Annotated in this window: 32 protein-coding genes, 1 tRNA gene, 2 rRNA genes and 1 pseudogene; 6 read left to right on the top strand and 30 right to left on the bottom strand. The window is 64.2% G+C overall.

Annotated features, from left to right (window positions below; all coding sequences use genetic code 11):
- Nucleotides 1-221: 221 nt before the first annotated feature.
- From U1839_RS10325 to U1839_RS10315, 3 genes and pseudogenes are all read right to left on the bottom strand, one after another.
- A pseudogene (locus U1839_RS10325) lies at nucleotides 222-888 on the bottom strand (tyrosine-type recombinase/integrase); the annotation flags it as partial.
- Between the two features lie 157 nt (nucleotides 889-1,045).
- On the bottom strand, nucleotides 1,046-3,016 hold the full coding sequence (locus U1839_RS10320; RefSeq protein ID WP_332803545.1) for a M1 family metallopeptidase: 1,971 nt from the start codon (nucleotides 3,014-3,016) through the stop codon (nucleotides 1,046-1,048).
- A 664-nt stretch (nucleotides 3,017-3,680) separates the two neighbouring features.
- Nucleotides 3,681-5,120, bottom strand: a complete 1,440-nt coding sequence (locus U1839_RS10315; RefSeq protein WP_332803544.1) for a phospholipase effector Tle1 domain-containing protein — start codon at nucleotides 5,118-5,120, stop codon at nucleotides 3,681-3,683.
- A 481-nt stretch (nucleotides 5,121-5,601) separates the two neighbouring features.
- Here U1839_RS10315 and U1839_RS10310 point away from each other — a divergent pair, with 481 nt between their 5' ends.
- The 3 genes from U1839_RS10310 (at nucleotide 5,602) to U1839_RS10300 (ending at nucleotide 8,634) form a co-directional block, all read left to right on the top strand.
- Entirely contained in the window at nucleotides 5,602-6,891 is a 1,290-nt protein-coding gene (locus tag U1839_RS10310) for a hypothetical protein (protein WP_332803543.1), read from the top strand.
- A gap of 14 nt (nucleotides 6,892-6,905) precedes the next feature.
- A complete protein-coding gene (locus U1839_RS10305) occupies nucleotides 6,906-7,280 on the top strand; it encodes an ester cyclase (protein WP_332803542.1) in 375 nt (124 codons plus the stop codon).
- Between the two features lie 175 nt (nucleotides 7,281-7,455).
- Nucleotides 7,456-8,634 (top strand): MBL fold metallo-hydrolase, encoded by a 1,179-nt coding sequence (locus U1839_RS10300; RefSeq protein WP_332803541.1) that lies wholly within the window; start codon nucleotides 7,456-7,458, stop codon nucleotides 8,632-8,634.
- A gap of 149 nt (nucleotides 8,635-8,783) precedes the next feature.
- Here the strand turns inward: U1839_RS10300 and U1839_RS10295 are convergent, their stop codons facing one another.
- Entirely contained in the window at nucleotides 8,784-9,104 is a 321-nt protein-coding gene (locus tag U1839_RS10295; protein ID WP_332803557.1) for a hypothetical protein, read from the bottom strand.
- Between U1839_RS10295 and U1839_RS10290 the strand changes: the two genes are divergently transcribed.
- Nucleotides 9,001-9,582, top strand: coding sequence for a tyrosine-type recombinase/integrase (locus tag U1839_RS10290; RefSeq protein WP_332803556.1), 582 nt, complete (start codon nucleotides 9,001-9,003; stop codon nucleotides 9,580-9,582). The two genes, U1839_RS10295 and U1839_RS10290, sit on opposite strands and share 104 nt — an antisense overlap.
- Here U1839_RS10290 and U1839_RS10285 read toward each other — a convergent pair.
- From U1839_RS10285 to trbB, 12 genes are all read right to left on the bottom strand, one after another.
- On the bottom strand, nucleotides 9,577-10,875 hold the full coding sequence (locus U1839_RS10285) for a HEPN domain-containing protein (protein ID WP_332803540.1): 1,299 nt from the start codon (nucleotides 10,873-10,875) through the stop codon (nucleotides 9,577-9,579). The genes U1839_RS10290 and U1839_RS10285 overlap by 6 nt on opposite strands.
- A gap of 726 nt (nucleotides 10,876-11,601) precedes the next feature.
- Entirely contained in the window at nucleotides 11,602-11,844 is a 243-nt protein-coding gene (locus U1839_RS10275; protein ID WP_332803539.1) for a DUF2274 domain-containing protein, read from the bottom strand.
- Nucleotides 11,845-11,846: 2 nt separating this feature from the next.
- Complete coding sequence (locus U1839_RS10270; protein WP_332803538.1) at nucleotides 11,847-13,067, bottom strand: TraB/TrbI/VirB10 family type IV secretion system protein; 1,221 nt, start codon at nucleotides 13,065-13,067, stop codon at nucleotides 11,847-11,849.
- Nucleotides 13,064-14,068: a P-type conjugative transfer protein TrbG gene (gene trbG / locus U1839_RS10265; protein WP_443030598.1), complete on the bottom strand. Its 1,005-nt coding sequence runs from the start codon at nucleotides 14,066-14,068 to the stop codon at nucleotides 13,064-13,066. The genes U1839_RS10270 and trbG overlap by 4 nt, the downstream gene beginning before the upstream one ends.
- A complete protein-coding gene (trbF, locus tag U1839_RS10260) occupies nucleotides 14,065-14,748 on the bottom strand; it encodes a conjugal transfer protein TrbF (protein WP_332803536.1) in 684 nt (227 codons plus the stop codon). Before trbF ends, trbG begins: the two co-directional genes overlap by 4 nt.
- Nucleotides 14,749-14,752: 4 nt before the next feature.
- A complete protein-coding gene (trbL, locus tag U1839_RS10255; RefSeq protein WP_332803535.1) occupies nucleotides 14,753-16,036 on the bottom strand; it encodes a P-type conjugative transfer protein TrbL in 1,284 nt (427 codons plus the stop codon).
- Entirely contained in the window at nucleotides 16,036-16,380 is a 345-nt protein-coding gene (gene trbK-alt / locus U1839_RS10250; RefSeq protein ID WP_332803534.1) for a putative entry exclusion protein TrbK-alt, read from the bottom strand. Before trbK-alt ends, trbL begins: the two co-directional genes overlap by 1 nt.
- A gap of 9 nt (nucleotides 16,381-16,389) precedes the next feature.
- Nucleotides 16,390-17,145: a P-type conjugative transfer protein TrbJ gene (gene trbJ / locus U1839_RS10245; RefSeq protein ID WP_332803533.1), complete on the bottom strand. Its 756-nt coding sequence runs from the start codon at nucleotides 17,143-17,145 to the stop codon at nucleotides 16,390-16,392.
- Entirely contained in the window at nucleotides 17,142-19,571 is a 2,430-nt protein-coding gene (gene trbE, locus U1839_RS10240) for a conjugal transfer protein TrbE (RefSeq protein WP_332803532.1), read from the bottom strand. The genes trbJ and trbE overlap by 4 nt, the downstream gene beginning before the upstream one ends.
- Nucleotides 19,572-19,579: 8 nt before the next feature.
- A complete protein-coding gene (locus U1839_RS10235) occupies nucleotides 19,580-19,846 on the bottom strand; it encodes a VirB3 family type IV secretion system protein (protein ID WP_332803531.1) in 267 nt (88 codons plus the stop codon).
- Complete coding sequence (locus U1839_RS10230; RefSeq protein WP_332803530.1) at nucleotides 19,846-20,202, bottom strand: TrbC/VirB2 family type IV secretion system protein; 357 nt, start codon at nucleotides 20,200-20,202, stop codon at nucleotides 19,846-19,848. Before U1839_RS10230 ends, U1839_RS10235 begins: the two co-directional genes overlap by 1 nt.
- A complete protein-coding gene (gene trbB / locus U1839_RS10225) occupies nucleotides 20,199-21,134 on the bottom strand; it encodes a P-type conjugative transfer ATPase TrbB (protein WP_443030597.1) in 936 nt (311 codons plus the stop codon). Before trbB ends, U1839_RS10230 begins: the two co-directional genes overlap by 4 nt.
- 219 nt (nucleotides 21,135-21,353) lie before the next feature.
- Between trbB and U1839_RS10220 the strand changes: the two genes are divergently transcribed.
- Entirely contained in the window at nucleotides 21,354-22,247 is an 894-nt protein-coding gene (locus tag U1839_RS10220; protein WP_332803528.1) for a S1/P1 nuclease, read from the top strand.
- A gap of 7 nt (nucleotides 22,248-22,254) precedes the next feature.
- Here U1839_RS10220 and U1839_RS10215 read toward each other — a convergent pair whose 3' ends face one another.
- From U1839_RS10215 to U1839_RS10165, 11 genes are all read right to left on the bottom strand, one after another.
- Nucleotides 22,255-22,557: a hypothetical protein gene (locus tag U1839_RS10215; RefSeq protein ID WP_332803527.1), complete on the bottom strand. Its 303-nt coding sequence runs from the start codon at nucleotides 22,555-22,557 to the stop codon at nucleotides 22,255-22,257.
- A gap of 176 nt (nucleotides 22,558-22,733) precedes the next feature.
- The gene (locus U1839_RS10210) at nucleotides 22,734-23,165 is read right to left on the bottom strand and encodes a CopG family transcriptional regulator (protein WP_332803526.1); all 432 of its coding nucleotides are present in this window, start codon (nucleotides 23,163-23,165) and stop codon (nucleotides 22,734-22,736) included.
- Nucleotides 23,162-24,793, bottom strand: coding sequence for an IncP-type conjugal transfer protein TraG (gene traG / locus U1839_RS10205; protein WP_503653351.1), 1,632 nt, complete (start codon nucleotides 24,791-24,793; stop codon nucleotides 23,162-23,164). The genes U1839_RS10210 and traG overlap by 4 nt, the downstream gene beginning before the upstream one ends.
- Nucleotides 24,790-25,071 carry a helix-turn-helix transcriptional regulator gene (locus tag U1839_RS10200; RefSeq protein ID WP_332803525.1) on the bottom strand — a complete coding sequence of 94 codons (282 nt, stop codon included), beginning with the start codon at nucleotides 25,069-25,071 and terminating at the stop codon, nucleotides 24,790-24,792. The genes traG and U1839_RS10200 overlap by 4 nt, the downstream gene beginning before the upstream one ends.
- 120 nt (nucleotides 25,072-25,191) lie before the next feature.
- Complete coding sequence (locus U1839_RS10195) at nucleotides 25,192-25,704, bottom strand: DUF2285 domain-containing protein (RefSeq protein ID WP_332803524.1); 513 nt, start codon at nucleotides 25,702-25,704, stop codon at nucleotides 25,192-25,194.
- A 43-nt stretch (nucleotides 25,705-25,747) separates the two neighbouring features.
- The gene (locus tag U1839_RS10190) at nucleotides 25,748-25,939 is read right to left on the bottom strand and encodes a transcriptional regulator domain-containing protein (protein ID WP_443030600.1); all 192 of its coding nucleotides are present in this window, start codon (nucleotides 25,937-25,939) and stop codon (nucleotides 25,748-25,750) included.
- 351 nt (nucleotides 25,940-26,290) lie between these two features.
- Entirely contained in the window at nucleotides 26,291-26,614 is a 324-nt protein-coding gene (locus U1839_RS10185) for a DUF736 domain-containing protein (RefSeq protein WP_332803523.1), read from the bottom strand.
- Nucleotides 26,615-26,696: 82 nt separating this feature from the next.
- The gene (locus U1839_RS10180; protein ID WP_332803522.1) at nucleotides 26,697-30,911 is read right to left on the bottom strand and encodes a strawberry notch-like NTP hydrolase domain-containing protein; all 4,215 of its coding nucleotides are present in this window, start codon (nucleotides 30,909-30,911) and stop codon (nucleotides 26,697-26,699) included.
- Between the two features lie 214 nt (nucleotides 30,912-31,125).
- On the bottom strand, nucleotides 31,126-33,258 hold the full coding sequence (locus tag U1839_RS10175; RefSeq protein WP_332803521.1) for a ParB/RepB/Spo0J family partition protein: 2,133 nt from the start codon (nucleotides 33,256-33,258) through the stop codon (nucleotides 31,126-31,128).
- 143 nt (nucleotides 33,259-33,401) lie between these two features.
- Complete coding sequence (locus U1839_RS10170) at nucleotides 33,402-34,589, bottom strand: DUF932 domain-containing protein (protein WP_332803554.1); 1,188 nt, start codon at nucleotides 34,587-34,589, stop codon at nucleotides 33,402-33,404.
- 14 nt (nucleotides 34,590-34,603) lie between these two features.
- The gene (locus U1839_RS10165) at nucleotides 34,604-35,383 is read right to left on the bottom strand and encodes a zincin-like metallopeptidase domain-containing protein (protein WP_332803520.1); all 780 of its coding nucleotides are present in this window, start codon (nucleotides 35,381-35,383) and stop codon (nucleotides 34,604-34,606) included.
- Between the two features lie 619 nt (nucleotides 35,384-36,002).
- Here U1839_RS10165 and U1839_RS10160 point away from each other — a divergent pair.
- Nucleotides 36,003-37,706 carry a recombinase family protein gene (locus U1839_RS10160; protein ID WP_332803553.1) on the top strand — a complete coding sequence of 568 codons (1,704 nt, stop codon included), beginning with the start codon at nucleotides 36,003-36,005 and terminating at the stop codon, nucleotides 37,704-37,706.
- Here U1839_RS10160 and U1839_RS10155 read toward each other — a convergent pair.
- The 3 genes from U1839_RS10155 to U1839_RS10145 all read right to left on the bottom strand — a co-directional run bounded on the left by U1839_RS10155 (nucleotide 37,663) and on the right by U1839_RS10145 (nucleotide 40,871).
- Nucleotides 37,663-37,739, bottom strand: a tRNA-Met gene (locus U1839_RS10155). The genes U1839_RS10160 and U1839_RS10155 overlap by 44 nt on opposite strands.
- Nucleotides 37,740-37,819: 80 nt before the next feature.
- A 5S ribosomal RNA gene (gene rrf, locus U1839_RS10150) occupies nucleotides 37,820-37,934 on the bottom strand.
- Nucleotides 37,935-38,078: 144 nt separating this feature from the next.
- A 23S ribosomal RNA gene (locus U1839_RS10145) occupies nucleotides 38,079-40,871 on the bottom strand.
- Nucleotides 40,872-40,972 lie beyond the last annotated feature (101 nt).

The following is a 40,972-nucleotide window of genomic DNA, read 5'->3' as shown; positions in this document are numbered from 1 at the left end:
GATCATGTCGTCTCAAAATGTTGCGATGCCTGGAATTTCTTCGCCAACGACCTCGCCCGCGTTGCTTCTGTCACAACGCGAAGCTGGGCACAGGTCAATCTTTAAGGCCGTTGGTATAAGTCGGCGGTGCGCCGGGTGAAGGGCGGTTCCGGCCGCTTCTAGCGTCGATAGTCGGGACGTGAACATCTGAAAGCATTCAACTGCCGGCCGGCGGCCTTTCCTCGACGGATCCCGGCGGTATCGGCCGCCTCGCAGACCGCACGGTGGAGTTGCCGGGTCGAGACCGGATCGGTGTAGCTACGCCCGGGGAACAGCCAGCCGTGCGGTAGCAGGACGCTGCGCCGCTTGCCTTCGCGCCACCACAGCCGGAGCAACTCGAGCAGCTGCGGCGAGAGCATGGCGTTACGATCCTTGCGTCCCTTGCCCTCCTCGATCCGGAGCAGCATCCGCTTGCTGTCGATATCGTCGACCTTGAGGTGCGCGACCTCCGACACACGCAGGCCCGCGCCATAGGCCACGCCCAGCGCCGCCCGGGACTTGATGCCCGGCGCCGCCTCGAGCAGTTGCGCCACCTCCTTGACGCTCAGCACGTCGGGCAGCTTCCTGGGCCGACGCGCCAACACCAGGCGGCGCGACAGATCGGATCGATCAAGCGTCACGTCGAACAGGAAGCGCAGCGCCGACACCGTGCTCGCGCTGGTGAAGCTGGAAGCGCCGCACGTCCTCGGCGGTGGCGGTGTCGGGCGAGCGCCCGAGGAAAGCCGCGAAGGCGCGGACGTCGCGGACATAGTCGTGCTGGGTCCGCGCGCCCATCGCACGTATCGCCATGTCGTCGAGCATGCGCTGACGTAGCGGGGTGACGGATCGGTCGATCGATTGAGTAGCCATGGGAAGTTCCTCTCGTTGAAGGAACTCCATCGTCCGCCACCGTCACCGCAGGGCCAAAATTCAGCGCAGACGCGCTACCTCACCAACAACACCACTGCCGCGCAGCGGCTTTGTCCATTGGGTCTTCGATGCAGTTGAGCGGACTTTCCCCGTTGCCTCAAGGCACCACGCCGTTGTTGCTTCGGTCACGGTCCGGCAAAAGATGGTCGGGGTCCAGCATGACTGATGATATGCGGCCGGCGGGCGCCGCGATGACGGGCTTGATCCGCATCCATGTTTCGACGGGCAGCTTGATCCGCGTGGTATGGCCGTCGGCATATTTCACCTCCAGCACCGCCGGCATGACCAGCTTGTCACGGCTCTCAAGCGTGATGCTGGCACCCTTGGCCGGGTCGCCATCGGTATAGGCAATGTTCGTCACCGCCAGATCGAGCTGCCAGTTGTTGAAGAACCAGCCGCGCCAGAACCAGCTGAGGTCTTCGCCCGATTCGCTCGACATCTCGCGGAAGAAGTCGGAGGGGCTGGGATGTTTGAACGCCCAGTCGGCGGTATATTTGCGGAAGGCAGGATCAAACCGGTCCGGGCCAAGGACGACGTCGCGCAACAGGCGCAACCCCAACGCGGTCTTGAAATAACTGACCGAATGGCGGTATTTTTCGCCCATAACATCCGGATAGCTCATGATCGGCGGCGCATCCCTGTCGGCCAGCAGCGGCAGGATCTCGTCCACCGGATTGCCGCCGCCCGGAGCATATTCGCTGTCGCGCTTGGGGCCGAACACACCGTTTTTGAACTCGTCGCTTTCGAAGGTGTCGATGAAGGTGTTGAAGCCCTCGTCCATCCAGGCGTCGCGGCGTTCGTTCGAGCCCACGACCATAGGGTACCAGGTGTGGCCGATCTCGTGCGCTGTGATCCAGAACAGCTCCTTGCCCTTATCCGGAATGCCGTCGAACGCCATTCCCGGATATTCCATGCCCGTCGAACCGCCGGCGATGCTCCACGCGGTCGGGTAGGGATAAGTGAACCAATGCTGCGAGAAGCGCTCGACTGAATCCTTCAAATACTCCGTCGACCGCCCCCAGCCGGCGTCACCGGCACTCTCGATCGGATAGACGCTTTCCGCCAGCGCGGTCTTGCCGCCGGGCAGGTTCATCCGCGCCGCGTCCCACACGAACGCACGCGAGGCGGAGAAGGCCACGTCGCGGGTATTGGCGAAGTGATAGCGCCAGGTCTTTTCGCCTTTCGCCGCGGGACGGGTGCTGTCGCGCGTCACTTCGTCAGGCGTGCGGATCATCACTGTGGCGTCGCTCCCAGCCGCCTTGGCGAGGCGCGCGCGCTGGAGCGGTGTCAGGACTTCCACCGCATTGGTCAGCACGCCGCCGCCGGCGACGATCATGTCGGCGGGCACGGTGACCGCGTAATCCACATCACCATATTCACAGTAGAATTCGGACCCGAGATAGGGGAGCGTGTCCCAGCCGCGCAGATCGTCATAGACGGCCATTCGCGGGAACCACTGGGCGATATCGAAGATCGCCCCGTTCGGCGTGTCGAGCCACGAGTTGCGCCCGCCCCACACGCCAGGAATGGTATAATGGAAGGCGATGCGGAACTTCAGCTTCGTCCCGCCGCCCTTGAGCGGCTGGTCGAGCCGCAGGTTCATGCGCGTATCGGAGACGATGAACGGGATTTTCACCCAGGCCTTGCCGCGCAGCACTTCCACCGACGCGATGGCATAGCCGTCGCTATGCTGGCCCCCGCTGCCGCCCTTCCGCCGTCCGCCCACCGTCGCCGCGCGTGAATCCGGACGGTAGATATTCTGGTCGAGCTGCATCCACAGGCTCGGCAGGGCGTCGGGACTGTTGTTGGTGTAATCGACCGTTTCGGTGGCCGTCAGCGTCATGGTTGTGGCGTCGATCCGCGCGATGATCGCGTAGTCGACCCGGTTCTGCCAGTAACCTGGTCCGGGCGCGCCGTTGGACGAGCGATAGACGTTCACGCCGTCCGGCAGCGGTTGCGCGGCAAAGGCGGCCTTCGGGTCGAAGTCGGCGGCCCGCACCGGAACCGCGCACAGTGCGGCGGCAGCGCAGGTGGAACGCAGAATCGCCTGCGAAAAATGATGTCTCATCGATTCTCCAGACTGATCGTGCGCGCATCATGACCATTCAGCGGCGCATTGATAGCGGACAATGTCCGCAAATCCGGATGTCGATCAAGTCCTCAGCACAAGGCCGGCTTTGCGCCTTCGGCGCTGAAAGCTGCCGGTCCGTATTCCACAAGGCAGTGCCGTTCAGCGATCAATCGACGCCGACAATATGGGTCGTTTAGACCGAGTTTCCTCGTCAGCATCGAACATGAATGAGGGGCAGAAGTTGGGGAGACGAGCAGGCGCCGGGAATGGCGGGGATTGGGTCTTTGCGTCTTCCGCGGCTTGCTGAATTTTGCGCGCTTTCCGGTTCTGGCGGTCCAGATTCCGCAACTCAGTTAACAGTCGAGCGCTCGCCTGTTGGACAGCAGCTTTGCCCGACCCAGCGCCGATAGCGGCCAGTCGGCCCAGCGGCCATTGTCAGCTCCTCGAACGCGCCCACGCCGATTTCAATCACCGCCGTCTGCGCACCGACCAAACCAACCCGGACACACTCGTGATCAGCGCCGCGATCGCGAGCACCAGCGGGGCATCGAGAACAATCATCATAGAACTCCGTCAAACTGAGCCGCAGTCTTGCCGGAGATTCGAATCTCGTTGAATCAGGATGGGAAGCGGACAGGCACGCCGGTGGTCGCAGGCAACGCTAGGTGTCCGCCGGAATTTTGGGAACGCGCAATGGCATGCCGACATACACCTTGTCCGGCTCGTCGAGCCGATCACGGTTCATGGCGAATATCTCGTCAGTCCGGGCAAACGAGCCATAGAGTCGCCTCGAGATCCTACTCAGGCTCTCCCCGGCCTTCACCTGAATGACATCGAAGGTTCCAAGTACCGGGACGGGCGGCAGCGGCGGAACGGCATCCAAAGCATCCTTGACCTTGAGCAACGGCGCTGGTCGATACTCTACTTTTTCCGGCAACGCATTGGCATCCAATTGCCACCGCCGCGCCGCCGAGCTCGAAACGTCGTTCAGATCCGTCGGGCCGACCCGATCCACTCGACGCCACAGAGTATCCATGACGCGTGCCTTGGCCCGCTTGAACCAGGACAGCCGATCAAGGACAAACGGAGACAGCGCGGACGTCGCGTCCGGTAACAGCTCATAGATCCGCGAGCCGGGAGATGAGTCCAGCCCCAGCCCCGCCCGCTGTGCACCGTCCCAAACCCACGACAAGGCCTGGTCAGACAGACCGCGCAGGTCACCCCCGCCACCCACGCCGCAATGCACCCCGGGGAACCATTTCTGCTGATACGGCGCGTCGGACGCCTGCGAAGTAGATCCGGCTGCCGCATTAAGTACGTCGAGGCCTCCCCACAGCGTCGGCACGAAGTCGGCGCGATGTTCATCTATCGCTACCGCATGGCGACCTGACTGAACCATCGAGGTGAGACCGGTATCGTGGAAATGAAACTGGCGATCGAGGAATGTCAGCAGCCGGTAGCGTGCCGGAACGCCAAGCGCGCCCACCGTATCCCACACACCCACATAGCGCACTTTCAGCAAAGGCGCCGCGCCGGGCTTGTAGCCAGCCAAATTGGCGGCGCGCCATGCATCCTCACCTTCCTCGGTGGTCACATTGGGTGAGACACCTGCCCTGAAATGACGACTCTCAGGCGAATCTGGGTGGCTGCTCGCTGTGCGGTCACGGTAGAATTTGACCGCCTCGTTTATCCGGCCGGCATGGGACCGAGCAACGATGCCACAGTTGCGCAACAAGCCGACGAACGAACGCGCGGTGAACGCGCCGCGGGAGAACCCGAATACAAAGATTTCGTCGCCTGGCGTGTAATTGAAGGTGAGGAAGCGATACGCATTGCCGAGATTCTCGACGAGGCCCGCGCCGAACACGCCGCCGGTCAGTCGCTCCAGCCGCCGTGTACCGACCCCCTCGTTATAAAAGATGGCCTGACTTTTGCCATCGTGGGCAATTGGCAGAACGCTCTCCGCAGTCAGGACGACGTTGGTCGGTGTGAGGGCATCCAATCTGTTCCAAGTTCCGTCGAAGCAGAAGACGAGGCGCTTTGGGACGATGGGCCCCTTTTCATTGGCCTCTAACGTAACTGGCTGAACGTCCTCTGCCACAGGCTCCCTTCCTGATAAAATCTGAGTGCCTTGACCGAGCGCGGTAAGAACGAAACAATCGGCCCCGTCTTGCTTGGAAACCAAACCGGCATTCTATCGAGACACTGTAGACACCGCGGTTGTCGGCCTTTGACCTTCGATCCCATCAAAATATATCATTGGAACACCGCTAAACCACGATCGGGATCGTGTATAGTGTGGAGATCTGTGCAACGGCATATCGAAGAGTGCGCCGGATGCCTAAATCTCGTGAAAAAAGTAGCCAATCGGAATATCGATCCGATTCGGATACGTCTCCTGTTGTGAAGAATTATTCTTGGCCCATAATCGCTCGAACAGGACTCTTGTAAATAGTCCATCAGGAAGGGGCGCCATGTCAAACAAGTGGAGACTAGCTGCAGTGCCAGCATTTGCTGGGCTTGCCTTGTGTTGCAGCTGGGCGATCGCTGGCCGAACCCCAAGCTCGCATCGTGCGTCGCCGGTGGCGCAAGCAGCGCCATTCGCGCGCTTCGCCGATTTTGGCCACCTGCCGCCACCAGGTGAGTTTCATCCCTCGCGGACATTTCGCCTGAGCCAGGACTATCCCTCCGCGCTGCCTGCGATGGAGCCGGCCGTCTCGAATATCCTCTCCATCGACTATGCCAAGGACTGGCGCGGCTATTCGAACGCGGTGTTCGATTATATCATGGAAGGCAATATCGAGAACCGGCCTGTCTCGGAGGCGTTCTTCCTCGAAGATAACAAGATCCGTCGCTGGTACCATGTGCCGTGGCAGCATTGGGGTGATAACGGTCGCGAAGGTCTTCATGGCCTGACCGCCGAGGGCCCTTCAGCCCCCTTCACGCTTGGTCCTGCACAGAAGGACACCTGGGCAACCTACGCCGTGGGTTTCTATAATGATCGTGGCGGCTACGGGATCGGCAGGGTCTGGCCTGACGCCAACGGCCCGCGGGCCGACGGGCTGCGCGGCGGTTTCCCGGTCGGTACGGTCGTCGCCAAACTTCTGTTCACGACGGCGCCGCCGGCACAGGCAACCTTCCTGTCCAACCCGCTCGACTGGCTGGCCTATGCCAAATATTCGTTCGGGGCACCGGCGCCGGCGCCGCGCCATGTGACGACGGTCCATCTCGTTCAAATGGACATCATGGTCCGTGACGACCGGGCCAAGGCGACCGGCGGCTGGGTCTTCGGAACGTTCGTTTACAACGGAGCGCTCGCCAACAAGAACCTGTGGCGCAACCTTATTCCCATGGGCCTGCAATGGGGCAATGACCCCGACGTCCGCACACATCTCGAAGGCAATGCCGCGCCCACCCGAACGATCATCAACCCGGATCTCAAGGAAAGCGTGATCAACCCCAACACGCGCGAATTGCCGCCGATGCATCTCGGCTTCGGCCTGCGCCTGAGCGGACCGGTCGACAATGCACTGTCGTCCTGCAAATCGTGCCACTCGACCGCGCAATATCCCGCCGCCTCGAACATTCTGCCGGCCTTCACCAGGATCGACGGCCGGCCGCTTACCTGCGAGGATCCGCAATGGTGGCGGTGGTTCCGCAATCTCGGGCCGACGGATTCGTTCGACAAGGGCACGGCGCCGCTCGACAATTCGCTGCAACTGGCGGGCAGCATCCAGAACTATCTCGAGGCCAAGTCGATCGACACCGGCGGCTATTATGCCGGGCAATATTGGAAGGGCGAGCGCGTGACCTCGGTCTACGGCCTGCGCGGCGCCGTCCCGGCCGGGTCGCCCCCGTGCATGGGCCACTAACAGGAGAAGAAGCGATGTCCGAGACTTCAGACGAGAACAAGGCGCTGACCGTCCGCTTCTTCGAGGAGGCCTTCAACCAGGGCAATCTCGGGGTGGTCGATGAACTGCTCAGTCCCGATTATGCCTATAACGGCCATCCCAGCCCGCCGGCCGGGACCAAGGCCTGGGTGACCGGCCTGCTGACCCAGTTTCCGGGGCTGCGCTTCATCATCGAGGCGATCCTTGCCGAGGACGACAAGGTCGCGCTGCGCTGGCGCATGCTGATTCCCGCCGCGACGGGGCGGCCCGCCGGGCATATCATCGGAACCAACATTCTGGTGTTCGTCGCGGGACAGGCGATCAGCAACGACCAGTCGGGCGGCGGCATGGCCGACTTCACGCCCGACTGAGGGGCGCGGACGGATCGCTTCGAGCGGCCGTTACCAAGGTGAATGAAGGTTGGGGGGAATGACGATGTCGGGAACGGGCTTCAGGTCGATTTGGCTCGCGTTGCTGCTGCTTGGCGGCTTGCTCGCAAGCACGCCGGCATTCGCGGATCAGGTCGAGGTCAAGCGGCACGTCACCTTGCGCGCCGCTCCTTCGCGCAAGGCCGCGGCGATCCGTTACCCCGACATCGGCGAAAAGTTCGCGCTCCTCGACGATGGCGCCAAGCAGAGCGGCTATTATCACGTCGCGCTCGCTGGCGGCCAGACGGCCTGGATCTATTCCACCTATGTCGAGCGCGAACCAGACCAGCCGCTGGTCGGCGTCGTCACCCCTGCTACTGGCAAGATGGCGGTCCATTATATCGATGTCGACCAGGGCGCATCGGCGCTGCTCGAATTCTCCTGCGGTGCCGTGCTGATTGATTCCGGTGGCCGCGGCGACCAGGCCTCCGCACACCTGATGGCATATCTCGAAGCATTTTTCGCACGTCGCCCCGATCTGCACCGAACGCTGGCGACGATCTTCGTTACCCATACCCATATCGATCACAACTCGAACCTGAAGCTCGTCGCCCAATCGTTCCACATCGGCGGTTATGTTCATAACGGTGTGCTTACCGGGTCCGGCAGCGCGAACGCCAAATGGATGGCTGGATATGCCGCTGCCGCGACCCCAGCGATCTCCGCTCTCGGCGTGACCGAGGACATGGTGCTCGCCGCAGGTGCAGGCGGGCTGACGAATGCCGTCATCGATCCAGTAAATTGCTCGGATGGGGATCCGCAATTCCATGTCCTGTCGGGCAGCTACGCCGTTAATCCCGGTTGGCCCGATGGCGAGTTTGACAACGGCAACAACAAGGGCATCGTCATTCGGCTCGACTATGGCAAATCGTCCTTCCTGTTCACCGGGGACATGGAAGACACCGCTCTAGAAACCATGGTGCAGCATTACGCCGGCACCGCGACGCTCGACGTAGATGTCTACACCGTCGGCCATCACGGTTCGTACAATGGCACCAGCAAGGAGTTGGTCGACGCGATGACGCCGAAGATCGCCGTGATGGAGATGGGTCACAGCAATATACAGGCGCAATGGACGGCTTGGGCCTATGGCCATCCACGCAAGCAGGCCGTCGATCTGCTGGTCGCGGGTGTGTCCGGTGAACGGACGACGCCCGCGACGGTGCTCGTCGCTGACGCGGTGAAGTCGTTCAAACCCGTGGTCATGACCCGGGCTATCTATGGCACGGGGTGGGATGGAGACATCACCGTCGATGCGGACTCGTCGGGACAACTCGCGGTGGAGCCGGGCAAATAGCGGACTTATTATAGCGCCGGTGGCATCTCAACGGCGAGCGGAACCAGCCGTTCGCCTCAAATGAACAAGCGTCCGCAGTTGCGATGGGGAGAAAACGGACCCAGCGTCCACAACTGGGTCATTTCGACCGACCCATCGATCGCGCGGGCTTACTCGAGAGCCAGCTGCGGCAGGTACGCCTCACCGCGATCCGAGCATTCTTCCGTTACGCCGCACTCGAGGAGCCCGCCTATGCCGGGCAGATCCAGCGCGTGCTCGCGATCCCCGGCAAGCTCCACGACAAGCGCGAGGTGCATTTCCTCACCCGAAGCGAGATCAACGCGATCCTGGCCGCGCGCGACCGGAGCAGCTGGATCGGTCGCCGCGATCACATGCTGCTCCACCTCGCCGTGCAGACAGGCCTGCGGCTGTCGGAGATCGTCCAGCTCGAACAGGGCGCCGTCGTTCTGGGCGCCGGCGCGCACGTTCAATCTGGGCGCCGGCGCGCACGTTCAATGTCTCGGCAAGGGCCGCAAGGAGCGCTGCACCCCGCTCACCGGCCAGACGCTCCATGCACTGCGGGCCTGGCTCAAGGAGGCGGGACAACGCGGCTCGACGAAGCTGTTCCCCAACATCCATGGCGGCGCTCTGAGCCCAGACGCCGTGCAGGGATTGTTCGCCCGGCATGTAGCGACCGCGGCGCAGCTATGTCCGTCGCTCCGGCGCAAGCGGGTCACGCCGCACGTCCTGCGGCATAGCGCGGCAATGGAACTGCTCCAGGCGGAGGTCGATATTTCGGTGATCGCGCTGAGGCTCGGGCACGAGTCCATCAAGACGACCCAGGTCTATCTGCACGCCCACCTCGCGCTGAAGGAGGCGGCACTGGCCAAGGTCAAGCCGTTCACCGGGCAGAAGGTCGGGCGGCACAAGCCCGGTGACCGGCTGCTCGCCTTCCTGGATGGCTTATGACGCGATCCCGGCCTTCTCGCGCAGCACATCGAGCCAGTCGCGCGACACTGCCTCGACCCGGTCGCGAAGGTCGCGCACCGCGTTCGTGATGGCCACGAGATCGTCGGCGCCGATCTCGTAATTGGTCGAGTAACGAGCCTCGACGTACGCACGTTTCGCAAGCTCGAAGCGGCGCCGGTCAAGCTTGGTCTCTCGCGGCCAGCTGTCAACGAGGCGTGGCTCCTTGTCCTCGGCCAGCGACCGCAGGAACTTCAGATTGTGGGAGCGAGGCACGTAGTGGCAACGCACAAGCAGGAAGCAGGTGTACGCCGTCTCCGCAGCCTGATGCAGGTTGAAGGCCGCGTGTCGCCGATATCTGGTTGGATCGTCCGTTCGTGCCTGCTGCGCCGACGCAGTTTCAAGCCACACGTCGATGTCGCCGAGTTTCTCGTCGAAGTATTTTGAAGCCATCTCGTAGGCGTCCACCGCCGTCAGCGGTTTGGGCGTCGCCAGCGCAACGCCGGGCAGCTCGTAAAGAGCGCGCCCGTCGCGTGCGATATCGACCCAAAAATATGCGCCGCGCGTGAGGCCGTCGTTCACCTCGTCGAGCGTGTGGACGATGATGTTGACCGGACGGCCGATCGCAGGGTCGCGCTGGATCTTGTCCTCCGCCACGTACCAGTACTCGGCGATATCGGTGAGATTCTTGTGACTCACGATGACCAGGATATCAAAATCGGATTGATATCCGGTCGCAGCCTCATCGACCCAGTCGCTGCGGCTGTAACTGCCAAACAGGATGATTTTCTGGATCGTGCCGTTCTTTTTCCACGGCTGCGTCGCGCCGGCGATCGCGACGGCAAATTCGTCCATCAACGTCTGCCGCACGCGCGCCAGCTCGTTCTGTTGGATCGACGGCAGATGATCGACGTCTTTGCGCATCACCGGATTCTCGCGGTCTCCGAGGCAACTGGCAAGCCTCCGATGCACGCCGCGACGCAATTGCGTCCCCGCGTCACCGGCAAAGCCGCTGGAAACTATGCCGCGCCGATCCCCGCCAAGGCGTTGGGGAAGCACGAAAAGCCAATCACGCTCGGCATAGTCCGCCGCGCGGCATAAAGCCCCAAATCCCACCGCCTCAATTTCCTCCGCTCGCAATGCGAGCAGGTCGCCCCCGCCCTGATCGAAGCCTGGCCACGCGACGACCGGTTCAGCCGCCGCTGCTTCGAACTGCTCCGCCAGGCGTATGTCAACGCGCGCTACTCGCCCCATTACGTCATCACCGACGAGGAACTCGCGTGGCTCGCCGAGCATGTCGCCAAGCTCCAATCGCTGGTCGAAGCCGTCTGCCGCGAACGTCTGAACAACTGACCCCTTCCCTCCCGCCAGTCCGATCGCAACCTCCGGCCGAGACTCGCTCGCGAGAATCGGTGCCGCGCAAGCGGCATAGAGCGGCGGTCGCGCCAAAGGCGCGAGGCACCAAATCCAACATAGTCACCTGCGACGACCATCTTCCTAGCAGGCATCCTCGCCCGCATCGATGGCCCGGTCTTCTGGTGCCTGCGCTGGCGCGACCTGTTCGCCCTGCCCTCGACTCTCAGGCGCTTGGGGCACTGTCACAGAAAAGGCCTCGCCAACGGGCAAGATGGCGAGGCCGGATCCCGGTAACTGCGGTCGATCGCCCGTCAGGCCGGATGCGTGCCAGGCGTCCCGCACTTGGCGAAATGGCCCTGCGCATTGCGGCAGCGCGCTGCCGGCGCGGGCTTCGCCGGCGGGCACTTGATGAACTTGCCGTTTGGTCCGTGGCATCGGGCCGCAGCGGCATAGGAAGGCGCCGCAACCAGCATCGTAGCACCGACCGCAATCAAAAGCTTACCGTACATATGTTGTCCCTCCGGCGTTGCTGAAACGGACAGCGACGCAAGGCCCATCAAGCTTGACCGCCCGTTCCGACCGGCATGGTAGCGCCGTTCGGCGGACTGGCAAGGAATAGGAAATCTGCATCGAATCGCGGAGACCCAGGCACGAGCCCAACACCGGTCAGGCTCCAACCCCGTCACCTGTGACGTCACGCCGACGCCCCTTCGCAAAGGCGCGGTCGCTGCCCATGAACATCGCCAGCATCGGCGCCACCAGTCGCTCGGGAGGCTGGTGCGGCTGCCCATTTTCTTCACCGTGCATCGCCGCATAAGCGAGCAGATCACGGTGCAGCGCTGCCGGCAGCTCGACGGTCATTCGCACCGGCTTGTCCTCGACGATCGCGCCGAGCCGCAACTTGCCCATCGTCATACTCCCGCCTGTGCCGGCGCAAGCACCAGGTCATGCGTCACGATGACCCGCACCGGATAACCGGGACGAATGGTCAGGGTCGGCTGCACGCTGAGTTGCCGCCGCACGATCTGCTGCCCGGCCTGGTTGATGGTGTCCGACGTTCCCTGGCGCACCGCGCGCAGCAGCGCGTCATCACCGCTCGCGCCGAGCTCGGCGCCGACCCCGAGCAGGGTCGAGAGCAACGCTGCCTTGCCGATCCCGCCCCAGTGATAGTTCACGCCGTCCTGCAGTCCGGCAAAGCCGCGCGTATCGGCCCCGGGCTCACGTTCCAGCACAAGTGACCTGCCATCAGGCAAGATCAGCCGGTTCCACGCGAGCAGCACCCGGTTCTGCCCGAACGAGATCTGGGAATCATATTCGCCGATCAGTTTCGACCCTTGCGGGATGAGCAGCAGATGCCCGGTCGCGCTGTCATAGACATTGGCGGCGACCTGGGCGGTGACCTGCCCCGGCAGATCCGACCGCACGCCCGTGATCATTGCCGCCTGGATGATGCTGCCCGCGAGCAGCGTGTAGGGCGATGGCGGCGACACCAGCCTTTCGGCGCTGACCGTATTACGCTGTGGATCGGCCGCGAGGAACGCGCGCTTTCGTGCCTGATCGTCATCGCCGGTGCCAGCCGCCGCCGATGCAGCAGGCGCAGTCGTTGACGCGGCCATCGCCCTCCCGGCTCCGGTCTGTCCCGGCTCAACAGCGCTCGCCTGACTAGCCGAGCCGGCGGTCGACGCCAGAAACAGCTTGCTGGTGCGCGCGCTGTCCCGCTCCTGTCCCGCGCGCTGACGCGCCGCATCAGCTGCATTGACGCCGCCCGGCGCACGCGATGGGGGCGTGGCGCCAATCGACGGGACAGCCACGTCGACTCCGCGCCCCTGCGCGGCCACAATCGGCCGGCCGAGATCGCCGGGAAGTGGCGGCCCGAGCTTCGGCACCTGGCTATAGTCCTTGGGCGCCCCGGCGAGGGTATCCGGCGTCGCATGGTTCTCGGCGCTGTAAAGTTCCTCGGGCGCCTGCTTGTGCGCCGGCTGCAGGGCATAAAGCAGCGCGCCCCCGATGGCGGTCCCGCCGACCAGACCGAGGATCGCCAGCGCCTTGCGCGAGAGGCGCATCACCTGCGGGGGATCGCCGCGCAGGCGAAGATCGGGAACCGCGCCGTCAGCTTCGGCTTCCTCGCTCATGACCGTGGTTTCCCACGCCGCGTGTCGGTGCGGCTGATCCGCACGACCGCCTGCTTCTTCTTGTCGCCGAGCCGCAGTTCGGCAGCACCGAATAGCCGGTCGACGATCATGAAATTGTCGCGCACGCGGTAATTCACCAGCTCGCCGGCGCCGCCAGCCCCGATCACGAATAAAGGCGGCATCTCGCCCTGGGCGACGCCGGCCGGGAATTCGATAAACACCTGGTGGCGGTCGTCGAACACCCGCACAGGCCGCCACGGCGCACGATCACCCTCGATCGCATAGCCGAAGTCGAGCGACGACACGTCGACGCCCGCCGCAACCGACGCTGCCTTCGCCGCGGCGGCACTCTCGCCGCGCAGCGCAATCAACCGATCCTGTGGATAGCTCCACGACACCGACGCCATGTAGGTCGCAGGCGTCGCGCGCAGCTCAAGATGATAGGTCCGTCGATCGGTGTTGATCACCATGTTCGTGACAAGATCGCCGCGCGTGGGTTTGACCAGTATATGGACGCGCGTTGTCGGACCTGTGCCACTGGTCGTGTCGCCAATGATCCAGCGCACCGTGTCTCCGGCTGCAACCGGTCCGTTGCCGACCAGCTGCTCGCCCTCCTGCAGCGCGATGTCGGTCACTTGCCCCGGCGACGCGTAGAGCTGGTATAGCGCGCCGTCGGACCAGGGATAAAGCTGGATAGCGTTCATGAATCCATCGCGCGCCGGTTGCACGCGCGCGGCGGCATTGGCCGCGCCGACGCGAACCTTGGGGTCGCCCCGCTCGTGGCGAACCGGCGATACGACCAATGGCTTGAGCTGGCCGGGGAGTGGCAGCGGCGTGGGCACCGCCACCACTTCGACCGGCGCGGGCGGCTCCGCCTGCCGCACCGCTGCCATTCCCTCTTCCCTGCCGATTCCCGGCGCCCGGGTGTCGGCATGCGCACAGGCAGCGAGTGCGGTGGAGCATGAAAGAACCATTATGAATGTAATTCTGCGGGCGCTCATGATCCCAACTCCTTCGACCAATTGATCGCGTTGACAAAAAGCCCGAGCGGATTTTTCCGAAGGGCGTCTGGGGTCGTCGGTTGCTGCACGATGATGGTCAGGATCGCCGACCAATGCTCGGTCGCGGCGAGGCTGCCATCCTGGTAGCGGCGCTCGACCCAGGCGATCCGAAAGCTCTCGTTCGATGCCCGGATCACGCTCGACACATCAACGGCGACCTGGACCTTGCCGATCTCGGCAAAGGGATCATTCGCGCGGGCATAGTCGCTCAGCGCTACCGCCCCTTTCTGGGTCGTGAAATCATAGGCGCGCAGCCAGTTCTGCTTCACCACCACCGGGTCGGTCGCGATGCCGCGCACATCCTCGATGAAGCGCGCGAGATGGAACGCGATCTGGGGATCGGTCGGCCGGTAGTCCGCGCTCGCCGGCGCCACTGCCTGGGCCGCGCCGAGCTTGTCGACCTGCACCACCCAGGGGACGATCGAGCCGCGCGCTCCCTGCCAGATCAGGCCGCCGGCCAGACCGCCCGACAGAGCGAGCGCGCCGAAAAAGGCATAGCGCCAGCTGCGCGCCTGCACCCGCGCCGAGCCGATCCGGTCATCCCAGGCCTGGGCCGCGCGCTGATAGGGTGTCGCCGGTTCGGGCGTCTGGCCGTAGCGAACCGAGGGTCGTTGAAACATGTGATCAGTCCTTTTCGCTGACGTCGACCGACGAGCCGCTGCCGCCGCCATCGCCCGAGCGCAGCGTGTGGGCAGCGACGGTCGCCGCATGGGTCATGGTCTGGCGGCGCTTCATCGCGGCGGCCCACGCAGGCTGGCCAGCGGGTGCCGGGGCGGCGCCTTCGGGCGTCAGGGCTTCGCCTGTTCCTTCGGGCTTCCCGCTACCCTTCAAGGCTTCGCCCGCGCGGCGCAGGGGCGACATTGCCGCGCTACCGGCGGCCCGGCCGACATTGGCCACGCCGCCTGCAACGCTTGCCGCGCCGGACTTGCCTTCGGCGCCGACGCGATAAGCGCTGGCCGCGCCGCCAATGGCGCGCGATCCGGCCGAAGCGGCACCGGCAACCGCGCTGCTCGCCGCACCGCCGACCATTGCAGCCGCCGCCGCCCCGCCGGCGACGACGCCGCCGGCAGCGAGCGCCGTGCCGGCGGCGGCGCCGGCGCCAAGCTGCGGACCGCCGGAGACGATCCCGTTGGCGATACCGGGTCCGAAGGTGCCGAGCCCAAGCAGGGTCAAAGCGGCGAGCACGATGGTCATCGCGTCCTCGATGGTCGGCTGGGCCGTGCCGATCGCGGACGTGAACTGATCGAACAGGGTCGAGCCGATGCCGATGATCACGGCGAGCACCAGGACCTTGATGCCGGACGACACGACGTTCCCGAGCACGCGCTCGGCCATGAACGCGGTCTTGCCGAACAGGCCGAAGGGGATCAGCACGAACCCGCACAAGGTGGCGAGCTTGAACTCGATCAGGGTGATGAACAGCTGGATCGCCAGCGTGAAGAACGCCAGCAACACGACCACCCAGGCGAACAGCAGGATGACGATCTGCAGGAAATTCTCGAAGAATCTGACATAACCCATCAGCCCCGAGATCGAGTCCAGGATCGGCTTGCCGGCATCGAGCCCGACCTGTGCGACGCGGCCCGGTTGCAGCAGCTGCGCGGCTGAAAAGCCGGTCCCGCTCGCCTTCAGGCCGAGCCCGGCGAAGCTTTCGAACACGATCCTGGCGAGCGCGTTCCAGTTGCCGATGAGGTAGGCGAACACGCCGACGAACAGCGTTTTCTTGATGAGCCGGGCGATGATGTCGTCGCCCTCGCCCATGGACCAGAACAGGGCGGCGAGCGTCACGTCGATGACGATCAGGGTGGTCGCGATGAACGCCACCTCGCCGTGCAGCAGGCCGAACCCGGTATCGATGTAGCGGGTGAAGACCTCGAGAAAACGGTCGATGACGCCTGTGCCGCCCATCAGCGTAGCTCCTCGGTCGGCGCGCTGACATTCACCGCGGCGGCGTTGCTGTTGTCCGCTAGCGCCGGCTCAATCATCGCCTGAGGACGTGCGCCTGGCGCCAGAAAGCGGCGCCGGTTTTCGGCCCAGGCGCGCAGGCACGCGCCGTCCTGCGCCGCCGCCATCCCGATCGACTGGCACCGCGACAGCGCGCCGCGCAGCGGATCGGATTGAGCCTCGACCGTGACAACCGGGGCACTCGCCGCTGACGCGGCAGGCGCTTCCCGCATCTCGAGCGTGGTGATTGCGACAACCGTCGCGACGAAAGCCACGGCACCCATGCGGGCGATGGTGCTGGTGCGCATCACCCGGGCCTATTGGTGGAACATGCTGGCCGAGCCGGGCTGATAGCCCACGCCTGGCGCGAGAAACCGCCGCAACTGCTCGCGCGCCTGGTCCTGCGCCGCGGCCCGCTGCGCGGCGTCGAGCGACTGGGCACGGCTCTGCGCCGCCATCATCGCGGTGAGGTCGGCAAGTTGCTGCGATTGCAGCGCCAGCAGCTGGTTGCCGGCCTGTGCCGCCTGAAGCGCACCGGTCGCGGACTGACTGGCGGTGACCAGCGTGTTCATGGTGCCCCGCGCGCCGTCGATATTGCCCACGACGCCGGCCTGCACCTTCAGGGCATCCTCGAACGCGCCGACCGAGTTACTCCACCGGGTCCGCGCGCCATCGACCAGTGCCTGATCGGACGCCGACATGCTGGCGCCGCGATAATTGGCGCTGAACGCCTGATCGACCGACTGCACGTCGAAGGCGATGTGCTGGGCGTTTGCGAGCAACTGTTGCGTGCGCTGGACCTGGGCCTGAAGTTGGGTGACCTGGGACACCGGCAGGGTGGCGAGGTTGCGCGCCTGGTTGACCAGCGAGGTTGCCTGGTTCTGCAGCGATTGGATCTGATTGTTGATCTGCTCGAGCGCGCGCGCCGCGGTCAGGACGTTCTGCGCATAGTTGGTCGGGTCGTAGACGATCCCGCCGAACTGGGCTTCAGCCGGCAGGCCGGTGCTGACGAGCAACGCCACGGCCAGAACACCGGAAATCTTCTTCCGAATTCCGGAAACACTTTTCCTCATGCTGGGTACTCCTGAACGGTGGGGAGAAGATCGGCCGCCCATCCCGCGCCGCGCGCGCGGAGCCAGGCATCGGCAAAACCATGGAAGTCGGGGCTCTCGCCGAGCGCGGCGATGCGCAGCTGGTCGGCCTTTGACGAGGTGGCGAGGAAGGCGAGCGCGACCTCGCCCAGCCCCAGCTCGAACAGCCGGTTGCCGCGCCGCGACTGGCAGTAATAGTCGCGCTTCGGCGTCGCCCGGGCGAGGATCTCGATCTGCCGATCGTTCAACCCGAACCGCCGATAGATCGCGCTGATCTGCGGCTCGACCGCCCGCTCGTTGGGCAGGAAGATGCGCGTCGGACAGCTTTCGATGATCGCTGGTGCGATCGCGCTGGTTTCGATATCGGCGAGGCTCTGGGTCGCAAACACGACGCTCGCATTCTTCTTGCGCAGGGTCTTCAGCCATTCGCGCAGCTGTTGTGCGAACGCCGGACTGTCGAGCACCAGCCAGCCCTCGTCGATGATGATGAGGGTCGGCGACCCGTCCAGCCGACCTTCGATGCGGTGGAACAGGTAGGACAGCACCGCCGGCGCCGCGGCCGAGCCGGTCAGACCTTCGGTCTCGAACGCCTGGACCATAGCGTCACCGAGCCGCTCGCTCTCTGCATCAAGCAGCTGACCGAACGGCCCGCCGACGCAATAAGGCGCCAAAGCCTGCTTGAGCGGCTGGGACTGCAGCAACACGGCCAAACCGGTCAGCGTACGTTCGGCGACGGGAGCCGATGCCAGCGAGCCAAGCGCCGACCAGAGATGCTCCTTTGTCGCGGGATCGATGACGACGCCCTCCCCCGCGAGGATCGCGGCGAGCCACTCGGCCGCCCAGTTGCGCTCCGCAGGTTCGTCGATCCGCGCCAGCGGCTGTAGCAGCACACCGCCACCACCCTCGTGCAGGCTGTGCCCGAGGTCCTGCCAGTCGCCGCCCATCGCCAACGCCGCGGCCCGGATCGAGCCACCAAAATCGAACGCAAAGATCTGGGCGCCCGTGTAGCGCCGGAACTGCATCGCCATGAGCCCGAGAAGCACCGACTTGCCGGCGCCGGTCGGGCCGACGATCAGCGTGTGTCCGACGTCACCGACATGGAGCGCGAACCGGAACGGGGTCGACCCTTCGGTGCGTGCCAGAAACAACGGCGGCCCACCCAAGTGCTCGTCGCGCTCCGGCCCCGCCCAGACTGCCGAGAGCGGGATCATATGCGCCAGGTTCATGGTCGAGATCGGCGGCTGCCGGACATTGGCATAGACATGGCCGGGCAAGCCGCCGAGCCACGCCTCGATCGCGTTCAAGCTCTCGCTAATCACCGTGAAGTCACGGCCCTGAACGATCTTCTCGACCAGGCGGAGTTTCTCGGCCGCGATCGCCGGATCGGGATCGGACACAGTGACGGTTGCTGTCACCAGCGCCTGTCCGATCATGTCGGAGCCGAGCTCCTGCAGCGCGATGTCGGCGTCCAGCGCCTTATTGGCGGCATCGCTGTCGAGCAGGGTCGACGCCTCGTTGGTCATCACTTCCTTGAGGATGCCGGCGACCGACTTGCGCTTCGCGAACCATTGCCGCCGGATCTTCGTCAGCAGCTTGGTGGCATCGGTCTTGTCGAGCATGATCGCACGGGTCGACCAGCGATACGGAAAAGCCAGCCGGTTGAGCTCGTCGAGCAGTCCGGGAAAGGTGACGCTCGGAAATCCGGTGATGGTCAGGGTGCGCAGATGATGCGCGCCCAGGCGCGGCTCCAGTCCCCCGGTGAGCGGTTGGTCGACCAGCAACGCATCGAGATGCATCGATGTCTCGGGCACCGCGACGCGCTGCGCCTTGGTCGAGATGGTGCTGTGCAGGAACGTCAGCGTCTCGCCGTCGTCGAGCCAGCGCACCTCGGGCACGAACCCTTCGACCAGCTGCAGCACGCGGTTGCTGCGATCCGTGAAGGCCGCGAGCGCTTCACGCCGGTCGACACCGCCTCCCGCCTTGCCCTCGAACAACCACCCTTCCGCGCGCGCGGCATCCTCGGCCGGTGGCAGCCACAACAGGGTCAGGAAATAGCTGCTCTCGAAATGCGCGCCTTCCTCGGCGAACTGTTCAGCCCGTTCCCGGTCGAGTAGCGCCGACGCCGCATCGGGAAAGCTGCTGGCGGGGTAATGCTGCGCGGCATGACGCTGCGCCTCGACGAAGATCGCCCAGCCCGAGCCGAGCCGACGCAGCGCATTGTTGAGGCGGCTGGTGGTCGCGACCAGTTCCGCCGGTGTCGCGGAATCGAGGTCCGGTCCGCGGAAGCGCGCGCTGCGCTGGAAGCTGCCATCCTTGTTGAGCACCACGCCCGGGGCGACGAGCGCGGCCCAGGGCAGGAAGTCGGCGAGGCTGGCGGGGTGCCGGCGATATTCGCGAAGCGAGAACATGGCCGACCTCAGGCGCGAAGATAGTTGGGGTAACGCAAGTGGCGCCGAGCGACGTCGACGAACTGCGCATCACGCCGCGCGGCCCACACCGCGCAGAAATGACCGACCGCCCAGATGGCGAGGCCGGCGATCCACAGTCGCAGGCCAAGTCCGACCGCGCCGGCGATGGTGCCGTTGGCGATCGCCACGGCGCGCGGCGCGCCACCAAGCAGGATATGCTCGGTAAGCGCCCGGTGGACCGGCGCGGTGAAGCCGGGGACCGGTTCGGCGATCATCAGACCAGCGCCCCGCCGCCGAAGCTGAAGAAGCTCAGGAAGAAGGACGAGGCGGCAAACGCGATCGACAGGCCGAACACGATCTGGATGAGTCGCCGCGAGCCGCCCGATGTGTCGCCAAAGGCGAGCGTCAGGCCGGTCATGATGATGATGATCACCGCGACGATCTTGGCGACCGGTCCCTCGATGCTTTGCAGGATCTGCTGAAGCGGCGCCTCCCATGGCATGGAAGACCCTGCGGCAAAGGCGGGTGGCGCCACGGCGATGCCGAAGAACAGGCCACCGGCCGCCACCAGCAGGTCGGACCGCCGCAAACGGTGGGCAAAGGGCGCGCGCCGGGCAAGGATCAAGGTCATGCTGCTACTCCAGGTGCGTGGATGGTGATCGGGATCAGGCGGTAATCGCCGTCGGGGCCGAGGCCCTCGACGCGGGCTAGCTCGGAAAGAAGTCGGCCATGGCCGTCGCGCACCAGCACGGCGATGAGGTTGATGGTGTCGGCGATCAGCGCGCGCGGCACGCCGACCACCGCCTCCTGGATGAGCTGCTCGAGCCGCCGCAAAGCGCCGATCGCGCTGCCCGCGTGGATCGTGCCGACACCGCCCGGATGGCCGGTGCCCCAGGCCTTGAGGAGATCGAGCGCCTCGGCGCCGCGCACCTCACCGATCGGGATGCGATCGGGACGCAGGCGCAGGCTCGACCGCACCAGTTCGGAGAGACTGGCGACCCCGTCCCTGGTGCGCATCGCGACCAGGTTCGGCGCGGCGCACTGCAGCTCGCGGGTATCCTCGATCAGCACGATGCGGTCGCCGGTCGTGGCGATCTCGGCGAGAAGCGCGTTGGTCAGGGTGGTCTTGCCGGTGCCCGTGCCGCCGGCGACAAGGATGTTCGCCTTGGAGATGACGCCGACCTTGAGCGCAGCGGCCGCGCCCTCGGACATGATCCCGGATTTGACATAGTCATCGAGGCTGAACACCGCGATGGCCGGCTTGCGGATGGCGAACGCGGCGGCGGCTACGATCGGCGGCAGCAGGCCCTCGAAACGCTCGCCACCATCCGGCAGCTCGGCGGACACCCGGGGCGAACGCGCATGGACCTCGGCACCGACATGATGCGCGACCAGCCGCACGATCCGCTCGCCGTCAGCGGGCGACAGCTGCTCACCGCTGTTCGAGATGCCCTGGCCCAGCCGATCGACCCACAGCCGGCCATCCGGGTTGAGCATCACCTCGATCACCTGGTCATCGTCGAGCCATGCCGCGATCGATGGACCGAGCGCGGTGCGCAGCATCCGCGCACCCCTCCCGCCCGCATCCAATCGTGACTGAGCACCGGTCATCGAGACCCCCGCATCAGGGCCAGGCAACCGCTGCCCGGCCGACGGGGATGATCAAGACAGCCAGAAAACGCGCGTGTTCAACAACAAAGCGCGAGCGTCGTACTGTGGCGTAGAACGACAAAGGATCGGCGGGAGGCTTGCGTTTCCGCGGCGCCGCGCGATGGTCGCGCGATGAAGAAAATCATGGTCGCCGCCCTGTCCGCGCTCGCTCTCCTGCCGACTCAGGCATTTGCCTGGGGCAGCGAAGGCCATGTCCTCGTCGCGGCCATTGCGCGCTCGCGATTAAGCCCGGAAACGGTCGCCAAGGTCGACGCCATCCTCGCCCAGGACCATGACAGCAGCACGCCGTCCGACATGCTGTCACGCGCGGTATGGGCCGATGTCTACCGCCGAGATCACCGCGAGACGTCGCAATGGCATTTCGCGGATGTCGAGAAGGATCATCCCGATTTCGACGAAGCGTGCTTCGGCCACCCGGCGAGCGCGCAGCCAGCCAGCGCTGGCCCGGAACAGGCCTGTGTCATAGACCGCGCCGCCGATTTCGCCCGTGAACTGGGTGATCCGAACACGCCCATGCCGGAGCGTATCCTGGCGCTGAAGTTCGTGCTGCACTTCGTCGGTGACATGCACCAGCCGCTCCACGTCGCAGACAATCACGACCATGGCGGGAACTGCATCCTGATCAGCCTGGGCGGCTCGCGGACGGTCAATCTGCACAGCTATTGGGACACCATGGTCGTCGGCGAGCTTGGCAAGGATGCCCGCGAGATCCTGACGCGGCTCACGGCCGATATCACGCAAGACAAGGCGGCGACCTGGTCGACCGGCGATTTCAATTCATGGGCGCACGAGACCAACGCGATCGCGTTCAGGACGGCCTATTCGTTCCCTACACAACCGCGGTGCGAGCAGAGCCCGACGCCCCTCCTCTTTCCCAAGGACTATGACGAGGCGGCGCAGCTTGCCGCGGCGACCCAACTCGAGCGTGCAGGCGTGCGCCTGGCCTTCGTGCTGGAGAAAGCGATGAAACCGCTCAGCGTCACGGGATTATCGCCTCCGGAATGAGCGCGGCTCAAGGCAGCCGGTCGCCGGCCCAGGAGTAGGAATCCAAGCCATAGGTCCAGATGGGCTGCCAGTCATCGGCCCCGTCGCGGACGAGCACCTGGGCATGATGGCCCCGCTTGCCGGACGAGTTGGCGGCGTCGACGGCTGCCTCGATCGCGATATGCCGGCTCCGATAGGGATATTGCGCACCGCTGTGAGAAACGAACCAGCGCTCCTCGCCTTCGCGGATGAAGTAGAGCGCATCGCGCGGCCACGAATCGTTTGCCGAAGACATGACCGAAGCAGAACCGTGGCCCGTGGCGATGATCAACCGGGAAAATCCCTAGCGCCTCGTTTGTCCGACCAGCGACCGCGTTGACCCGGTTTGATAGCTCCGCTGCGGGACCGCAATGGCGGTCCTCAGACCTTCGGATCGGGGATCGTTGTCGATCCCATTTGCCGGGGCGGATCTGAAGCCGACCCGCCCCCTCGGCTGATCGATCGCTCTCAGGTCAGGGCTTGCCGCGCGGCGATGTCGCGCAAGACGCGCGTTTCGACCCGTTCGCCGCTTTCCAATCGCCGTGCCAGCGCATCGACAAAGGCGGCCCAGCGCTCCTTGTTCTTCGCCTCGGCCGCGGCGGTCATGGCACCCGGCCTCTGCGGCATATTGTCGAACCACAGGAGCACGAACTCGGAAAGTGCTTCGATGACGACATCGACCTTCCATCCGATACGGTCGTTCTGTCGGCCATGCCGATCGAGCCGGCGGCTGATCGCTCCCTCGAGGCGTTCCGCGCCATCTGCCGAAAAAAATGACGAAAGCGCGGCCTCCATCACGGCGGTCTGCGACACCCGTCGCGAACGGGCCTGATCGGCCACCAGCCGGGCAAGAGCGACCGGCAAGCGATGCGTAACCTTGATACGTGCAGCGCTCGTCATAATTCCATTCCATCCTTTGGGTCCATCGCCGCTTGGCGTGCGACCCGGTTGAGCTGTTCGCGAAGTTGCGTCGCGGCGGCGGCGTCGATCTCGACCCCGGCCTCGTCGGCCTTGATCTCGGCTTGCGGCGCATTGGGTCTGGCCACGATCTCCTCCTGCACTGGCAGTTCAGGCTCGGTCCGGATGCCGGCGTTGGCGGGATCGTCGCTCGCAGGCCGGGCGTCTTCAGCCGGTTCGTCGCGCCTGTCGCGCGCGGCAGGCTCGGGCGATGGTGGGTGCGCCGTCTGCGCAGCTTGAGGCTCTGGTGGTGCGGCGATCGGCGCGCGCGCCGACCAGTCATCCTTTGCCTGACCCTCCGCCGTCCGCGACGGTGACGGCGCGGGCAGCAGGCGTGCCGCGAAGCGACGATCCTCATAGTAGCGGGCTTTCCGCGCCCTGATTGGTGCCACGCCAGCAGCCATCACGATCTCCTCGTCTGGCGGAAGCTGCATCACTTCGCCCGGCGTGAGGAGTTGCCGGGCGGTCTCGGTACGCGACACCATCAGATGACCTAGCCAGGGCGCGAGACGGTGCCCGGCATAGTTGCGCATCGCCCGCATCTCGGTCGCGGTCCCGAGCGCGTCCGACACGCGCTTGGCGGTGCGCTCATCGTTGGTCGCAAAGCTTACCCGGACATGACAGTTGTCGAGGATGGCGTTGTTCGCGCCATAGGCTTTCTCGATCTGGTTGAGGCTCTGGGCGATCAGGAACCCTTTGATGCCGTACCCGGCCATGAAGGCGAGCGCGCTCTCGAAGAAGTCGAGCCGACCCAGCGCGGGAAACTCGTCGAGCATCAGGAGGACGCGGTGGCGCCGGGTCTTGGGCGTCAGCTCTTCGGTCAGGCGACGACCGATCTGGTTGAGGATCAGACGAACCAGCGGCTTGGTCCGCGATATGTCGGAAGGCGGCACGACCAGGTACAGGCTTGCCGGCCGTGCCCTATCTACCAGGTCGGCGATCCGCCAGTCGCTGGCGCCCGTGACCTGCGCCACCACAGGGTCGCGGTACAGTCCGAGGAACGACATGGCGGTCGACAGCACGCCGGAGCGTTCATTGTCCGCCTTGTTGAGCAACTCGCGCGCCGCGGACGCGACCACCGGATGGACACCCGAGCTGCCGAGATGCCGGGTGGTCATCATCGCCCGCAGAGTCGACTCGATCGGCCGCTTAGGATCGGACAGGAACGCGGCCACCCCGGCCAGGGTCTTGTTCGGCTCGGCATAGAGGACGTGAAGGATCGCGCCGACCAGCAGCGCGTGGCTGGTCTTCTCCCAGTGATTGCGCTTCTCCAGGCTCCCCTCTGGGTCGACCAGCACGTCGGCGACATTCTGCACGTCGCGCACTTCCCATTCGCCGCGGCGCACCTCGAGCAGCGGATTGTAGCGCGACGAACTCACATTGGTCGGGTCGAACAGCAGCACCTGGCCGATCCGCGCACGAACGCGCCGGGATTTGGCGAGGCTGAAGAACGGCCAGGTCATGAGATCCTGCGCATCGCGCGGTGCAATCGGCCCCGGAATCGCGCGAAACAGTTCGAGCTGTACGCTGCTTGCAGCAGGCGCGGCGAGGGCGCGCGGACGCCCGTTCATCGGCGCACCGGACCGCCGCGGGACAGCTGCTCGTCCAGCCGCCGGGCCGGATGAACGATACCGTGGCCGGGGTCCGAGGTGGACTGGCGATGGCCCTGGTCGGCCCAGCTTTGCAGGTCGCCGACCGCATACACCACGCGACCGCCAAGCTTGCGATAGGCCGGGCCGGTACCGAAGCAGCGATGCTTTTCCAGCGTCCGCGCCGAGAGGCCAAGCAGGCGCGCGGCGTCAGGTGTGCGAAGATAGGGGAGGGGCTGCCCCGTCGGCAATAGCGACATATCGAGTTCTCCGGCGTGTGGCCGGGTGGCGTTCGCCAGTCCCGTCCTGTCGCCGGTGCTTGTGGCGTGCCGCCGGAAGGGTGGCGGAGCGGCTGAATGCGCACTCCATAAATGTCGCCCCTACGTAGGCACGCGATCGCGGTCGGTGAGCAGGCGGCGATAGCCGCCGCTCACCATCGCTTCGGCTTCTGAGATCATGCGCTGGGTGTGCCGGCGCTCGCTGGACGCTTTCCACGCCTGTGCGCCGAGGCCGGCAAGGCGCGGATAGATGATCCCGGTACCAATCTCGCGGTTGCTGGCGCCAGCCTGCGCCGCATCGAAAATGGCGACGAGCATCGCCAGCCGCTGGCGCTGGAATTCGGTCGGCTGGATCGCAGGATTCGCGACGGCTCGGTCATTCGCGAAAGCCTCGCGCGCACTCGCGGCGGCGAGAAGTGCGGCTTCGCCCGCCATTGGAAGAATGATCGTCAACGGCATTCCGGGCGCGCATTCGAGCAGCCAGAAACGTTGACGCGCGCCCGTTACGTCAATGACCAGATGGCGCTGGCCGACATCATCATGCGCTGCGATCGGCGCGACCAACTGCTCGGCGCGCGCGGCGCCGGCGAAGCCAGGCGGCGCGCGGCCGAGCACGACAATGGCGTCACAAGCTGGCTGAAGCCACAGTGCGGGCGCCTCAAGCGGCGTTCGGTCGGGATCGAAAGAGACGCGCGAGACCCCATTGCCGGGCCAGCCCTCCTTCCAGCGATGCGTCGTCCCGCCGACTATCGCGGCGACGCCAGTCGCCGCGATAGTCGGGATTGCGGCGGAGAAATTCCTGCGCGAAATCGATCAGGTCGAGACGCTCGCGGTCGTCGACATCGACGATCCGAAAAGGCGCCTGTCTGACGATCGCATTTCCCCCGACCCGTTGAAGGGGGATCGATCGACCAATTGCAGGATGAGCAGAATTGCCCGTGCGAGGATGCGATCATGCCTTTGAGCAGACAGGCATTCACACCCTCCAACGCCGATCTTGCGAGAGCATTCGCTATCGTCGCCGCGCATCGGCGATGACGTTTGGCCGATCGTCGCAAAGGCTCTCCGCTGTCGCGAAGACCGTTCTACCCGCGAGGGGATAGGTCGTGTCGGATGTGTGTTCGCGACCACCGGTCGTCCACGTCCGCGGCAAAAAAGCGGAAAGCCCCGCCCGGCATCGCCGGACGGGGCTCCTGACCGCTCAGTCGTTCGCCGCCTTGCTCGGGCGCGACCAGATCAGGCTGTAGGTGTCCTCGCCTTCGTCGTCGAACAGGTTGGCGAAGATGGGTGCCGTAAAGCTCGGATCGTCGAGCTTGAGCGAGAGATAGTCGCGGCCTTGATTGGAAGTGCGCTTCCAGGCGGCGCCGATCTCGGCGCGGCCGACGAACACGCGGTGGGTCGGTGCGTCGTCGTTCGAGCGGTTGGTCTCCGGGACAATGCGGACGCCCTTGGCCTGGACGCCGAGGGTGACGATCTCGCCCGAATAGTCGGTGCCGACCTTCTTGAAGCTGCCGATGAATGCCATGATAAAGTTCCTTCGCAGTTTCGAGCCCGCCCCTTGCGGCCTCGATGGCGTGCAAAGGCCGGGTGCGATTGCCGCCGCAGCGTCAGCGCTCGACGACACGCTGGAGCGGATAAAGCTGCAGCAGTCGCACGAACGCATCCGCGCCGTCGGCCCCCGTCGGCACGAACAGCCGCAGCTTCCACGAGATGATTTCCGAGATCAAGCCACAAGCCTTCAACCGGTCGAGCGCGAGATCGCTGAACCCGGTCAGCTCGATGCGCGGCACGTTCATCGACCGAACCCGCGACAAGGTCGGACTTTCGGCAAGGTGAAGGGTCGCCTCGCCGGCGAGCAGCATCGGCCAGGTCTGTTCCGGCTTGAGAGTCGGTGGCTCGGTCTCGACGATCGAAGCCACCCAGGCCGGGGACACGCGGCGGCCGACAATCTGTTCGCCATCATCGGCGTGCAGGCGATAAACGCGGGTCGATTCCTTTGGCAGCCGCTTCCAGATCGGCAGGAGCAGACCAGTCACGATATGCATCTGGCTGGTCTGATATTCAGGGACAGTGGCGACCTCGGCATCCCAGGCCGCACTGAACGTCGCTTCGTCGGCGCGCTCCCAATGCGTCTCTGCCATCGCATCGCGCGGCAGGGTCGGCGCCTCCATCGGTCGGATCAGGCGCACCCGCGCCTCGACCGTGCCATCGTCGAGCAGCAGGCTTCGCGCGCCAACCTGCATCGCGGCGCGCCCCGACCGAGCGTTGACCAGCGGCACCGCGTCACGCGATCGGCTCCGCAGGATTTCCACGGCGGCGCGAGGCTGGTTGCGGTCGCGCCGCTCGATCGTCAGCAGCCGGGTCTGCGCGCCGGTCGCTGGATGAGTGTAGATCGTCCGTCGGTCGACGATAGTGAACCCGTCGGCGATCAGCGTCTCGAGTCCCAGCTCATAGGTGCCGCCCGCAATCGCGCCTTCGATCCGCGCCGCGAGCAGGTCTTCGAACGCCGTGAACAGGATGTTCTGCAGTTCGATGGTCAACGCCAGCATGCGATTGAGGAACGTGGTGATCGGCGGCAGTTCGTCGCGCAGCGTGCCCTGGTCGAGCAGCGACAATCCCGTCGCATCCTCAAACTGGGCGAGCGAGCAGCCGTCGACCTTGCCGCGCACGAGCAGCACGTAGAGCTGCCGCAGCGCGTCACGGGCATACCAGGATTCGAGATTGTCCTCTGGCCGGAACATATTCTGGCCGCCGGTCTGGCGCTGGCCGCGCGTGATCGCACCCATCGTGTCGAGGCGGCGCGCGATGGTCGAGATGAAACGCTTCTGCGCCTTCACATCGGCCGACACTGGCCTGAATCGTGGCGGCTGTTTCTGATTGGTACGATTGGTGCGGCCGAACCCCTGGATGGCATTGTCTGCCTTCCACCCTGCCTCGAGCAGATAGTGTACGCGCAGGCGCTGGTTCGCCGCGTCGAGATCGGCATGATAGGAACGCCCGGTTCCCCCGGCGTCGGAGAAAATCAGGATGCGCTTGGCGTCGTCCATGAACGCCTGCGCCTCGGCGAGGCTCGCGGACGCCGGCCGGTTTTCGACCGCAAACCGCATGGTGCCATCGCCGCCCTGCCGCGTGACGATGCGGCGCGACCGCCCGGTGACCTCGGCGACCTGGTCGGTGCCGAACCGGTGCAGGATCTGGTCGAGCGCCCCGGGCACCGGCGGCAGGGCTGCCAGTCGCTCGATCATCCGGTCGCGCCGCCGCACGGCCTCGCGGCACTCGACCGGATTGCCATCGATATAGACGGGCCGGGAAGAGATGTTGGCCTCCCCATCCTCGAACGGCTCATAGAGCTGCACGGGAAATCCGTGCGCGAGATAGTCGAGGACATATTCGCGCGGCGTGATGTCGACCCGCACGTCGCCCCACTCCTCGGTCGGGATCTCGGCCAGGCGCCGTTCCATCAGCGCTTCCCCGGTCGAGACGATCTGAACGACGACGGCATGACCCTCCTCCAGATCGCGGGCGATGGAGGCGGTCAGGCTCGGCGTTTGCATCGCGGTGATGAGGTGATTGAAGAAGCGCTGCTTGGCGCCCTCGAACACCGAACGCGCCGCAGACTTTGCCTGGCTGTTGAGCGTGCCGGTCGCGCTTGTGACGTTCGCCGCCTCGAGCGCCTTGTTGAGATTGTTGTGGATGACCTGGAACGCTGCGGCATAGCCGTCATAGATGCGTATCTGCTCGGGGGTGAGCTCATGCTCGAGCAGCTCATATTCGACGCCGTCGAACGATAGCGAACGTGCGGCGTACAGGCCGAGTGCTTTCAGATCACGGGCGAGCACTTCCATCGCCGCGACGCCGCCTGCCTCGATCGCGGCGACGAACTCCGACCGGTTGGCGAACGGAAAATCCGCCCCGCCCCACAGGCCGAGCCTTTGCGCATAAGCGAGGTTCTGCACCGTCGTGGCACCGGTCGCCGATACATAGACGATCCGGACGTCGGGCAAGGCATGCTGCAACCGAAGGCCGGCACGCCCCTGCTGCGACGCCGCGACATCGCCGCGCTCGCCCTTGCCACCGGCGGCATTGGCCATGGCGTGCGCCTCGTCGAAGATGATCGCGCCGTCGAAGTCGCTGCCGAGCCATTCGACGATCTGGCGCAGCCGGCTGGCCTTGCCTCCGCGATCCTGCGACCGCAGCGTCGCATAGGTCGTGAACAATATGCCTTCTCTGAGCTTGATCGGGGTCCCCTGGCGGAACCGCGACAGCGGCGTGACCAAAAGGCGCTCCTGCCCCAGCGCCGACCAGTCGCGCTGCGCATCCGCGAGCAGCTTGTCGGACTTGCTGATCCACAGCGCCCGGCGCCTGCCCTTCAGCCAGTTATCGAGGATCATGCCGGCAACCTGACGGCCCTTGCCGGCGCCGGTCCCGTCGCCGAGGAACCAGCCGCGGCGGAAACTGACCACGCCCTCAGCATCCGTCGGCGCTGGCTTGACCAGGTCCCAGGTCTCGTCGACCGCCCAGCTGCCGGCGAGGAACTGGGCATGTGCCTCGCCGGCATAGATGACGGATTCGAGCTGGGGTTCCGACAACAGCCCAGCTTCGACGAGGCCGGCGGGCAGGTGCGGACGATAGGTCGCACGCGGCGGCGCGACCGAGGCCATTGCCACCGACTGGACCAGCGGCGTCGGATGTGGCCTGGCGCCCGGGATGCGCAGCGACTGGCATCGATAAGCCTCGTAGATTGCGTCGCTTGGCTCTGATGCGGCATCGGCTGCCCAGTCGATCGTTTCGAATTCCAGTTCGACCGACGCGGCTTCCGCGATCCGGGGCGCGGCGCAAACCGCAGGAGCGCGCGACGCGTTTGCCGGGACCGCTGCAACGATAGGAAGTGCAAGCGCCGTCGATGGCGACGGTGTCCGCGGCGGGACCTGGGCGATCACCCAATCGAGCAAAGTCGCTGTGTCCGGTGCGGAACCGGGCGATGGCGGGAAGGCCCTCGGAGCGTCCGCCGGCACCTTGTCGATGATCGTCAGCCGCGTGTCGACCGTGGTGCCGTGCCGCGCATAAACCCGCCCGTCGATCGCGGCGGAGAACAACACCCGGCCGTGCTCCTGCAGGTCGGCATAGTCATCGGCCCAGTCTGGTGCATAAGGCGAGCAACCAGCGCCGGTGATTGCCACAAGCCGGCCGCCCGGCGCCAGGCGCGCGAGCGCCGAGGCGATGTGGCGGAGCGCGGTGCCCTTGATCGCGCGGCTGATATGCGCAACCGCGGAGAAGGGCGGGTTCATCACCACGACGCTCGGCGAGATCCTGGCCGGCAGGTAATCGTCGATATGCGCCGCATCGTCATGACGAATGAGCGCATCGGGAAACAGTCGGGTGAGCAGCGCTTCGCGCGTTTTGCCGAGTTCGTTGAGCACCAATGCTGCGCCGTCACACTCGGCATGGACCGCAATCAGCCCAGTGCCTGCCGATGGTTCGAGCAACACATCACCGCGCACGATCGACGCGGCCAATGTAGCGACGAAGGCGAGCCCGGCCGGCGTGCTGAACTGGTCGAGCGCGACGCTCGTCTCGGAACGGCGCGTGTGGGTCGGTACCAGCGCCGCAACGCGCTCGATTGCTTTCAGCGCGGCTTGCGGGGACTGGCGGCGAAGCGCGGCACCATATTTGCGCAGGAACAGGACCTGGGCCGCTTCGCCCGCGTCATAGGCGGTCTTCCAGTCCCACGCGCCCTCAGCGTCGGTGCCGCCGAACGCCACTTCCATTGCCGCTCGCATGACGGCGACGTCGATCGGGGTGCCGGACTCGAGCCGTGCCATCAACAAACCCGCGGCTAGAAGCAGCGCGTCGGCGCGTTTCGTGGCGCGGCCAAGAGTGTCGGCAGCGGTACCGAGGGTATGTGGGGAAACCTCAAGCTGATGCTGATCGGACATGGAGATACTCCAGACATGCAAAAGCCCGGCGCGATGGCCGGGCTCTGCGAGATTTTGGGAAGGAGGCGGGGCGGCCGACGACCGCCCCGCAGGTGACCGGCTATTCGGCGGCCACGGCCAGTTCGGCCTCGTCGTCGTTGGCGAGGAATGCCGGAAGCTCGGCGTGGTCGCCGGCCTCGGCTTCGCCAGCGACGGGATCGCCATCGTCGCCGCCGACATCACTCGGTGTACGGAGCGGTTCGGGCAACCAGCCGACGCCGTCCAGCAGGCGCTCGGCTTGCTGCGCCATGTCGCCCTTTTTGAGGTGCCCGATCAGCCCGGCCTTCTCCTCGCCGAGCGCTTCGGTGACCGCTTCAAGTATGCGCGGCTTGGTCACGCGGCCGAGGTAGCGATCGACCGTCGGCGTCCAGCCTGCCGCCACCATGTCGAGGCCGACCGCGCGGGCGATGACGTTGCTATGTGCGATGCGGCTCTCGATGGTCGCTGGCGAGATGCGTCCGTTGTCATAGCGGCCGCACGCCTCCCAAACGGCATTCACCGCGTTGGATGCGCAGTGCGCGAACAATGCCGCCTGGTCGTCGGCGGACAACGCGATCAGCGCCTCCCAGAGTTCGCTGTCGTTCTTCGGCAGGACGGCCTTCCAATGCTCGGCACGGGCGTCGATCGCGATGGCGGACGGGCATTCGGACAGCCGCGGCTCCTGATGCATGAACTGCGGACGAACCAGCGAGATGCCGAGGCAGGATTCCCGACTGGCATAGTAAAAGACCGACAGCACCATCGCATGCAGCATCGCGTGGAAGGCGACCGACGGTTTGGCCGCGAGCGCATTGCTCAGCGCGAGCGTGCGGTGAACGGTCAGTTCGGTCAGGAGCTTGTCGGGAAGCGGGCGGACGACGTCATCGTCCTCATCTCCGGCCGGCTGGACCGGCTCTCCTCCGATCGTGACCGTGGCAGGCTGGCGATCGCGACCCGTATCACCGTCGCCATCGCCGCTGTTGTTTCCACCGCCTTCGCCCTGCGATGCGCCTTCTTCGGCGGGCTCATCATCGGGCCGGACGAAGCCGCGCTCGACATCGAGCGTCCCGTCATGATCGAGGCTGACAAACACGCCGGCGATCGCCATGTCCGCGGGTTCGAAGGCGATTGGCCGCTCGCCGATGGCGCGCATCTCGCGCTGTGCGGCGACGTAGCGCTGATTGACGTCTTCGGGCACGTCCGAGGTCTGGCCCCATTCAGCCTCGATCGCCTCGATCTCAGCTTCCAGTGCCTCCAGCCGGGCCTGCTCGTCGCTGTCGATCGGCACATCGAACCCGTCGAGCTGCCGCATCTCGTCGGCATGGCCGTAGGTGAAGTCGAGAGCGACCGCGACCCACTTCCAGCCTTCCTGGCCGATGCGCTCGCCCTCGGCGCCGAGCTTCTCCAGGACCAGCTGATCGAGCAGACCGACATCCTGCAGCCAGCCGCCGCGATCGTCCTCGAACAGGTCGCGCATCACCGTTCCGCCCGCGGCGAGATAGGCGTCTAGGCCGACGAACAGCACCCGACGATCGGTCGCGCGCACGCTGTCCTCGGTCAGGCGGCGACGGATGCTATGGGAGGAGCGATCATGGCCCTTGGAAACGATGTCCCAAACCTGTTCCTGGCGGGCATGGTCGTCGGATACACTGAAGGCCATCAGCTGCTCCAGCGTCATGCCGTCATCGGCATAGACCTGGCACAGCGCCGGCGAGACCGAGGCCAGCTTCAACCGCTGCCGCACCACGGCCGGGGTCGTCATGAAGCGCGCCGCGATGTCGTCGATCGCGGAACCCTGATCGGCAAGCGTCTGCATCGCGCGGAACTGGTCGAGCGGATGAAGCTGCTGGCGGAACACGTTCTCGGCCAGCGAGTCTTCCTCCGCAGACGGATCCTCGTCGCCCGAGACCAGGCGAACGACACACGGAACCGGGCCATCCTTGGCGAACTTCTTCTGCTGCACGAGCATTTCCAGAGCGCGGAAGCGACGGCCACCGGCCGGCACCTCGAACGTGCCAGTCTCGGCGCCGGTCTCGTCCAGCACCGGACGGACGTTCAGGCTCTGGATGAGCGTGCGGCGCGCGATGTCCGCGGCGAGCGCGCCGATCGACACGCCGCAGTTGATCGCGCGGACGTTGGACTGGCTCAGCACCAGCTTGTTGAAAGGGATATCCTGCGAGCGCGACAGGACGAGTTTCGGGGCTGCTTTGCCCATGACGTTTCTCCGAGACGGGCCGCCGGAAGACTCTCTCCCGACCCTCAACCCGTCACGAAGCAAGGCGCAGCCCTCGCCCTCTAGGGAGACGGGCCACGCCAGGCTGGTCGTCCATCCGCGGCCATCTACGGCCGCGCCTCACACTATCCGACGCTGGCAAGGATTTTCGTCGCCTTGCCTTCCAACTCGAGCCGGGCGTCCTGGTGCGGGCGCGTGCGGGCGATGGCCGTGATCCCCTGCACGAAATCGAAGATCGATTCGGGCGGCCGGCCTTCCTCGGACAGCACCGCCGAGATCACCTTCGACGTGTCGGCGCGGGAGAAGCCCCGTCGCCGCAGGAAGTCGTGACGTTCCTCATCGTTTCGCGCGACGATCGCCTCGCGCGCTGCCCGGATGCCATTGACGAACGGCGCGGGCGACGAGGTCGCGAAGTTCTCCAGTGCTGGGGCGGCTTCGTGCGCGAACCGGCTTGCAGCGAACTTGCTATGCCGGATGCTGATCTCCTCGAAGCCTTCGGCGCCCCAGATGTTACGATTCATGCACACCGCGCGGAGATAGAAACTGGCCATGCCGAGCGTTTTCGAGCCGACCTCGCTGTTCCAGCAATAGAACCCGCGAAAGAAGAGATCCGGATCGCCGTTCGGCAACCGCCCCGCCTCGACCGGATGGGCATCGTCGACCAGGAACAGGAACACGTCACGGTCGCTGGCATACAGGGTGGTGCTGTCCCTGGTCACCTCGACAAACGGGTTATGCGTCATACTCGACCAGTCGAGCATGCCGGGGATCTTCCAGCGCGTGTCGCCAGTGCCGTTCCCCGCGATCTTCATCACTGCGGCGACGAGCTCATGATCCCAGATACGACCATAGTCGGGGCCGGTGGCGGCGCGCAGCTCGACGCGGCCGTCGTCCGCTTCCAGCGTCTTGATCAGTTCGCCGCGATGGGTCTGCAGGCCGTGCTGCAGATTGATCCCGGACAAGGGTCCGGGTAGTTGGCGAAGATATCCCGCCGGCGCGCCGACCAGACTGCAGAGCTGGCCGAACGACCAGTTTGTCGGTTCAACCCGTTCGGCACGACCGGGCACGATCAGCGACAGAGCATCGGGATCGTCGCGGCGTGCCTCAACTCGGATGTCCCGGGTTTCGACGGTGCGGGTGGTTGCGCGATCGGCCCGACCCTTCACGGCCTCATAGAGCTCGGTCAGCGACAGGAATCGCTCGTCGTCGGGCCGCGAGAACCATTCCGACGATACGCGGCCGATGCGCTGGCCACGCGAGATATCCACCTTGTAGCCGGCACCGACCGGCGCGCCATCGCCGCGCGAATTCATGATTGAAAGACTTGTCACGAGTTGCCTCCATGACGGTGCGCGGGAAACCTCTCTCCCGACCTTCTCACCGTCGCGAAGCGCAGCGCCCATCTCTCCCTCTCAGCCTGCCGCCTCGAACGCCGCACCGTCGCGGCGCCTGCGCGCTCCGCGCTCTCCGCCTGCAGTTCCTCGGCCTCAAGCCTGGCATAGGCCTCGGCCTGGGCATCGCGTCGGGATAACAGGTAGGCGGCAGCCTCCCGCGCGTGCCGAACCACGCGGGCAAATGCCTGCGGGTCGGCACGCAGCAGGGCGATCCAGATCGGGCAGCATTCCGGATGGCGGACGCCAGGTCTGATCCCGAGATCAAAGCAAACGATCGCTGCGGCGATCTCGGTGACGAGAGCCTCCACGCCATGGGCGTTATGTCCGACCGCAGGCGGAAGGTCGCGGCCGAGGCGTGAAGCGTGGCCGGTCGCACGAGCCAGTTCGTGGATCCAGTCGCTGCAGTAGGTGGCATCATTCGCCTCGGTCCAACTGGTCAGATGGATCATGTCGTCGAACTGGCAGTAGAAGGTGATCGATGCGCCAGAGCAGTAATCCATTCCAGTGGCGGCGAAGAGCTCGTGGAAGCCTTCTTCGATATCAGGCCGTCCAGACGGCGCGAAATTGTCCGGGAGCGCGCCGACCGATGCCAGCCAGTCGCGACACAGCCATGGAGCCTTGCCGTGCGCGAGGGCCGCGATGAGTTCTGCGGGACCGTGCCGGAGCGCAGACTGATGTCTGGGATCGGTAAGAACGGACAGGGCCGTAGTCATCGCGCTTCTCCGCGACGGGCGGGCTCGACCTCTCTCGCCACCCTCAACCCGTCACGGCCGACGCGGCCGCACTCTTACTCTGGGGGCGCCCACGGCCACTCCCGCAGAAGGGGTCCGGCGCGCCTCCTAGGCTCGCCGGCAGGGGAAGGCGTTCCCATTTGCCGGCTGGCCCCAGACCTTGTTCAACAAGGTCCTTGCTAGATGTCGGAGTGCGTCCGCGGTTGCGTCACATTGTTAGGACAGGCTGCGAGATTGTTTCTGATTCTGCTACGCGGCGCCACGCCACCACGCGCCAGGACTCGCTAAGCGACACCATGCGACGACATCATAACCGGTTGTTGTAAAAGAAGTATTTGGCCGAACGTGCGAAAGGGCGCATTTAGTTCTGCATGCCGCTTTTTCCGTCACGATCCGATTGACAATGGCGTCACCGCGGCGGCACAATTGCGGAACAGCGCCAGAACAGTCGGCGTTGGCGCTGTCTGTGAGCGGCGACGGACCTGATCCCCGGCTCCTCGAAATTGCCAGGATTCTTGCCCGGCGTGCCGCCCGCGAACACTGGGAACAACATGTCAGGGAGCACCGCGAACGGCGCCACTGACACTGCGGGAGCTGGGTCGTGAGAGTAGCTATTTACGCGCGTTATTCATCGGACCATCAGCGCGACGCCTCGATTGCGGACCAGTTGCGCGTGTGTCGTCTGCGCGTCGAAAGCCAAGGCTGGCACGTGGTAGAGGAATATACCGATCACGCCATCTCCGGCGCTTCATTACTCAGGCCGGGCATTCAGGCATTGATGATGGACGCGGCGCGAGGCCGGTTCGACATCGTGTTCGCCGAGGCAATGGACCGTCTCAGCCGAGACCAGGAGGACATAGCCGGGCTGTTCAAACGGATGAACCATGCAGGCGTGAAGATCATCACCCTTTCCGAGGGAGAGGTTTCGCACCTCCATGTCGGCCTGAAAGGAACGATGAACGCGTTGTTCCTCAAGGATCTTGCGGACAAGACGCGCCGGGGACTCCGGGGCCGCGTCGAACTGGGAAAGTCCGGGGGCGGCAATTCCTATGGCTATGACGTCGTCCATCAGTTCGGGCCAGACGGAACGGCGGTCCGCGGCGATCGCAAGATCAACCAGGTTGAAGCAGAGATAGTCCGACGGGTGTTCCGGGACTACGCCGCCGGCAAGTCGGCAAAGAAGATCGCGCGCGACCTCAATCAGGAGAATATTCCCGGACCGTCGGGTGGCGCTTGGGGATTCAGCACCATCCTCGGAAACCCGAAACGTGGCACTGGCCTGCTGAACAATGAACTCTATGTCGGCCGGATCGTATGGAATCGCCTGCGCTATTTGAAGGATCCGGTCACGGGCAAGCGACAGTCGCGTCTCAACGATCCGGCCGAATGGGTAATTCAGGAGGTTCCCGACCTCCGCATCGTCGACGAGGCACTTTGGCAAAGAGCGAAACAGCGACAGGAAGTGACCAAACACGTCACGGCGTCGGCCGGCGATGGTAGCGAGCCGGCGTTCAGAGACTTCAAGCGTCCGAAATATCTTCTGAGCGGCCTGACGCGCTGCGGCTGCTGTGGCGGTGGCTATTCGATGATCTCGACCCATCTCGTTGGTTGCTCGACCGCGCGGAACAAGGGCACATGCGACAATCGGGCAAACATCCGGCGTGACGAATTGGAAAAGCGCGTTCTCGACGCGCTCCGCCATCGTCTGATGGCGCCCGCAATGTTCGCAGCGTTCTGTGAAGCGTACACGTTGGAGATCAATCGGCTGCGGATGGAAGCCAGTGCAGCGACCGCTTCTGCCCAGGCCGCGGTTGCCCGCATCGACCGCGACCTCGACATGCTGGTAAATCTTATTCTCAAAGGAGGCGCGGCGGACCGACTGAACGCGAAAATGGTCGCGCTCGAGGCGCGGAAGTCGGGTCTGGAAAAGATGATCGCGGCGGCCGACCTGCCGCCGCCACTCCTGCACCCCGAAATGGCTGGTTGTTATCGAGGTCGTGTCGAGAAATTGCACGCTGCTTTACACGGTCAAACCGATGAGGAGCGTCTAGAAGCGGCGGAGGCACTACGCACGCTGGTGGAGTCGATAGTTCTCACCCCAAAACCGTCGGGAATGGAGATCGACGTCCGCGGAGATCTCGCGGGGATTCTGCAGCTTGCCTCTGGCGAGGGCCTACCCGCACCGGATCATGTTCAAAAGACACAAAAAAACCGCCCACGAGGGGCGGCCTATTTTGCTGAACTGCAATCGCAAGTTCAATTGGTTGCGGGAGCTGGATTTGAACCAGCGACCTTCAGGTTATGAGCCTGACGAGCTACCGGGCTGCTCCATCCCGCGCCAGTATCCCCGCCAAAGGCAGGGATAACATGTGAATGGGTTCTTCAAAACGTTTCTCGTCCACGCGCACCGGCTACAATGCCTGGCGACGACCTACTCTTCCATCGCTTGAGCGATAGTACCATCGGCGCAGTCAGGTTTCACGGCCGAGTTCGGGATGGGATCGGGTGGGGCACTGACGCTATAGCCACCAAGCAATGAAGCCGGTGCGAGCGCACGTAGAAACGGTTCTTAAATCGATGCACCTTGTAACAAGTTGTTTAATCAGGCGTCACATCTCGATCATCCACCCAATCAGCGCAATACCGGTTACCCAAAATTGTCGTTGATGGCGGGACTCTCAAGCGCGAATAGGACAATTAGTATCGGTTAGCTCCATGCGTTACCGCACTTCCACATCCGATCTATCAAGGTCGTGGTCTCCGACCGTCCTATGAAATCTTATCTCAAGGGAGGCTTCCCGCTTAGATGCTTTCAGCGGTTATCCCGTCCATACATAGCTACCCTGCTGCGCTCTTGGCAGAACGACAGGTACACCAGAGGTATGTTCAACCCGGTCCTCTCGTACTAGGGTCAACTCCTCTCAAATTTCGACGCCCACGGCAGATAGGGACCAAACTGTCTCGCGACGTTCTGAACCCAGCTCACGTACCACTTTAATTGGCGAACAGCCAAACCCTTGGGACCTGCTCCAGCCCCAGGATGTGATGAGCCGACATCGAGGTGCCAAACAACCCCGTCGATATGAGCTCTTGGGGGTTATCAGCCTGTTATCCCCGGCGTACCTTTTATCCGTTGAGCGATGGCCCTTCCACGAGGGACCACCGGATCACTATGACCGACTTTCGTCTCTGCTCGACTTGTCAGTCTCGCAGTCAGGCGGGCTTATGCCATTGCACTCTAACAGACGGTTTCCAACCGTCCTGAGCCCACCATCGCGCGCCTCCGTTACTCTTTAGGAGGCGACCGCCCCAGTCAAACTACCCGCCACAGAGGGTCCCTGATCCAGTTTCATGGATCGAGGTTAGACATCAGAAAACAACAGGGTGGTATTTCACCTATGGCTCCACATCAGCTGGCGCCGATGCTTCAAAGCCTCCCACCTATGCTACACAGTTCTTTCCTAATGCCACTCTGAAGCTGCAGTAAAGGTGCACGGGGTCTTTCCGTCTAACCGCGGGAACCCCGCATCTTCACGGGGAATTCAATTTCGCTGAGCATGTCCTGGAGACAGTGGGGAAGTCGTTACGCCATTCGTGCAGGTCGGAACTTACCCGACAAGGAATTTCGCTACCTTAGGACCGTTATAGTTACGGCCGCCGTTTACCTGGGCTTCATTTCAGAGCTTGCACCCCTCCACTTAACCTTCAGGCACCGGGCAGGCGTCAGGCCCTATACGTCGTCTTGAAGCCGACTTAGCAGAGCCCTGTGTTTTTGCTAAACAGTCGCTACCCCCTGGCCTGTGCCCCCCACCACTGGTTGCCCAATGATGGGGCCTCCTTCTTCCGAAGGTACGGAGGCAATTTGCCGAGTTCCTTCAGGACACTTCTCTCAAGCGCCTTGGTATACTCTACCTGACCACCTGTGTCGGTTTCGGGTACGGTCTATACGGTGGGGCTATTTCCTGGAACCTCTTCGAAGCCCCTCCAATCCAATAAGGAGAGACAACTCACGAGATCCGTCACACACCACCAGGTCACGGAATATTAACCGTGTTCCCATCGACTACCCCCTTCGGGCTCGTCTTAGGGGCCGACTCACCCTGCGCGGATTAGCCTTGCGCAGGAACCCTTGGTCTTTCGGCGAAAGGGCATCTCACCCTTTTTATCGCTACTCATGTCTGCATTCGCACTTCCGATACCTCCACGGTCCATTACCAGACCGCTTCACCGGCTTACGGAACGCTCCGCTACCGCGTGTATTGCTACACACCCAAAGCTTCGGTGCACGTCTTGAGCCCCGTTACATTTTCGCCGCAGGATCTCTTGTTTAGACCAGTGAGCTGTTACGCTTTCTTTAAAGGATGGCTGCTTCTAAGCCAACCTCCTGGTTGTTTTGGAAATCCCACATGCTTTCCCACTTAGACGTGACTTGGGGACCTTAGCTGTTGGTCAGGGCTGTTTCCCTTTTGACGACGGACCTTAGCACCCGCCGTCTGTCTCCCGGATATTACTCATAGGTATTCGGAGTTTGGTTAGGTTTGGTAGATCTCGCGACCCCCTAGCCCATCCAGTGCTCTACCCCCTATGGTATTCGTCCGAGGCACTACCTAAATAGTTTTCGCGGAGAACCAGCTATTTCCCGGCTTGATTGGCCTTTCACCCCTAAACACAGCTCATCCGATAACTTTTCAACGTTAATCGGTTCGGACCTCCAGTGCGTGTTACCGCACCTTCATCCTGGCCATGCCTAGATCGCCGGGTTTCGGGTCTAATACATCAAACTAAATCGCCCTATTCAGACTCGCTTTCGCTGCGCCTACACCTAACGGCTTAAGCTTGCTTGATACATTAAGTCACAGACCCATTATACAAAAGGTACGCAGTCAGGGCACAAGACCCCTCCTACTGCTTGTAGGCAATCCGTTTCAGGTACTGTTTCACTCCCCTCATCGGGGTGCTTTTCACCTTTCCCTCACGGTACTAGTTCGCTATCGGTCATGTACGAGTATTTAGGCTTAGAGGGTGGTCCCCCTATGTTCAGACAGGATTACACGTGTCCCGCCCTACTCGAGTCCTGATACATCACTTTCGCATACGGGGCTGTCACCCGCTATGGCGCTACTTTCCAGAAGCTTCTGCTAGTTGAATATCAGGCACTGGCCTGGTCCGCGTTCGCTCGCCACTACTAACGGAATCTCGGTTGATGTCTTTTCCTCCAGCTACTGAGATGTTTCAGTTCGCCGGGTTCGCTTCACGAAGCCTATTTTATTCAGCTAAGTGATACCTTGCCCCAATTATCTACAACCCCGGTTGCCCGGAGGTGAAGTTAATCGGGATAGGTGGGTTTCCCCATTCGGAAATCTGCGGGTCAAAGGTTGCTCACACCTCACCGCAGCTTATCGCAGCGTGCCACGTCCTTCATCGCCTGTACATGCCAAGGCATCCACGAATTGCCCTTACCTCACGCTTGAGAGTCCGCACCACCAACGACAATGCTGGGCAAGCCCGAAAGCCTGCCAAAACTCGGCAGAGCAGCATAGCGCAGTATCTTGGTGCGGATGATTAAAATGC

It is taken from the genome of Parasphingomonas halimpatiens (genome assembly GCF_036663795.1).
In the GTDB taxonomy this organism is placed as follows: Bacteria; Pseudomonadota; Alphaproteobacteria; order Sphingomonadales; family Sphingomonadaceae; genus Sphingomonas.
Note: the sequence above shows the minus strand (reverse complement) of the source record. Positions and strands in the feature narration are given on the sequence as shown.

Bases quoted from the DNA above. Each gene is read 5' to 3' on its own strand.
- traG (WP_503653351.1), bottom strand. From the start codon at position 24,793: ATGAACGGGCGTCCGCGCGCCCTCGCCGCGCCTGCTGCAAGCAGCGTA.
- trbK-alt (WP_332803534.1), bottom strand. From the start codon at position 16,380: ATGCGCACCAGCACCATCGCCCGCATGGGTGCCGTGGCTTTCGTCGCG.
- U1839_RS10170 (WP_332803554.1), bottom strand. From the start codon at position 34,589: ATGAATTCGCGCGGCGATGGCGCGCCGGTCGGTGCCGGCTACAAGGTG.
- trbB (WP_443030597.1), bottom strand. From the start codon at position 21,134: ATGCTGCGCACCGCGCTCGGTCCATCGATCGCGGCATGGCTCGACGAT.
- U1839_RS10220 (WP_332803528.1), top strand. From the start codon at position 21,354: ATGAAGAAAATCATGGTCGCCGCCCTGTCCGCGCTCGCTCTCCTGCCG.
- trbL (WP_332803535.1), bottom strand. From the start codon at position 16,036: ATGGGCGGCACAGGCGTCATCGACCGTTTTCTCGAGGTCTTCACCCGC.
- trbJ (WP_332803533.1), bottom strand. From the start codon at position 17,145: ATGAGGAAAAGTGTTTCCGGAATTCGGAAGAAGATTTCCGGTGTTCTG.
- U1839_RS10275 (WP_332803539.1), bottom strand. From the start codon at position 11,844: ATGGGCAAGTTGCGGCTCGGCGCGATCGTCGAGGACAAGCCGGTGCGA.
- U1839_RS10175 (WP_332803521.1), bottom strand. From the start codon at position 33,258: ATGGGCAAAGCAGCCCCGAAACTCGTCCTGTCGCGCTCGCAGGATATC.
- trbG (WP_443030598.1), bottom strand. From the start codon at position 14,068: ATGAGCGCCCGCAGAATTACATTCATAATGGTTCTTTCATGCTCCACC.
- U1839_RS10185 (WP_332803523.1), bottom strand. From the start codon at position 26,614: ATGGCATTCATCGGCAGCTTCAAGAAGGTCGGCACCGACTATTCGGGC.
- U1839_RS10200 (WP_332803525.1), bottom strand. From the start codon at position 25,071: ATGTCGCTATTGCCGACGGGGCAGCCCCTCCCCTATCTTCGCACACCT.
- U1839_RS10235 (WP_332803531.1), bottom strand. From the start codon at position 19,846: ATGATCGCCGAACCGGTCCCCGGCTTCACCGCGCCGGTCCACCGGGCG.
- U1839_RS10165 (WP_332803520.1), bottom strand. From the start codon at position 35,383: ATGACTACGGCCCTGTCCGTTCTTACCGATCCCAGACATCAGTCTGCG.
- U1839_RS10180 (WP_332803522.1), bottom strand. From the start codon at position 30,911: ATGGCACGGCTCGAGTCCGGCACCCCGATCGACGTCGCCGTCATGCGA.
- U1839_RS10270 (WP_332803538.1), bottom strand. From the start codon at position 13,067: ATGAGCGAGGAAGCCGAAGCTGACGGCGCGGTTCCCGATCTTCGCCTG.
- U1839_RS10230 (WP_332803530.1), bottom strand. From the start codon at position 20,202: ATGACCTTGATCCTTGCCCGGCGCGCGCCCTTTGCCCACCGTTTGCGG.
- U1839_RS10285 (WP_332803540.1), bottom strand. From the start codon at position 10,875: ATGCTCGGCGAGCCACGCGAGTTCCTCGTCGGTGATGACGTAATGGGG.
- U1839_RS10320 (WP_332803545.1), bottom strand. From the start codon at position 3,016: ATGAGACATCATTTTTCGCAGGCGATTCTGCGTTCCACCTGCGCTGCC.
- trbF (WP_332803536.1), bottom strand. From the start codon at position 14,748: ATGTTTCAACGACCCTCGGTTCGCTACGGCCAGACGCCCGAACCGGCG.
- trbE (WP_332803532.1), bottom strand. From the start codon at position 19,571: ATGTTCTCGCTTCGCGAATATCGCCGGCACCCCGCCAGCCTCGCCGAC.
- U1839_RS10210 (WP_332803526.1), bottom strand. From the start codon at position 23,165: ATGACGAGCGCTGCACGTATCAAGGTTACGCATCGCTTGCCGGTCGCT.
- U1839_RS10305 (WP_332803542.1), top strand. From the start codon at position 6,906: ATGTCCGAGACTTCAGACGAGAACAAGGCGCTGACCGTCCGCTTCTTC.